The following is a 54883-nucleotide window of genomic DNA, read 5'->3' on the forward strand; positions in this document are numbered from 1 at the left end:
CTTGACTAGAGCTGCGCGCGCCATCTCCACGCTTCCACGGTCGGGACGAAGAGCTGGCCTGCAATCGAACAAAGAGCTGACCATAAACCTTGACACACCAAATCCCCATGTGAGCAATCCAGACTGCCTCCGAGGCAAGATTCTGGATTGCTTCGCTGCGCTCGCAATGACGGGGGAGAGAGCGGAGGCCCCTACTCCAGGCTCTCCACCTGGCGCAGGCTCGGGAACAGCTTCATCCACAGCAAGGCCACCGCCACCGTGCAGACGCCGCCGAGCACGGCCGCGGGCATGGCGCCGAACAGGGCTGCCGTCAGCCCGCTCTCGAACTGGCCGAGCTGGTTCGAGGCGTTGATGAAGAGGAAGTTTACCGCGCCGACGCGGCCGCGCATCTCGTCGGGCGTCGACAACTGCACCAGCGAGAAGCGGATCACGACGCTGATCGTGTCGGCTGCGCCGAGAACGGCGAGCGACAGCACCGACAGCCACATCCAGGACGACAGCGCGAACACGATCGTGGCAATGCCGAACACGATCACCGCCTGGAACATGCGCAAGCCCACATGCCGCGTGATGGCGTGGCGCGCCAGCACCATGGTCATCAGCAGCGCGCCCACCGCAGGCGCCGCGCGCAGCACGCCGAGCCCGACCGGACCGGCCTGGAGAATGTCGCGGGCATAGATCGGCAGCAGCGCGGTGACGCCGCCGAACAGCACGGCAAACAGGTCGAGCGAGATGGTGCCGAGGATCGCCGGATTGCTGCGGATGAAGCGGACGCCGGCAAAGATGTTGTCAGCCTCCGTTCCCTCCTTGAGGGCCGCCTGCGGGCGCGGCTGGATGAAGCCGGTCAGGATCATCCCGAGAATCCAGAACAGCAGCATCACGGCGTAGGCGAGATGCGGCGCGATCGCATAGGCAAAACCGCCGAGCGCCGGACCCGTGATGGTCGCGACCTGCCCCGCCCCGCTCGCCACCGCGGTTGCGCGCTGGAGCGAGCCTTGCGGCGCGATCAGCGGCAGCAGCGCCGCGGTGGTCGGGCTCTCGAAGGCGCCGGCAATGCCGAGCACGAAGGTTGCAACAAAGATCTGCACCTCACTGACCGCGCCGAGATAGGTGATCACGGCAAGATAGAGTGCGGTCGCGGCTTCCACGAGCTGGCAGAGCTGCACCACCCGCTTGCGTTCAAAACGGTCGGCGGCGTGGCCGGCGACGAAGACGAGCAGCGCCGTGGGCACGAATTGCACCAGCCCGACCATGCCGAGGTCGAAGGCCGAGCCGGTCAGGTCGTAGATCTGCCAGCCGATCGCGACCGCTGCGATCTGGCTGGAAAAGCGTGACAGGCTGCGCGAGAGCAGGAAGAACAGGAAGGCGCGGTGGCGGAGGAGCTCACCGGCGGTGACCGGCGGACTGACGGATACTGGCTGCACTGGCATCGCCGCTTCGGTCACGCTCGGATGGTTCGCCCCAAAAATATCGACGCGCCCCGCGTGGCTGACGCGGGCCTGCTTGTCAACAGCGGGCGGCACCTAGGGCCATCCGGCATTGCGTTTGCAACGCACGCGCGGCCATAATCATTGGGGCTTTGGGGACATCATGCTACGGCTGCAATCGACACTCGGCGTTTTCGCATTGCTGCTGATCGCCTTCGCGCTGGCGGAGAATCGCCGCGCGGTCTCCCTGCGCCAGGCGGCGATCGGCCTTGTCGCGACCTTCGCCACCGCGATCCTGCTTTTGAAGGTGCCCGTTGTGGCGCGCGCCTTCGGCGCCATCAACGACGCGGTCGGCGCCATCTCGGCGGCCTCGCGCGCCGGCTCATCCTTCGTGTTCGGCTATGTCGGCGGTGGCACCCTGCCATTCGAGCTCAAGGTGCCGGGCGCCGATTTCATCCTGGCGTTCCAGGCGCTTCCGATCGTGCTTGTCATGAGCGTGCTGACGACGCTGCTGTTCTATTGGCGCGTGCTGCCGCCGATCGTGCGCGGCATGGCCTGGCTGCTGGAGCGGACGCTCGGCGTCGGCGGCGCGGTCGGGCTCTCGACCGCCGCCAATATCTTCCTCGGCATGGTCGAGGCGCCGCTGTTCGTGCGGCCGTATCTGGCGCAGATGACGCGCAGCGAATTGTTTCTGATCATGACCGGCGGCATGGCCGGCATCGCCGGCACGGTGCTGGTGCTCTATGCGACGCTCCTTGCTCCTCTTATTCCTGATGCGGCCGCGCATTTCGTCATCGCCTCGGTGCTGGGCGCACCGGCGGCGATCCTCGTCAGCCTGATCATGGTGCCCGAGACCTCGGACAAGCGCACCGGCGCTACGCTGGAAGATCCGGAGACGGAGGTGTCCAGCACGATGGACGCGATCGTGAAAGGCACGAGTGCGGGGATCGAGCTCTTGATCAACATCGTCGCGATGCTGCTGGTGCTGGTGGCGCTGGTCTATCTCGTCAACGCCGTCCTCGGCCTCCTGCCAAACATCGGCGGCGCCGCGATCTCGCTGCAACGGCTGCTCGGCCTCGTCATGGCGCCGGTGTGCTGGCTGATGGGACTGCCGTGGGATCAGGCGGTGACGGCCGGCAGCCTGATGGGCACGAAGACCGTGCTCAACGAGCTGATCGCCTATGTCGATTTCTCAAAGCTGCCGCCCGATACGCTCGATCCGCGATCGCGCCTGATCATGCTGTACGCGATGTGCGGCTTCGCCAATTTCGCCAGCCTCGGCATCATGATCGGCGGCCTGGGCGTGATGGCCCCGGAGCGGCGCGACGAGATCAACGCGCTGGGGCTGAAGTCGATCGTGTCGGGGACGCTGACGACGTGTTTGATGGGGGCTGTGGTGGGGGTGTTGAGTTAGCGACGCTCCGCTCGTCATTGCGAGCGAAGCGAAGCAATCCAGAAATGCATCCGCGGAAAGATTTCTGGATTGCTTCGTCGCAAGGGCTCCTCGCAATGACGTGCGGAGAGACATGTGCCCAATCCCGCTCAACCGCACAATTTGTTCTTCTGCAAGATGCGCCGCACCTCGGGCATCTTGGCACGGCACGGCTCGGCCGCCATGGCCTTCGCCTCGCTGGTCCGCCCCTGCACCAACAGCAACACCGCCATCAAGCCCTGCGCCCCGGCGCGCACCGGCCCGCCCGCCACATCGGTAGCTGCGAGCGACATGGCGGCTCGCACTTCCGTCTCGGCGGCGCGGAGGTTCTCCTGTTCCAGGAAGTAGATCGCACGGAAATAATGCGCCCTCGGGTCATTCGGGTAGCGCGTGACCAGGTCGAAAGACCGGTCGGCCACCTTGCCACCCTTGTCCGGATACTCCGAGATGCGGACATACTGCTTGGCGTCGGCCATGTAGGACGCATAATGGGCCGCCGCGAAGCCGGCGCAGATCAGGGATCCGACGCAGCCTGCGAGCAGCGTCATGCTCGCGCTCCGCGGCAGGCTGTCATAGGAACGGAAGAGGACCCACGGCATGATGGCGAGCGCGCCGCCGGCCAGCGCGCCACCTGCATGGGCAAAATAGTCGACATTGCCGGAGGCGCCGAAGGCAAGCGGCAGCAGTGCGGGAACACCGAAGAAGAGCGACGTCTTCAGCCTCGATATGGTTTGATCGGCATCCGCTTCGGGATCGAAGCTCGAGACGAACAGCGCGGCGATGAGCCCGGTAATGGCGCCGGACGCACCGACGCCGGGCTGGCCGGGCGCATTGCCCAGCAGCGAGGCGGCCTCGCCGACCAGCGCACTGGCAACGAAGATCAGCGCAAACCAGCCACGGCCGATCAGAGGCTCCAGCCTGACGCCGACGATGAACAGCGCAATGCAGTTGCCGATGAGGTGCCAATCGCTGCCATGCAGAAGCGGCGCGAGACCGATCCGCCACCACTCTCCCCGTCCGGCGACCAGATCGTAGCTGGTCGCGCCATAAGCGATCAGCGAACGGACATCGAGTGAGCCATCCGGCGCAACGTCGATGGCCAGACTGCGTTGCAGAGCGAAGATCAGCAGCAGACCGAAAATCAGGCCGATGGTGAGGAAGGGGATATCGGCCAGAAGTTTGTTGTCGGCAAAGAGCGTCCCCTCATCGGACAACGGACCGCGGTCGCGCATGACCGCCGGCGCGACCGGCGCGGCGGCGGGCTGAAACGATGCGGATTGAAACGATCCCCTCGGGGCTGGCGCCACAACGCCGCGTCGGCCAAAAGTCGCCATGAAAGCATATCCCGCGTTTTCACAGCCTTGAGTTGACGCGAGAGGTATTTTCGACTGGTTAGCGCCCGCGCTTTGGGCGACTAGAACCTTCGGGCTGGTAACGGTCCGGTTTCGCGGATCAGGCGCATTTTAGCGATCGCGCGTAGTGATGCCGTAGCCCGGATGGAGCGCAGCGCAATCCGGGAAAGTGCGCGCCGTCGCAGGCAGCGGCCCCGGATTACGCTTCGCTCCATCCGGGCTACGAAGAAACTCTTTCCCCGTCATTGCGAGCGAAGGGAAGCAATCCAGAAATGTATCCGCGGAGATAGTCTGGATTGCTTCGTCGCCTGCGCAAGATTGCTTCGCAATCTTGTCGCGGGCTCCTCGCAATGACGATACCGCGAGATCTACGCCTTCAACTCCACCGTCTTGAACTCCGCCGGCAAAATCACCTCCAGCAGCTCCACGTCGTCCGAATAATCCAAAATCATGTGCTTGATCTTCGGCGGCTGGGTCCAGGCGCTGCCTTCCTGCATCAAGGTCTCGCCCTGCCCGTCCATGTAAGTCTTCACCCAGCCCTTCAGCACGTAGACCATCTGGAATTCGACGTCGTGGAAGTGGAGTTTTGACACCTCAGCCGGATCGCAAGGGCCTTGCAGACGGATGACGTGAGCTTGCGCGAGGCCGTGGCTGGCGGCGGCGATGCCGAGGTCGCGGTACTTGGCGTAGGCGCGCAGGCCGTCGGCTTTGAAATCTTCTTCGCGGTGATGGCTGATGGCGATGCGCTGCTTCGGGCGCGCGGGTTTCTTGACGGATGATTTTGCTGTCGTCACACGCGCCTTCGCCTTCACGGCCTTGCGTGCGGAGGATCGCGCGGCGGATTTGGCGCCGCTCCGCTTCTTCATCGCGGTCTGGGCTGCGCTGCGCGATTTTGTTGTCTTGCTTGTTTTCTTGCTCGCTTTCTTGGCCATGGGCCGCCTCCCGTTGTTGTTATAGGCGGAGGCTAGCACAGAAACGAGATATCACAGGGTGGGCAAAGCGGAGCGTGCCCACCTTTCGCGCGCGATCATGGAGAGATGGTGGGCACGGCGCTTGCGCGCCTTTGCCCACCCGACGAGAGCGGTGCTCGCTACGAGACCGCTGCTCAGCTCAATGCAGGCGGAACACGCCGTCCACGGAGCGCAGCTCGGCCGGCTTGATCAGCTTGGAATGCGCGACGGTCACCGAGAACAGGGGGCCGTCGAGCTTCTCCTGCCAGAACGCCAGGAAGTCCGAGAGCGCCGGGAATTTCGGGAACATGTCGTAGTTCTGCCAGACATAGGTCTGAAGCAGCGACGGGTGATCCGGCATCCGGTAGAGAATTTGGGCCGTGGTCAGCCCGTAGCCCAGCATCTGTTTCCGGAAGTCCTCGGAAACGCCCCCAACCCGCAATCCCATGCCAACCTCCTTTGCAGGAGCGCATTCAGGGGGCGGCTTGCCGGTACGCTGCTACGAGCCACCCGGAAACGATGCGCTCACATGAGAGAAATGTGACGCAAACTGACAACCCATCTCAAGCCCAAAAGTTTAACAAGCTGTTGAAATTCAACGCGTTAGCAGCAGACCGGCCTCCGTGCTAATACGGACGCCAAGGGGCCCGTCAGCTCGGTTAACGATGGTAAAGGATTCTGGCACCTCGGCCTTCAGAGTGCCGAATTTTCTGCTAGAAGCCCTTGCCCCCGCAAAATTCCTGTCCTATTTCAGCCTCGCCCGTGCTAGCACTCGCGGGCAACGATTGCTAACAACCTCAAAATCCTCAACTCGTGCAAATGTTTAGGAGGACTGCATGAACTTCCGTCCGCTTCACGACCGCGTCGTGGTCAAGCGCATCGACGCAGAAGAGAAGACCGCCGGCGGCATCATCATTCCCGACACTGCCAAGGAAAAGCCCTCCCAGGGTGAAGTCGTCGCCGTTGGCCCGGGTGGCCGCGACGAAGCCGGCAAGCTGATCCCGATCGACCTGAAGGTCGGCGATCGCGTGCTGTTCGGCAAGTGGTCCGGCACCGAGGTCAAGATCGACGGCGTCGATCTCCTGATCATGAAGGAAAGCGACATCATGGGCGTCCTCGACGTCCCCGCTTCCAAGAAGAAGGCGGCCTAAGAGCCCCCTCTCTCCCTCCCGTCAAACATCATCCAAGGAAAATTCCAGATGGCAGCCAAAGAAGTCAAATTCTCGGTTGAAGCGCGCGACAAGATGCTGCGCGGCGTCGACGTTCTCGCCAACGCGGTGAAGGTCACGCTCGGTCCGAAGGGCCGCAACGTCGTGCTCGACAAGTCGTTCGGTGCTCCCCGCATCACCAAGGACGGCGTCACCGTCGCCAAGGAGATCGAGCTCGACGACAAGTTCGAGAACATGGGCGCCCAGATGGTGCGCGAAGTCGCCTCGAAGTCCGCTGACGCGGCCGGCGACGGCACCACCACGGCCACCGTGCTCGCCCAGGCGATCGTGAAGGAAGGCGCCAAGTCGGTTGCCGCCGGCATGAATCCGATGGACCTCAAGCGCGGTATCGACCTCGCGGTCGAAGCCGTCGTTGCGGACCTCCAGAAGAACTCCAAGAAGGTCACCTCGAACGACGAGATCGCCCAGGTCGGCACCATCTCGGCCAACGGCGACCAGGAGATCGGCAAGTTCCTCTCCGACGCCATGAAGAAGGTCGGCAACGAGGGTGTCATCACCGTCGAGGAAGCCAAGTCGCTCGAGACCGAGCTCGACGTCGTCGAGGGCATGCAGTTCGACCGCGGCTACATCTCGCCCTACTTCGTCACCAACGCCGACAAGATGCGCGTTGAGATGGACGACGCCTACATCCTCATCAACGAGAAGAAGCTCTCCTCGCTGAACGAGCTGCTGCCGCTGCTCGAGGCCGTGGTGCAGACCGGCAAGCCGCTGGTCATCGTCGCCGAGGACGTCGAAGGTGAAGCGCTCGCGACCCTGGTCGTGAACCGCCTCCGCGGCGGCCTGAAGGTCGCGGCCGTCAAGGCTCCGGGCTTCGGCGATCGCCGCAAGGCCATGCTGCAGGACATCGCGATCCTGACCGGCGGCCAGGCGATCTCGGAAGATCTCGGCATCAAGCTCGAGAACGTCACGCTCAACATGCTCGGTCGCGCCAAGAAGGTGATGATCGACAAGGAGAACACCACGATCGTCAACGGCGCCGGCAAGAAGGCCGACATCGAGGCGCGCGTGGCCCAGATCAAGGCGCAGATCGAGGAGACCACCTCGGACTACGACCGTGAGAAGCTCCAGGAGCGTCTCGCCAAGCTCGCTGGCGGCGTCGCGGTGATCCGCGTCGGCGGCGCGACCGAGGTCGAGGTGAAGGAGCGCAAGGATCGCGTTGATGACGCGATGCATGCGACCCGCGCGGCTGTCGAGGAAGGCATCGTCCCGGGCGGCGGCGTCGCCCTGCTCCGTGCTTCCGAGCAGCTCAAGGGCCTGCGCACCAAGAACGACGATCAGAAGACCGGCGTCGAGATCGTGCGCAAGGCGCTGTCGGCTCCCGCTCGCCAGATCGCGATCAACGCCGGTGAAGACGGCTCGGTGATCGTCGGCAAGATCCTAGAGAACAAGGCCTACAATTACGGCTTCGACTCCCAGACCGGCGAATATGCCGACCTCGTCAAGAAGGGCATCATCGACCCGACCAAGGTGGTCCGTACCGCGATCCAGAACGCAGCCTCGGTTGCGGCCCTGCTGATCACCACGGAAGCCATGGTCGCCGAGCTGCCCAAGAAGGGCGGCGCAGGTCCCGCGATGCCCCCGGGCGGCGGCATGGGCGGCATGGACTTCTAAGGTCCAAGCATCTCAAGAACTACGAAACCCCGGCAGAGATGCCGGGGTTTTTGTTTGTTCCATCGTCAGGTCGTAGCCCGGATGGAGCCCCGCCGCGGAATGACGGGGGCTACCACACCTTCCCCATCCGCTCGCCGCGCAGGCGGCCGTCGGCGTCGAGGGACCAGAAGATCCGCGTCACCTTGCCGACGAGATTGTCCATCGGGATGAAGCCCATCGCCGACATGAAGCGGCTGTCGGTGGAGTTGTCGCGGTTGTCGCCGAGCACGAAGAAATGGCCCGGCGGCACGGTGTAGACGTTGGTGTTGTCCATGTATCCGTTGTCGACGCAGTCATAGGTCAAATAGCTCGCGCCGTTCGGCAGCGTCTCGCGCCATCGCTTGACCCTGGCTCCGTCATCCACACCGCAGGCTGAGGCCCCGGACGCGCTCGTCAGGGCGACGCGCGTCACGGCGCGGTCGTTGAGGACGAACTGGCCGTTGCGCATCTGGATGCGGTCGCCGGGCAGTCCGACCACCCGCTTCACATAATCGACCCCGGTGTCCTTCGGCGACCGGAACACGACCACGTCGCCGTAGTCGGGCTCCGCGGCGTGGAAGCGGCCGGAGATCCATGACGGCGTGAAGGGAAACGAATAGCGGCCGTAGCCATAGGCGAACTTCGCGGCGAAGACGTAGTCGCCGACGACCAGCGTCGGCATCATCGAGCCGGAGGGAATGCTGAACGGCTGATACAGGAAGATGCGAAACAGGAACGGCGGCGACCACAGCACCGGGACCAGCAGGATCAGGATGACGATCGCCTTCCATTCCCGCGATTGCGCCGAGGGGCGGATGGTCTGTTCGAGCGTGGTCATTCGCTTGCCCCGATCAAGACATTGGTCGTCGCCGTGAGATTACGCAACCTTCGCGCGCGTGCAATACCCACTCACGCTTTTGGTCGCACCGGCGCGTCTACGCGTTCACCCGCAAGCGAAGGTGTGACGCGACGAGCACAATGCGAGACGACGTCAATTGCGCGGCGTGTCCTGAAAACATGCTCTCACCCAGTCGATCGTCACGCGGGTCGCGGGATCGCGCTTGAGGTGGTTCTGCACCAGCAGCCAGACGTCGCGCCGCTTCGGCAGCAGCGTGGCGCGCAAATTGCGGTCGGCGAGCAGATCTCCGCAACTGTGCTCGGGCAGCACGCCGATCGCCTGATGCGACTGGATCATGGTCCTGATGATACGGACGTTGTCGGTGACGCAGCGGACATTCGTCAGCCGCTTCGCGCGCAGGAATTGCTGCTCGGGAATGGCGTCGAGCTCATCGGGATAGAAACAGGCGACGGGCTCGCCACCGCTGCGATCGGCGGGCTCGAAGAAATACAGCCTGACGTCGCCGAGCTTGGAGATGGTGAAGTCGCCCTTCTCCGGCTTGCGCAGGCGAATGGCAAGATCGGCCTGCCAGCGCGAGAACTTGACGTTGCCGCTGGCGGTGAGGAATTGCAGCGTGAGGCCGGGATGATCGCGCAGGAAGGCGCTGGTGTGCGGCGCCAGCAGCTCCTCGGCGACCGCGTTGGTCGAGGCGATGCGGAGGCGGCCGACCGGGCCGGGCTGGCTCTCCTTGATGCGATCGATCGCCGCGACATGTGACACCATCGCGCTGACATGCTCGAGCACCGCCTCGCAATGGCGCGTCGGCCGGCGCAGGCCGTCCACCGCGTCGAACAGCGGCACGCCGAGATCGCGCTGGATGCGCGCGAGGCGGCGCCCCACCGTGGTCTCGTCGATGCGCAGCCGCGCGCTGGCGCCGGCATAGGTGCCCTCGTCCCTCACCGCCGCGATGATGCGCAGATCATCCCAATTCATGGGCGCGAGCCTAGCAGGCCGCGCGGAAGCCTGCAAATTTGCAGCCATATGCTGCAATAGTCCTGCACATTGGCAGGCCGCCGCCGCGCTAAGGTTGCGCCATCCGATCGTCTCAAGAAGGCTCTCATGACCGTTCCAAAGACCCTGCTCGAACTCGCCGGCGCCGATCTCAATCCGCCGAAGCTCAGCCAGTCCTGCCTCGTGCTGATCGACATCCAGAACGAATACCGCTCAGGCCCCCTCGCCCTGCCCGACGCCGAGCCCGCGATCACGGTCGCCGCAAAGCTGCTGGCGCGCGCGCGGCAGTCGGGCGCTGCGATCTTCCACATCGCGCACAAGGGCCGCGCCGGCAGCCTGTTCGACCGCGAGGCCGAGCGCGGCGCGATCGTGTCGAGTCTGGCGCCGCTCGCGAACGAGACCGTGATCGAGAAGGCGCTGCCGAACGCCTTTGCCGGCACCGATCTGCAGGCACGGCTGGCCGCGACCGGCCGCACCAACATCGTGCTGGCGGGCTTCATGACCCACATGTGCGTCTCCTCGACCGCGCGCGCCGCGCTCGATCTCGGACTGCGCACCACCATCGCGGCGGACGCCTGCGCCACCCGCGATCTGCCTGACGGCCGCGGCGGCGCGCTTCCGGCACGGACCATTCACGAGGTCGCGCTGGCCGAGCTGTCGGACCGCTTCGCGATCATCACGCAAGCCGAAGCGCTGACCTGACGGAACGCCAAGCGATGCTGCAACTCTATTTCTTTCCGATGGCCTGCTCGCTCGCCAGCCGCATCGCGCTGATGGAGGCCGGCATCGAGGCGCAATATCACCTCGCCCATATCTGGACCAAGCAGGTCATCAGCGACGGCAGCGATTTCCGCGGCGTCTCGCCGAAGGGCGCGGTGCCGGTCCTGGTGCTGGAGAACGGCGAGCGGCTGACCGAGAGCGCGGCGGTGCTGCAATACATCGCCGACGCCAAGCCGGAGACGGGGCTTGCGCCCCGCTTCGGCGATCCCGATCGCTATCGCCTGCAGGAATGGCTGAGCTTCATCGGCGCCGAGATCCACAAGGCGTTCCTGTTTCCGACCTTCTGGTACAAGGACGACGGCTCACTCGCCAAGCCGCGGGCGCGGATCACGCAGACACTGGCGGTACCTGCTGCACATCTTGCGGACCGCGAGTTCCTCGTCGGCGACGGTTTCACCGTCGCGGATGCGCATCTCACCTGGGCCTTGCTGCTGCTTCGTCCGGCCGGTATCGACATCGCGCAATGGCCGTCCCTGTCGGCCTATCTCGGCCGCATGCAAGCGCGGCCCGCGGTGCGGGAGGCGATTGCGACGGAGATGGCGCTGCGCAAGACCGTAGCGGCCAGCGCCGCGTGACAGGTCACTGGTGGAGGCGATGGCGATTGGGCTAGATCTTGCGACCGACTGATTTCACGAACGGGAACAAGATCATGACATCGCATGACGGAACGAAGATTCTTGCAGGCAAGGTGGCACTGGTGACCGGCGCCGGTCGCGGGCTTGGCCGCGCCTTCGCGGAGAAGCTCGCCGCGCTCGGCGCCAACGTCGCCATCCACGGCATGCGCGAGAACGGGCCGGCGGAATATGGCGAGGGCACCACCCTCACCGCAGTTGCCGCAGAGATCGCCCGGCAGTTCGGCGTCCGCAGCCAGCGCGTGCTCGGCGATCTCACCAAGGGCGAGGACATCGCGCGCGTGATTGCCGAAACGGAAGCCGCGCTCGGCCCGATCGACGTCCTCGTGCACAATGCCGGCGGCGACATCGCGGCCGCCGGCGGCAAGCCCGATCCGAACGATGCGGTGAATATCAAGGAAGCCGACGTGCGCGCGGTGCTGGAGCGCAATCTGCTCTCGACCATCCTGACCTGCCAGGCGGTCGCGAAGGGCATGATGGAGCGGCGATCCGGCCGCATCGTCACGCTCGGCTCGGTCGCCGCCTTCAAGGGGCGCACCCAGGGATCGATCTATGCGGTGTCGAAGGCCGGCGTCACCCATTACACGCGATGCCTCGCCGATCAGCTCCGCCCCTACGACATCGCCGTCAACTGCATCGCGCCCGGCGATACCCGCACCGGCCGCTTTCTCGGCACGCGCGCAGTGGATCCCGGCAGGATGGTCGAGACCGGCACGCTCGACCGCATCGCGACCGTTGACGAGGTCGCGCGCGTGGTCGAGTTCTTCGCGGGACCCATGGGCGCTTTCGTCTCCGGCCAGGTGCTGCGGATCGACGGCGGCGGACAGTGCTGGCCGGGCTGAAGCCGAAAGGAAAAGGGCCGCTGCGAGCGGCCCTTTTGCATCATCTGGAATGCGCCAAGATCACTCGACCCGCGCCAGCACCGCGAGCTTGCGGATGCCCTTGTTGCGATAGGCATCGAGGAACGCGTAGTAATCCTTGAACGACACGCAGCCGTTGGAATCGCCGTTCGGCCCGAGCATGAAGGTGTGGGCGAGCAGACCGTCGCGGCCGTAGATCGCGCTCTCGCCGCCGATCGGGGTCAGGCGCAGCGCCGGCACGCCATGGAACAGCGCCTCGCGCGGCTTCAGCGTGTAGATGTGCGGCGGCGTCACGCCGCGCATGCGGGTGCGCTGCGAGCGCGGATCATCGAGATTGGAGCCGAGACCGGAATGCGCCTCGAGCTTGGTGCCGTCCGGCAGGTAAACCGTCTTGGCCGTGATGTCGTAGACCGCAGTATCGCGCTCATAGGGCGGCGCACCGCCGAACATCGGGTTCTGCTCCTTCGGCGCGATGGCCGAGGTCACGCTGGCATCGGCCGAGGCGTAGGCGAGCAGCCCGCCGGACGGCTCACGCTTGCCCCAGAGCTTTTCGACCATCGACGGACGCGGGCCAGTGATCGACATCACCGCGGCCTTGGCACGGTCTGCAAACGACTTCGGCTTCGCCTCGGGCGCCGGCACGATCTCAGCCGGGTCGGCCGAAGCCAGCTGCATCTGCGCGTCCGGTGCGCGCTTGGCCTTGTCCGCGGACTTATCAGCAATCTTCGCCGGAGCCGCCGGCTTCAGCGCTTCGGCGACCTTCGCGATCACGCCCTGCTTCGGGGCCACGGCAACCTGGGTTGCAGGCGCGGCGCTGGCCGCATTCGACTCGACGCCCTGCGTGGCTGCGGCGGCAAAACGCTCGTTGAACATCTCGCGCGAGATCGGGGCTGCGACCTGCAAGCGGTCGGGCAGCAGCGCAAAAGCTTCCTTGATCGCATCGCCCGCCTCGCGCAGCGCGACCTTGGGCGCGCGCTTGACCACGGGCTCGTCGTAACCGGCACTGCCGACGGTCGGGTAGACGCTGGCGGCGAAGATGTTGGTGTAGACGGTCCAGCCGGCCAGCAGGACGCAGCCGGCAACGGCGGCGCCGAGCACGTTTTGGGTGGTCATTTTCCGGGAAGATTTCCGCGAATTGATCTTAGAACTATTCTTGGACTTCCGTGCCGCGTTACTCTGCGCAGCGATACTCGTACTCATTCGCCTTGCGTCCAGGACGGTGTCACTCAGTCCCCCTTCGAAGTGCCGCTGGTCACGATCCGGGAACAGCATCTCGCAGGAGGTCGGAGCGTCATTAAGGCGACTTTTAGTTAAATGCAGATTAAGTTCGGGCGGATGTAGGGCAACTCGTTAACGCTGTGCCATTTCGAGAAAAAAGTCCGCAGAACTACGGACTTAGGCGACATTGTTAACCATAAATCTTGGCCGGTTCAGCACGCTCGGCGGACCTCTCCGGCCGCCTCTGTAAACGCACCAACCAAGTCCTTTTCGTGGTCTTAAATACCGCTCGATCATAGCCGCGAAGCGTTGTGCGGGGCTGGTGCACCCGGGGCGTTGACGCGCGGCTTGTCAGCAAAATGGCGGGAGCTCGCACGCATCGCCGATCGCGCACGGAGCACTCACGCCGCACTGTGCCCTGACTGAAAGTTGATCGCGCCGGACTGGAAAATGCCGCCGCGAGAAAATAGCTGCCAGAGCGGCACTTCTCAGCAGCCTCTGCGTGTGATACGGTACCGTATCAACATTGCTTTGAACTGTGCCAAGCACGCAAAACGGAGGCTGGCATGAGTCGGTTCGCGCGCGCCGGGTTTTTCGCTCTGGCGTGGTCATTTCTGTTGATCGGGTCTTCAACCGCGCAGCCTGCAGCCAACGCGGGCTGCACGGCATCGCCATCGGCCGCCGGCACGCAAGTCTGGCGCTGCGACAACGGCATCACCATCGTGGCCGAAAATGGCGCCAGATTTGAACTTAAGGACGCCAACCGCGACGGACATATAGACTCCGTGGAGTTGAGCAGCAAAGCGCTGCTGGTCGAGGTGCCCAAGAAGCCCGGCGGCAATCCTTTCAAGGTGCTGACGCCGCAGGCGATCGCCGCAGTGCGCGGCACGAAATGGGCCGTCGATGTCGCCGATGCCAAGACCTCCGTGTTCGTCGCCGACGGCCGTGTCGGCGTAACCCGCAGGACTCGTGGGCGCGGCGTGGTGCTCGGGCCGGGCGAAGGCGTCGACGTCGAGGCGACCGGCCCGCTGACCGTCAAGACATGGGGCCAGCCGCGCGTCGACGCGCTGATGGCGCGCCTGGGACAATAAGATTTCGGACGATAAGCCGGGTCCGTCAGGCCCGGTCAATGAGATTTGGACACTGGAAGATTGCAGAACGAGCGCAAAAACGATCGCATGAGTAGCCGACGCGTTCAGATGATGGTGGCGCTCGTCCTCACCGCGCTGTGGGGCGCGAGCGTCTATGCCGGGCACGCCAACGGACATCTCCGCTTTCTCGATCGGCTCGAGGCGACGCTGACCGATTTGCGGACCCAGGTGCGCGGCGTGCAGACTCCGCCCGATCTCGTCACCATCGTCGCGATCGACGACACCGTCGTCAAACGCGGCGGCAGCTATCCGCTGCCGCGCGCCGATCTCGCCCGTGTCGTCGACACCATCGTGCAGTTCAAGCCGAAGGTGATCGCGATCGACCTGCTGCTGGTGGACCGCAGCGCTGCGATCGGCGATGCGACGCTCGCCAACACGCTCGCCAGCGGTCCCATGGTGCTTGCCGCCGCCGCGATCTTCCCGTCCGCCAGCGAGACGGTGGAGCCGAGCAGCCAGGGCCCCCTCGCCGCCCTGCCGCAGGCCGAGCGCTTCCTGCTGCCGCTGCCGGCCTTCGCCGATCACGCCGAGGTCGGCGTCGTCAACGTCGCCACGGGACAATCAGGCTCGCCGCTCTCGGTGCCGATGCTGTTCCGGACCCGCGACAAGGTCGAGCTGTCGTTTCCCTTACGCGTTGCAACGCGCGCGCTCGACAAGCCGCTGACGATCGCGCCCGATCATCTCATGCTGGGCGATCGCGCGGTGCCGACCGACACCGATTTCACACTGCCGATCACCTATTACGGCCCGCGCCGCACCATCCGCACCGTGAGCGCGCAGAGCATCTTCGACGGCACGCTCAATCGCGCGGCGATCGAGAACCGGATCGTCGTGATCGGCGCCGCAGTCGCAGGCGGCGGCGACTTCTATCCGACGCCGTTCGATTCCCTGATGCCCGGCGTCGAGGTGATCTCCACCGCGATCACACATCTCATCGCCGGCGACGGCATCGTGCGCGACCGCAAGGTTCACATCGCCGACGCGCTCTGCGCGACCCTGCTGCCGATGTTGCTGGTCGGCCTGCTCGCCTGGCGGCGCAGCGCGCTCGGCATCGTCGCGGCCGCCGCGGTGATGGTCGCCTGGGCCGGGCTCAATCTGTTCGCCTTCACGCACGGCGTCTGGCTGAATGCCGCAACCACGCTCGCTGCCGCGGTGCCGCCGGTCGCGGTGTTTGCCGGCGTGCAGCTCTGGGCCGGGGGCCGCCGCACGCAATATCTCGCCGCCAAGAGCAGGACGCTTGCGCAGTTCCAGGCTCCCGCCGTGCAGGAATGGCTGGCGCGCGATCCGAACTTCCTGTCCAAGCCCGTCCGGCAGGACGCCGCCGTCGTCTTCATCGATCTCTCCGGTTTCACGGCGCTCAGCGAGCGGGTCGATCCGGACGAGCTCCAGGACCTGCTGAGGGGCTTTCACGCACTGATCGACAGGGCCTCGGTCGATAGTGGCGGCATGATCACCGGCTTTCTCGGCGACGGCGCCATGATCCTGTTCGGCCTGCCCGGCGCGATGCCCGACGACGCGGCGCGCGCGCTGAAGTTCTCGATTGACCTTTATCGCGGCGTCGATCGCTGGATCGCTTCGCTGCCGCCCGCAATGCGCGGCCAGCTCGGTTTCAAGATCGGCGCACATTTCGGCCCGATCGTCGCCTCCCGCCTCGGCGAAAGCCACCAGCACATCACTGCGACCGGCGACACCGTCAACGTCGCCAGCCGCCTGATGGAGGTTGCCGCCCAGAACTGCGCGCGGCTCGCGATGACCGATACGCTGCTGGACGCCGCCGACTTCCACGGCACGCCCGATGGCATCCTGACAGGCCCCCTGCTCACGCAGGTTCGCGGCCGCTCCGGCGCCGTGACGGTCTGGTTCTGGCGCGACCATGACAGGCCGAGCCAGGACGCCGCCAGAGCCGAGATGATCGACTGAGGGAAGTTAGTGCGCGTCGGACGGATGCGCCTTGCGCCTCGAACTTCGCCGCCAGCTGCGCCAGCTAATTCGGCTCAAGAACCAGCTTCTTGAGATAACCGGCCACGCTTTGCTCGGAAACTGCCTCGAAGCGCATGCCCCTGTCGGCCCAGCTTTTTCCCCACAGATGGACACCCGTGACACGGGGATCGCTCAACAGCTCGAAGCCGGCCCGGCTTTCGGAGGCGAACAGGTCCACTTCATGCCAGTCGATCGCATTGAAGGTTGTCGGCGGCAGGATCGATGACTGGAGTTCCGCGTCATCTGCCACGAGCAGATATTCGCTCAGCAGCAACGGTCCCACCGCGCCGTATTCGACGCGCTTTTCGTTGAGGAGGCGCTGCTGCGACAGGGCATACAGATTGGCCATGTGAGGCGAGCCCTTGGGCGCGCGCATCACATCGCCGGCGCAGGCATGCCCGTTCTCGACTCCCGACCATTGCGTGGAGAACACGTGCTCCCTGCCGAAATCCAGGGGCTTCACGAGGACGACGTCCGTGTCGAGCCACCATCCGCCGGATCGATGAAGAACGGCATAGCGGAAGATATCGCTGAAGTAGCGGATCTCGCTGTTCATGACGGCCTGGTGGTAGATCGAAGCCGGCACGACGTTTCCTGCATCGGCCACGACGACCCCGGGCGGCACAAGCGCCTGCACGGCGGCCACGTTGTCGTATGTATAGAGCTTGACCGGATGACCCTGGCGCACCATCGACTGAAGCGAGAGACGATGCATCTCGCCGAGCATCCCCATCGACCAGAAGCAATGGATGGGATCGCGGGCCTCTCCCGGCGCCGAGCGGCTCTGAAGATGCGCGTTGAACTTCTCTGTCAGGGCGTTCCAGCCGTTACGAGGAACAGAACGGCACTCCGCAAGGAACGGCAATTTCTGATAGGCCCGCGCGATCTGGAAGCAGAGGCTCGCCTGGTTGACATGCCCCGCCCTGTTCAAGGCGTGGCCGTAATTCTCCCAGATCGAGGGATCGACGGGATCGAGCTCCACCGCACGTTGAAACGCCTCGAGCGCCGGCTCCTGGAGTCCCTTGCCTTGCAGCGCCGTCCCGAACGTCGCGAGATAGGTCGCCTTCATGTCGTTGGTGAGAGCACGCCCGGCCCAGTGGATGGCGGCGTCGTAATTCCCGTTGAGGAGCGATACACCGGCCATCAGATGAAGCAAGCCCGCATGGTTTTCGTCTGCAGCCAGCCCTTCGCGGCAACGAGCTACCGCTTGCTCGAGCTCGCCCGATTTCAGATGCCGAAGGCAGATCTGGTAATATTCTTCCCGCGTCAGCGACGACGGCTGCCTCGAGATCTCGTCCGCTCTTGCGAGAGTGCCGTCGTGATAATTCATCGGGGACCTTCCGGATCATGGGAGAGCGGGCGGCAACCCGACTCCCGGGACTACAGGAAGGTTGCCGCATCTCAACTATCCCTCGGAGCTTGCTCGAAGCTGGATACCGCCTTCGCCTCACCCCGCTGGCGCGCGGCGAATCAAGGGGGCCGTTGATATGGCTACAACCAGTGATCGGCGCGCTTTATCCGAACTTTGAATCTGGTCCTTGCATGAAGAACTTTGTCGTCAACCTCAATCGTCAGCCGGAAAAGTACGAAAGCTTCTTGAGACTAAATGCCGGGTCGAAGATCGCCTTCGAACGATTTGAGGCGTCCGATGGTACATCGTTCTCATCGCTGCGCTTGGAATGAATCTGGTTGTGCTCGGCGCACAGTTCACCCCGGGTGCGGTCGGGTGCGCGCCCTCCCATTTCCGAATCTGGCAACAGACAGCTCAATCTGAAATGCCGGCGCTCGTGTTCGAGGACGACGCGATCGTCCGCAATGACATCACCGAGCCCGCGACCGCTTCGTAAATCTGTTCAGAAGTGGCGCGCCTTGGATAAGGTGTGGCGAATTCTGGTTGCCGAGTGGGTCCGGCTCTGAAAAAGTAAAACGCGATGCGAAACGCGTCGCATCAGGGGCGTAGTCATTCTGAAGGCTTCCGTTGTCATGAATCGACGCAGACTATCATCACCAAGTCAATATCAACTTTATCAATTCACAAAATGAGCATCGTCATACTCAACTGGCAAGGTGGAGAGTACGACACCTTTACCTACTTTAATACATGCATGAAGCAGTCGTTCGAGCGGATGGGGCGTCCTACGCAAATCGTCAATCTCGGCAATCAAGTTTTGCAGGAATTGTCCGAACTCCGGGGCATCGATTTTGTCTTTACGTGGCAGGGTTTAGGTTCGCAGCTGGGTGCCACGGAGACAAATCCCGTCACAGTCTGGGACCATCTGAAAGTCCCATTGCTCTGCTATCATGGCGACCACCCCTGCCAGATGATTTTGAACCACATGGCAGCGTCTCGGTGGACGAGGCATATCTACGCCACGCCATCGTTCGCCATGTTTGCGAATACATACATTCCGCGTACGAGCGTTGCTACATTTCTCCCGACACCTAATTGGTTCCCCGACGGGGTCAAGAGCCGATTCGAAGGTAATTTTTTTGTCTTTCCAAAGAATATAAATGATCTCGACGTGACGTTGGATGGGTGGCGCAAAGCACCGCAGCGTCGGATGGCCGGCTTCCTGCTCGCCGCCGCCGACGCTATCATCAGCGAATTCAGGAACGGCAATCGAACGAATCACCACGACATCATCGATGCCATGCTAAATGCTGAGGTGATGGCAGCGCTCCGCGGGGAGTTGGACAATGCGCCGGAGCTGTCAGTGCGGTTTCACGTCCACATGATGCTCGACAAGGTTCACCGCAACACGATTGCCGAGCATGTCATCAACGAGCTTGAAGACGTGCCGCTCAAGATATACGGATGGGGGTGGGAGCGTTTTCGGCTCAGGAACAATCCTCATCATGAGTTCCTCCCATTTGACACCATGTCGGACAACGCATTCCAGTACGCATCGCAATACGGAATCCTCGACGTGGCGCCGATTCACGATGCGTTGCACGACCGCACTCTGCGCGCGATGGGCAACCGGGCAGCTTTTTTGATCGGGTCAGATTGGCCATACGAGACGTTCCTCGGCGGCGATTACGGTGACTTGTTCTTCGACGGCGCGGATGGCGCGCTACGTGCTAAGGCGGAACGGGTGATGCAGTCGCCCGAAGCGCACCGCATGCGGTGCCGTGATTTCGCGCAGCACTATCAGCAGCATTTTGCGCTTTTCAATTTCCTCAAATATCTGGAAGGTGTGAGCGCAACAATCAGGGCTTGTGCTGCGATTGCGTGATTTGCTCGACGGGATGCCTGCAGCAGGCCGTTCGGTAGGCCAGCCTTGTGGATAAGCGTTGCGAGTTTGCCCCCACTGTTACCGACAGTTGTGCCGGTGCAGCCTGACGGGCTTTGGGGCAAATCGCCAAATTGAGCCAGAGTCGGGACATCAATTTGCCGCCCACCGTCGCTTGCGGCGGAGTATATTTCTTTCATATGTTTTGTCGCAAATGCCGACGTTGCGGCACGAAAAGCGTGGTGACAATCTCGGATTGGATCAGGGTGGGACATGGCTGTTTCTTTCGATGATATTGGCTATGAGGACTTTCGCCGGATGGCATCCGATGAAAGCCTGAGTCCACACGAGAAAATCGGCTTTCCAGACGAATACCGGGACACCCATGAAACAGCGATCTTCGCTGAGATCGCATCGAAATTAACCAACCTTTCGCGTCCCTCCCAGACAGTGCTTGATATCGGCCCTGGGTGCGCGGGCCTGCCACGCCTAATGATCGATCTGTGCCAGGAGCGAGAGCATGAACTCGTATTGGTCGATTCATCTGAAATGCTGTCGCATCTGCCTGATGTCTCCGGAGTGATCAAGCTGCAGGGTTTCTACCCGGAATGCGGCGATAGATTGCAACCATGGCTTGGCCGTTTCGATGCCATTCTTTGCTACAGCGTCTTCCACTACATATTCGTGGAGGCCAATTTCTGGAAATTCCTGGATCTGTCTATCCAGTTGCTTGCACCAGGCGGCCAGATGTTGATTGGGGACATCCCCAATGTGTCAAAGCGCAAGCGATTTTTCGCAAGCGAAGCGGGCGTGGGGTTCCACCAGAATTTCATGCAAACGACCGAAGTGCCGCACGTTGATTTCCGCGCGGTGGAAACCAACAAGGTCGACGACGCCGTCATCTTGGGGGTCATTATGCGCGCTCGTGCAGAAGGGTGCGATGCCTACTGGCTGCCTCAGGGTTCTGCGCTTCCGATGGCAAATCGCCGTGAAGATATCCTCATCATCAAGCCGTAGTGATGGAAAGGCGCAGTGGCATGACCTGCTGGAGGCGTCTGAGCGATTGGCCGGCGGCTTGTAGGAGCGGCTGCACCTAGCGCTTCTGAGCCGTCTGCGTGAGCACGACCAGATTGATTTGACTCGGGCGAGTATTGATGGTGCGACAAGGCCCAGCCCACGGGGGCCAGTGCACGGGCTCCAACCCGGACAGAGGTAAACTTGGCAGCAAACGGCATCTCTTCGTAGACCGAAGAGGCCTTCCCTTGGTAGTTGCCGTCACCGGTGCAAACCGGCACGATTGTTTTCGAGGATACGATCGACGCGATACGACGCCGGCATGTCGACCGCGAACCCGTCTCGACAAACTCCATGTCGACAAGGGTTACGACTTTGCGCGCTGTTGTCACCATCTGCGCAAGCGAGGCATCAGCCCACGCATTGCGCGCCGTAGCATCGAGAAGAATGATCGACTGAGCAACCTGGGTTGTGGAACGCGGCTTGCGGCATCCGGAAAGCTTCCCATCCGTATCGAACGTCGTCTTGATATTCATCTCGCTTTGCTCACACTCGCATGAGCACACGATTCGTTGTTGGCGACTCTAAGCGACTCAAGAGGGTAACGGCAGATTGCGCCGACGGATGTAACAGTGATGGCGGAACGGATATGAGACTGCGGTACGGTTCTCTGGCGCCGGAGCCCAAACATCGCTTGTAAATCGGGAGGCATGCATGTCAGCAAGTATGAAGAAGAAAAAGCTCATCATTGTCGGTGATTCGGCGTTTGCCGAAATCGCACGCGAATATTTCGATGTCGATACGGACTATCAGGTGGTAGCATTTGCGGTGGAAGAGGCATACTTGAAGCAAAACGAATTGCACGGGTTGCCGGTCGTGGCGTTCGAGCGGCTTCCTGCGCTCTATGCCCCGCAGGAGCATGACGTTTTTGCCGCTGTCACCTACACCGGTCTGAACCGCTTGCGGGAGCGTTTCGTCCGCGAAGCGAAAACGAAGGGGTACCGGCTGGCCTCCTACGTCAGCCCCCGTGCGTTTGTGTGGCGCAATGTACGTATTGGCGAGCATGTGTTCATCTTCGAAGACAACACGGTTCAGCCATTTGTCGAACTCGGCAACAATGTTGTGTTGTGGAGCGGGAATCATGTAGGACATCATAGTAAGCTGAGAGATAACATCTTTGTTTCGTCCCAAGTTGTCATCTCGGGTTATTGCGACATCGGGGAAAATTCTTTCCTAGGCGTCAATGCGTCCATTGCGAACAATGTGACGGTTGCCAGGGACAACTGGGTCGGCCCCGGTGTAACCTTGATGAGGGATACCGAACCCGGAAACCTGTTCAAGGCTGAGCAGTTCGAACCCGCCAAAGTGTCAGCGACACGCTTTTTTAAAGTGCAATGAAGTGGTTGAAACATGGCGTGGTGTGGAAGCCGTCGGGCATCCAATGGTGGGCGCGCAGTCACGCTACATGCCCAACACCTATCTGGCTCGACAATGAAACGCTGCGGGTTTACGTGCAATGTCGCGACGAGAAAAACGTCGGGCGCATCGGTTTCGTCGATCTCGATCCAGTCGACCCGCGCAAGGTGATTCGAGAAAGCCAGGCGCCCGTGTTCGACATCGGCCTGCCCGGCGCGTTCGATGACAACGGTGTGTTTCCAACTTCCGTGGTTCGCGTCGCCGACGGTAGCCTCTACATGTACTATGTCGGCTTTGAGCTTTGCCATCGAATCCGCTATCGTCTTCTGACGGGGCTGGCCATCAGCACAGACAACGGCAACACGTTTCGGCGCGCTCAGGCCACGCCTGTGCTGGAACGCAGTTCGGATGAGCAATTCTTTCGCTGTGGTCCCTGGGTCGAACAGGACGGTCAACGCTTTCGCATGTGGTACATCGCGGGAAATGAATGGGAGACAATCGACGGCAAACCGATGCCCATTTATGACATTCGCTACGCAGAATCCGACGACGGGGTGCATTGGCCGGCTAAGGGGCATATCGTGATGCCGCTGGAATCGGAGAACGAGCATGGCTTCGGACGACCGGTTGTCAGAAGGCGCCGCGACGAATATCGGATGTTTTACTCCATACGCAGGCGCAATCCTGCGCGCTATCGGCTCGGATACGCAAAATCTCGCGACGGCCAGACTTGGCAGCGGCTTGACGGCGAAATGGGGCTGGACGTCACCGCCGGCTCATGGGACGGAGAAGCCATTTCGTATGGCGTTGACGTCGACGCCGGCGGTCGGACGTGGCTGCTATACAACGGCGATGATTTCGGCGTTACGGGTTTTGGCATCGCGGAGCTTCTCCAGGCATGATGCGGGCGCGCTTTTTTGACGCCGGGGATGCAATTCGCTGGGACAGTTTCTGTCACGGCGCACATGGCGCCACGTTTCTGCATTCGCGCGCTTTCCTGTCATATCACGGCAATCGCTTCGTTGACCGATCTGTCGTGGTCGAGCGGCACGACGAATGGCTGGGCGTCATTCCTGCCGCCGAGCATCCTGGCGATCCATCCACCGTCGTCTCCCACCCCGGTGCAACCTATGGCGGCATGGTGCATCATGGGCGATTGCGGGGAGGTCGAATGCTGCAGGCATTGAATTCGGCATTGGCACTATGGGCGTCCGCTGGCTATGAACGCCTGCAGTACAAAGCTGTTCCGTACATCTATCAGATATCCCCCGCCCAAGAGGATCTTTACGCGCTCTTTCGTGCGGGAGCTGCCCGTTATCGTTCAGACCTTTCCAGTTGCATTGACCTGCAGTATCGCCTGCCAGTCAGCGAACGCCGAAAACGCGGAAGAAAGAAAGCGTTGCGAGCATGCGTGCAACTCACGCAAGGAACAGACCACCTTGCGGCGTTATGGCCGGTGCTTGCCGATAACCTCGAGCGGAATCATGATGCGGCTCCGGTTCACACGCTGGGCGAAATGTCGTTACTCGCAGCTCGCTTTCCCGAGCACATCGAGGTAATGACTGCGCAGGTGGACGGTAGCGTTGAAGCTGGCATCGTGCTTTTCCTTGGCCAGACAGTCGCGCACGCGCAGTACATTGCATCGAGCGAAGCCGGTTATGCGGTAAATGCGCTCGACCTCTTGTTCGACGGAGCCATCGAGCACAGCGTACGCTCAGGCAAGCGCTACTTCGATTTTGGCATCAGCACGGAAGAGCATGGGCGGATCCTGAATGAAGGCCTTGCGCAGTTCAAAAACGAGTTTGGCGCTGGCGGGATAGTATATGAACACTACGAGATGAATCTAAAAGAGGGTGGAAATGCCGCTTAATGATTGCCGCATGTTCGAATTGCCGAAGATCGCCGATCCCCGTGGCAATTTGACATTTGTCGAAGCGGGGAATCATGTCCCATTCGACATCAAACGCGTCTACTATCTGTATGACGTTCCAGGCGGCTCGGACCGAGGCTCGCACGCGCACAAGAATCTTCATCAGTTCGTGGTGGCGATGTCTGGTAGTTTCGATATCGTCCTTAACGACGGCGACCGGCAGCGGCGATTCCATCTGAACCGGTCGTACTTTGGGCTGTATATCTGCCCCATGACATGGCGCGCGCTCGACAACTTCTCATCGGGCAGCGTCTGCATGGTGCTGGCCTCAGCGCACTATGACGTCAACGACTACATTCGCGACTACGACGAATTTATCGCGCTCGCCCGTCGCAATTCGTCTGTGGTTGCCTAAAATTTGTGAGTCAGAACTGACCGGGAAAAATGCTGATAGAGTTTCTCAACCTTGGCCGGGTAAACGCTCGATATGAGCCGGCAATTCGCGACGCAATCGACCGTGTGCTGGGTTCGGGATATTATCTGCTGGGCGAGGAAGCCGCTGCGTTTGAACGGGAGTTCGCGTCCTACTGCGGGGTCAAGCATTGTATCGGCGTGGCCAACGGTCTGGATGCGCTGCACCTGATCTTGCGCGGCTATGACATCGGCGAGGGCCATGAAGTAATTGTGCCGGCCAATACTTTCATCGCTACGTGGCTCGCGGTAAGTCTCGTCGGTGCCCGGATTGTACCGATCGAACCTGATGGCTCTACCTGGAACATCGACCCGAAGCGGATCGAGGAAGTCATCACGCCGCGAACGCGCGCTATTATGCCCGTTCACCTCTATGGCTGTCCGGCAGATATGGATGCGGTCCGAGAAATCGCGCGGCGGCATCATCTTCGCGTAGTCGAGGACGCTGCACAGGCACATGGCGCCCGTTATCGGGGACGCAGGGCAGGAGGCCTCGGCGACGCAGCAGGCTTCAGCTTCTATCCAGGCAAGAACCTCGGGGCGCTGGGAGACGGCGGCGCGATCACGACGAGCGACGATGAACTGGCCGACAGGCTACGCAAGCTGCGCAACTATGGATCATCAATCAAATACCAGCACGATATCTTGGGCGTAAACTCGCGGTTAGATGAGATACAGTCGGCTGTCCTGCGCGTGAAGTTGGCGCATCTCGATGCGGAAAATGCGCGGCGAGCCGCCCTCGCGAATATCTATCGGGAAGCGCTTGCCGCTACCCCGGTCGAACTGATTCGGTTGTCTGACGAGATGGAATCCGTGTGGCATCTTTTTGTTGTGCGGACTCCCGAGCGCGACGCGCTGCGCGACTTCCTGACGTCGCGAGGGGTCGGTACACAGATTCACTATCCTGTACCTTGCCACCGCCAGGGCGCGTATGCTCATCAGGCTTGGCCTGATCTTCCCACAACAGATCGACTGCAGTCGCAGATTCTGAGCTTGCCGATGTCGCCATATCTGAGCGCGGATGATGCGGCGCATGTGGCAAGGCTTGTGGCGGAGTTTTTTAACCATCGATAAACGCGCTATGGTTCCAGCCGGAAGGTGAATCAGTCCGGGACTTTTTGAGGATTTCCTGCGCTGCGTCGCGCCGCTGCAACTGACGCCTGCGCAAGAGGCGGCTCAACTCTTGCCAATTTATAACGATATGACCGATGAAGAGTGCGATCTCATCGTCGCTGCCATACAGCACGTGCACCAATCAGCGCCTAGCCGCAACGCGAGCAGGTCTTAGGCACCAAAAAATATCGCATCAGAGAAATTTTCCTAGCGCTCGCCCGACACACCAATGGTCGTTGTAAATCTTGCCGGGCTCGGCCTGATGATAACTGGGTCGACAACGTTTCGTCGTGCAATGGCTCGCCGCCGCAAACGGCGGCAGGCTTCGGCCAAGCGAACCGTGTTGCGGTCGCTCATTCTTAGCTGGAGAGACTGCGACCCGGGCAAACTGCTTCAATGGCTCGATGCTCACAGCTACCAGGTCCTCGACGCCGGGATCAACCTCCTTGCCATCCATAAGGGGGACAAGGCACTCGCTGAACTCGCGCCGGCAAGCCAGTCGGCGGTGCAGCCCGTACCGTAAGCCCCGCCGCTCAAGGCAGGAGTTCGGGCGGCGCCGAGCGGTCCAGCACGTCGCCCTTCGCGCCCTCAAGCAGATCGATCCCGTAGGTTTCGACTACGAGCGGCCCGCGCTTGCGCTGCAGCTCGGCGACGCGGCTCACCTGCGCGAAGAGGTCGTTGAGAGCGGGATGACCGTCACCACGCAGCTCATCGACATAGATCAGCTTCCCCGCGAGTAGCTTCGGATCGGGCTCGGGCATGTTGACCCAGCGGATGCGCTGGTTCTGCTGCACCACGCAGGTGCCGCGCGGCAGGTAGAAAGCGAGCCAGCCCGTGGTGCCGTAATCCGGCGCAAGCACGCAAGTCGCGCCATTGCGCACGCGCACGGCTTCGATTCCCGCGGCAAGCTCGCGCCAGCCGACGCCGACGCTGCGCACCGTGGCATCGCGGCGATAGCCGGACAACAGGCCCGTGTTGGCCTGCAGGATCAGGGCGGCGAACATCACGACGCCGGTGGGCGCGGCCCAGCGCAGGCAAAACTCCACCAGCAGTTGCGCACGCGGCTTCCACTGCACGAGGTTGGCGGCGGCGGCTGCGGCGACGACGAAGGGCGGATAGACCGGCGCGAACCAGTTCGCCTCGACGCGGGCGTGCAGCGAATGCCAGACGAAATACGCAACGATGGTCCAGAACAGCGTCTCGATCAGCAGGCGCGAGGCCAGCGCGCCCGCGCGGCGCCAGGTCAGCGCGTGCAGGCCCATGGCGCCGAGGATAAACACCAGCGGGGTCGCGAACGCGATCTGGGTCGGGACCAACTCGGCGATGAAGACGGGCCGGAAATCCTCGATTTTTGCGCGGCCGAGCTGCTTGGCGAACGAGACCCATTGATGATCCGCATTCCACAGGATCACCGGCGAGAACAATGCCAAGGCAACAAGCCCGCCGAGATAGGGCCAAGGCGACAGAAACCAGCGCCGCAGCTTCGGCACGGACGCAAGCCAGACCAGGATCGCTGCACCGAAGAACATCGCGGTGTATTTTGACAGCAGCGCCGCACCGACGGCCGCGCCGACCGCCAGCCACCAGACGCCGCGGCCGGTCTCCAGCACCTTGGCGAGGAAGAACATGACGAAGCTGGAGGCCACCAGCAACGGCGCATCCGGCGTCACGATCAGCGTGCCGACCGAGGCCATCATGGTGACGTTGAGCAGGATGGCGCTGGTGGCGGCGAGGCGCGCGCCGCCGAACAGGATCGCGGCGGAGCGATAGATCGCATAGCTCATCGGCAGCGCGAGCAGGATCGAGACGAGGCGGACACCGAGCTCGGTGTCGCCGGCGATCATGGTGCCGGCGCGGATGACGTAGGCGACCATCGGCGGGTGGTCGTAATAGCCACCCGCGAGGTTCTTCGACCACATCCAGTAATAGGCTTCGTCGAAGGTGATCGGCGTGAACGCGGCCGCGACCAGCCGCAACACGACCAGCGCAACGATCACCAGCGCGGTGTTGCGGACGATCCGCGCGTCAGCCCCGCCCATATTGCGCTATTTCTTGCGCCAGACGAACAGTCCGGACATCGCATAGTTCCACACCACGCCCATGAGCGCACCGGCCATGCCGGCCAGCCACCAGATCGGCTCCTGGTCGTAGACCGAGAAGGCGACGCCGACATTGGCGAGCAGACCGACGCTGCAGACGATGTAGAACGCGATCAAGCCGCGCAGCAGCGCAAAACCCTTCAGCCGCTGGTCGCGGTAGGTGAGGAAGTTGTTGAGGATGAAGTTGCTGGTCATGGCGACGATGGCGCCAGCGGCCTGCGCTTCCGCGAACGGCGCCTTGAACAGCTGCAGCGCGATGAACAGCGTGGTGAGGTGCACCACGAGGCCGATACCGCCGACCATCGCGAACAGGATGAAGCGCAGCGAGACGATGTCGTTGCTGAGCTTGGCCAGGACCAGGCCGAGGAAATCAAGTGCGACCATGGAATCGAGCTTGCTTTCGCCGTGTTGGCGGGCACCGAACGTGTAGGGAATCTCGACCGCCCGCAACGAGCCATGCGCGGTCGCAACGAGATCGAGCAGGATCTTGAAGCCGTGCACCGACAATTTTGGGGCAAGCTGCTCGAAATGGTCGCGGCGCACCATGAAGAAGCCGCTCATGGGATCGGCGATCTCGACCCGCAGCATCTTCTTGGCAACCTCGGTCGCCAGCGCACTGGCGCCGGCCCGCTGCTTGTTGAAGCCCTCGCTCTTGTAGCCCTCGATGTAGCGGCTGCCGACCACCAGATCGGCCTGGTCGCTGGCGAGCAGCAACAGCATCTTCGGCAGCTGCGTCTCGTCGTGCTGGAGATCGGCATCGATCACGGCCACAAAGGGCGCGCTCGAGGCCAGGATGCCTTCGATACAGGCGCCCGACAGGCCACGGCGGCCGATGCGACGGACACAGCGCACGCGGCTGTCCTGCTGCGCCAGCGCGCGCACGACGTCCCAGGTCCCGTCGGGCGAATTGTCGTCGACGAACACGACCTCCCAAGCGACGTTGGCGAGGGTCGCCTGCAGCCGCCGGTACAGCACCGTGACGTTGTCGCGCTCATTGAAGGTCGGGACGATGACCGACAGTTCCGGTCCCTCTTGGGTCTGGCTGTCGGCGCCCGGTCGGATCGCTTCATTCATGACGGCAGCGTATATCCGCCGCATCCTGCGCTGCCAAGTTCTTGAGCTACGAAGCCGGGGTTTCTGTGGGGAACGGCCCAAAAGGGGTCCCAAAATGCCAACGACCCCGGAACGGCGGACCGCGCGTACATCCGGCGCAGGCCAAGCTATTCCAAGGTCGTCCCAGCGCCGGAGTTTTCGCTCAACGTCGCCGTTGCAAGCTAGATGGGGATGGCAAAACCGCTTTGCAAGGGGCCCCAACGGCCTTTTTGGCCCCCAGTTGCTAGTTCGGGACTTCCTTGATGACCGGGCCGCGCGGCACGGGCGCTGCGGGGGCCACGGGTGCAGCGGCCGGGGGCTCGACCTTGACCGGCTTGGGCGGCTTGCCATACTGGCCGATCGGCCCGAGGACGACGGCAGCCGCCAGCACGACCGCCGCGACGATCGCGCCCAGAATGCCACCTACCGACTCAGACGACATGAAAGCCCATCCCTGTTCCCGACGGCCAGTGATACCACGGATGAACACGGGGCCGGAAGGGCTCCCGGAGGGCATGGGCGAATGCGCTACTTCTGCGGCGGCCGGTGCTTGACGAAGGCCGTCACGATGTCCTTCTGCGCCGACTCGACCGCCCTGTTCGCGGTCGCGAGATGGGCGCCTGCATCGATGTTGGGATATTGCATGGTGAGATAGTCCAGCAGGGCCACCCGGTAATATTGCCGCTCCGATGGACAGGCGCCGGCGACCGAACGGCCGAAATCCTGTTCCGTCATGCCCTGATTGCTGTCGCGCGAATATTCCCGCGCCAGGCAATGCCAGTAATCGTCGCGGCCCTGCTGGGCGAGCTTCTGCGCCCCCTTCGCATCGTCGTCATCCGCCATCGCAGCATGTGTCATGGCAGCAGATGTCATCATGACGAGCGCGGCCCCCACCATCAGCATCCGCATCTTGTTCTCCTTCTTTGCGGCTCCCGTCGCAAAGCTTAGACGGGACCGGCCAACTGGCCAATCACATCTGATTTGATTAGGATGAGGTCCCTCCCCCGTCGATGCGAGATCCTCCCGTGGCCAAAGCAAAAACCGCGTCCAAAAAAACCGGCAACATCTTCATCGGCATCGGCGGCTGGACCTTCGAGCCCTGGCGCGGCGTGTTCTATCCCGAGAAGCTGACGCAGGCGAAGGAGCTGTCCTATGCCGCCTCGAAGCTGACCTCGATCGAGATCAACGGCACCTATTACGGCTCGCAGAAGCCGGAGAGTTTTCGCAAATGGGCCAGCGAAGTGCCCGACGGTTTCGTGTTCTCGGTCAAGGGACCGCGCTTCGCCACCAACCGCCGCGTGCTCGGCGAGGCCGGCGATTCCATCAAGCGGTTCTACGATTCCGGCGTGCTGGAGCTCGGCGACCGCCTCGGGCCGGTGCTGTGGCAGTTCGCGCCGACCAAAAAATTCGACGGCGCCGATTTCGGAGCCTTTCTCGAGCTGCTGCCGCGCAAGCTCGACGGACGCGCGCTGCGTCACGTCGTCGAGGTCCGCCACGACAGCTTTTGCACGCCCGATTTCGTCGCGCTGATCCGCGAGTTCGAGACGCCGGTCGTGTTCGCCGAGCACGGCAAATATCCGGCGATCGCCGATGTCGCGAGCGACTTCGTCTATGCCCGGCTGCAGAAGGGCAATGACGAGATCAAGACCTGCTATCCGCCCAAGCAGTTGGATGCCTGGGCCGGGCGTTTGCAGGCCTGGGCCGAGGGCAGCGAGCCCGACGATTTGCCGAAGGTCGACAAGGCCAAGCCGAAGAAGGAGCCGCGTGACGTGTTTGCCTACGTCATCCACGAGGGCAAGGTGCGTGCACCGCACGGCGCCATGGAACTGATCGCGCGGGTGAGCTGAGGATGGCGCATGGCCAAGGCGAAAAAGCTCTTCACCATCGGTTATGAGCAGACGCCGCCCAAGGCGGTGCTGGACGAGCTGGAGCAGGCCGGCGTCAAGCTCGTGGTCGACGTGCGCGCGGTAACGTCATCGCGGCGGCCGGGCTTTTCCAAGAAGCAGCTCGCCGCCGGGCTCGATGAGCGCGGCATCGCCTATGTCCATCTCGCCGCGCTCGGCACGCCGAAGGAGGGCCGCCTCGCGGCACGCAGCGGCCAGTATGATGTGCTGGAGAAGATCTTCTCGAAGCACCTCAAGACGCCGGAGGCGAGAGAACAGATGGACGAGCTTTCGGCACTGGTGACGAAGGCGGGCCCGGTCTGCCTGCTCTGCTACGAGCGCGACCACACCCATTGCCACCGCCAGATGATCGCGGAGATCATCGAGGAGCGCGATGGTGTGGCGGTGAAGAATCTTGCGGGGCGGCAGGTGTAGCTGCCGCCGCTCTGGGCGCCCGTCAGGTAAGACGAGGGTCTAACCGTAGTCGTCACCCTGAGGTGCCGTAGCGAAGCGAAGGCCTCGAAGGGCGACGGCGTGGCACTGACGTCGCAACACCTCGGCCGTGCATCCTTCGAGGCTCGCTTCGCGAGCACCTCAGGATGACGGATCTACGTGAGGTGTCTGTAGCCCGGATGGAGTAAAGCGCAATCCGGGACCTTCGTCCCTCGTAGGCAGCGCCCGGATTACGCTTCGCTTCATCCGGGCTACGAATATCTCCTACCCCTCCCCTGCCAACTTGAACGTCCCCTCCATCATCTGCACGCAAGCCCCGCCGACATGGGCGGAGACGACCTTGCCGTCCTGCTTGCGCACGCGGGTCGAGAGGATGCTCGGCCGGCCCATGTCATAGCCCTGGCCGACCGCGAGCTTCAACTCGCCGTCGCGCATGGGATCGAGATCGGCGAACAGTGCGGCGGCGGCGACGGTGGCGCTGCCGGTGGCGGGATCCTCGGTGAGGCCGCTGGCGCCACGCATGAACATGCGCGCCTGCCGCTCGCAGGGCGCCTCCGACGCAGGCACGTCGCGCGTATAGAACCACACCGAGCGGGCGCCGTCGCGCGGCAAGACCTTGCCGTAGGCCGCAGCATCTGGCCGTGCCCGCTTCAGCGCCTCACGCGAATGCAGCTCCATCACGAGAAATGCATTTCCGACGGTGACGACATGCGGTGCGTGGTTGTCGGTCTTGACGTCATCTGCGCTGAGCGAGATGCAGCTTGCGGCTTCAGCCGCCGACAGCGGCGCATGCCGCGCCAGCGGCTGCGGCGCGGTGAGCTCGGTTCTGATCACCCGGCCCTGCTCGCGCACGATCTCGACCGGGACGAGCCCGGCCTTCTCCTCGAACAGCAGGCGCGACTTCGGCTCCTTCGCCATCGAGGCCAGCACGAAGGCGGTGCCGACATTGGGATGGCCGGCAAAGGCGATCTCCAGCACCGGCGTGAAGATGCGCACCTCCGCGTCATTGGCCTGGTCGCGCGGCGGCAGCACGAAGGTCGTCTCGGAATAGTTGAACTCGGTGGCGATCGCCTGCATCTGCGCCGTCGACAGACCGCCAGCATCGAGCACTACGGCGAGCTGGTTGCCGCCGAACGGGCGGTCGGTGAACACGTCGACGGTGATGTAGCGGCGCCGCATCGCTCATTTCCTCTTCACGCACATCGCAGCCGCGATCGGCCGCGTCGCCGGCACTCTACAAGCCGGCGACATCGTCCGTCATGCCCCAAAATTCGGAGCAATCGGAGCAATCGCGGAAGACGATTCAGAAGCGGAAGAGTGGCCGCGGCGATGCCAGCACCTGCGCACGCTCGCGCGCGTTGGCGATCAGCGTGTCGAGAAATTGCCGGTTCTTGTCGTAGCCCTGCGACGCCTCGAACTGCGTGTGCGGCCAGTCGCTGCCCCACAACAGGCGATCCGGACCGTAAGCGTTGCGCAACAGTGGATAGGCCGCCTTCGCAAACTCTTCGCCGGCCGGACCGTTGCGGTATGGCGCCGAGATCTTGACCCAGACGTTTTTCGTTGCGCCGAGCTTCAGCACCGACTGGAAACCGGGATCGGCGACGCCGAGCCTTGGATCGGGCAGCGCATAGTGATCGAGCACGACCGTGACGCCGTGATCGAGCAGTTGCGGCGTGAGCACGGCGAGGTCGGCGGCATTGCGCTGGATTTCGACCTGCCAGCCCATGGCCTTCACGTTTCCGAGCAGCGCCTTCCATTCGGCGGCAGCAAGATCGGGCAAGGGCTGGCCGACGAGATTGAGGCGAACGCCGACCACGCCGGCATGGTCGAGCGCGCGCAGCTCGTCCGCGGAGACAGCGGGATCGACCACGGCAATGCCGCGCAGGCGCCCACTCGCCTGCTTCAGGCATTCGATCAGGTAGGAATTGTCGGTGCCGAGAAAGCTCGGCTGCACCAGCACGCCGTTGGTCATGCCGGTGCGGTCGAGCTGCTCCAGGTAGAGCGCCAGCGGCGCGTCGTAGTCAGGCGCATAGCGCCGGCCCGGCGCGAGCTTTAACCCGCGGTGGAAGACATGGGCGTGGGTGTCGATAACAGGCAAGGCCGGCTCACTCCTGACTGTGGTTGCGGCCAGTGTGGCGAACGACGCGAGGCCCGCGCTGAACCGGCGGCGCGTGAGGCTGCGCTGGGCGAATGTCATGGCGCTTGCTCCCCATCCCGCGTCAGGCGCGCGTCGCGGCGGTCTGTTCAAAGACCTTGCCGCGGGTTTCGGGCAGCATCAGCACCGCGATCAGCACCAGCGAATAGGCAAAGGCGGCATCGATTCCGATCGCCGGCCCAAGCCCGATATGGTCGCTGAGATAGCCGACCAGGAAGGGAAACGCGGCGGAGACGATGCGGCCGAAATTGTAGCAGAAGCCGACACCGGTGCCGCGCACGCCGGCCGGATAAAGCTCGCTGAACAGCGCCGCCATGCTGGCGGGAATGCCGGCCGAGAAGAAGCCGAGCGGAAAGCCGAGCACCAGCATCTCGCCATTGGTCAGCGGCGCGAAGATGTAGATCAGCACGGTGATGATGCAGGCGCTGGCGAAGAAGGCGACGTTGGCACGGCGACCGATGCGGTCGCTGATGATGCCGCTCGCGACGCAGCCGCAGAAGAACGCCACGATGATCACGGCGAGATAGCCGCTCGAGCCCAGCACCGAGAGGTGCCGCACCTCGCGCAAATATGTCGGCAGGAAGGTGGTGAGCGCGGCATAGCCGCCATGGGCGCCGATGCCGAACAGGCCGCCGATCAGCGTGGAGCGCAGCACGTCGCGGTGGAAAATGCCGGAGAGCGTGGCGAGGAACGGCGTCTTCTCGGCGGCCACGGCCCGCGGCGGCTCCTTCAGGCCGCGGCGGATGAAGATGATGAGCAGCGCAGGCAATAGCCCGAGCGCGAACAGCAGCCGCCAGGCGATGTCGGCCGGCGCATACGTGAACACCAGCGCCGAGAGCAGCACGGCGGCGCCCCACCCGACCGCCCAGGCGCTCTGCACCGAGCCGAGCGCCTTGCCGCGATGCTCGGGGCGGATGATCTCGGCCATCAGCACGGCGCCGCAGGCCCATTCGGCCCCGAAGCCGAGGCCCTGGATTGCCTTGAGGATCAGGAGCTGGGTGTAGGTCATCGCGAAGGCGCAGGCGAAGGTCGCGAGCGCAAAGGTGGCCACCGTGATCTGCAGCGCCTTGACGCGGCCAAAGCGATCGCCGAGCGCGCCGCCGAGCCAGCCGCCGAACGCGCCGAAGAACAGCGTGATCGAGCCGAGCAGGCCGGCATCGGCCTTGCTGATGCCGAACGCCGCGATCAGCGCGGGAATGGCGAGGCCGAACATCTGCACATCGAGCGCATCCAGCGCCCAGCCGCCAAAGCTTGCCCAGAACGTGCGCCGCTCCAGCGGCGAGCTTTCGCTGTACCAGTTCGACATGTTTCCTACCCCTGTATTCGTTGTTGCTTGATGTCGTTGAAGTCCGCGCTCACCTGATCTCGGCGTGATAGCGGAAGCGGTCGGCCGGCCCGCGCGAGCGGCGCCATTCGATCGGCCGCCGCTCGAGGTCGAGCGCGAGACGCTCGATCACGATCAGCGGCGCGTGGGCCTCGAGCCTGAGCAGGCGCGCCTGCATCTCATTGGCCGTCTCGACCGTCAGGATTTCCTCGGCGGAGACCACGACCTCGCCGCAGCGCTCCTCGTAGAGCGGATACAGCAGGTCGCCGAACTCGGCGGTGTCGATCTCGAGGATCTTCGCGAAGCGCGATTGTTGCAGCCAGATCTCTTCGGCGAGTAGCGGAACGTCGTCGATCAGGCGCAGGCGCGACAGGCTGATCACGGGTTCGCCGACGGGGATCCGCAGTGCGGAGGCGACGGCTGATGTCGCCGGCACGCTTCTGCGGCGGATGATGCGGCTCTTTGGCACCCGTCGCTCGCCGCTCTCGGACTGGAAACGGAAGAAGCGGAACAGCGAGGAGTTGAAGCGCGCGCGGCGCACGAAGGTGCCGCGGCCCTGCTGGCGTTCCAGCACATTGTCGCTGACGAGCTGGTCAATTGCCTTGCGCACGGTGCCGATGGCGACGCCGTAGTGCGCACTGAGCTCGGCCTCCGACGGGATCGGCTCGCCCGGCCGCCACTCATTGCGGTTGATCCGCGCGGCGAGGTCGTCGCGCAGGCGCTGGTAGCGAGGTAGACGGTCGTCGAGCGGTGCTGCATTCATATAGTCATATAGATGACTAGATGAGAGGCGAGTCAAGCACTATCCAGATACCGCAACCAAGTCCGAGGCCTGCCGTCAGGCGCGTGGCCGGACTGGCGCAGCTTCGCCAGTCCGGCTCCGCGACGTCGGCGTCAGTTGGTCGTGGACTTGGGCAGGCAAGGCGGCTCCTTGTAGGGCGCCGACGCGTACGCGCCCTCCGCAGGAGCCCTGACGCAATCTGCGGTCGCGTGGGTCGCGGTGCGCCGCGGGGCGACGTCGCGCGCGGCTGCGGCCTGGGTTTGATAGAGGGCGGCGGCAATCAGGGCGGCCGAGACAAGGCTCAATCGGGTCATTGGTTTTCTCCGCATGACAAACGGAAGACCGATGTTTCGGCTTCCAGAGTGCAGGAGCGGAGAGCACGGCGCGATATTTCATCACGCGCCTTCAACGAAACGCGAGCTTCGGCGGAAAGCCCCCTACCCGAGTTGAAACACCGGCACCTTCTGATCGTAGCCGCGCACCTCGACCTCGCCGAGCGCGACGGCATCGCGGCCGTCGTCGCCCAGCGCCTCGCGCACCGAGGCGGAGATCAGGAGCTGCGAGCCGAACTCCTTGTTCAGCGCCTCCAGGCGCGAGGCGAAGTTCACGGTGTCGCCGATGACAGTGTATTCCTTGCGCCGGGGCGAACCGATATTGCCGGCGACGACCTCGCCGAAATGGATGCCGATGCCGATCCTGAGCGGCCAGCTCGTCTGCGCGTTGATGCGGTCCATCGCGGTCAGCATCTCGCGGCCCGCGGCGACCGCGCGATGCGCGGCGTCGGAGGCCTCCAGCGGCGCGCCGAACAGCGCGAGAAAGCCGTCGCCCAGAAACTTGTTCACGATGCCGCCCTGGCGATCGAGGATGTCGACCAGCACGGCAAAGGCGCCGTCGAGCCGGTCCACGACCTCTTGCGGCGTGCGCGTCTGAGCGCCCGCGGTAAAGCCGCGGAAATCGACGAACATCACGGCGACGCGGCGGACATCGCCGCCCACGCTGGTGCCCGCCGCCATCAGCTGCTCCACCACCTGCGGCGAGACGTGCTGGCCGAACAAATTGGTCACCCGGTCGCGCGCGGTGGCGGCCGCGATGCTCGCGGCAAATTGGCGGCGGAGCTGCGCGCCGACGGAGCCGGCGAGCACGCCGCAGACCAGGATGATGACGCTGCGCACCGCGTGGAAATAGGTCTGCGGCTCGCCGATGCCGCTGGAGGGATCGTAAATCAGCGCGACCACAAAGAGCTGCGTGGCGGCGACCAGACCTGTGAAGGTCGACAGCCAGAAATCGAGCCGCAGGGTCGAGAGGATGACGAAGATGAAATAGATCAGCGGCACCGCGAAGCCGAGCGCCGCGCTGGCGCCCATGGTGCGGATCTGCAGGATGAGCATCACGGTAGGCAGCGAAGTCTCGATCAGCGCGCCGATATAGCGACGGACCACCGGCACATCGCGGCCCAGCCGGAGGTTTTTCCGGATCTGGGTGTGGATCCAGACCTCGAGCAGGATGAAGCCGACCAGAAGGCCATAGACCTCGACGAGCCCTTGCGTCCCACGCCAGACCCGGTTCACGACGGTGGGGTCGATCAGGTGGATCGCAGTCAGGAACAGCGTCATGACGCAGCCGGTCATGATCAGCGCGCGCACCCGCAGCAACTCGCTACGCAGCACTTCTCGCGTCAGCTCGCGTTCGAAATCTTCCGAGAGCACGGCATGCTGCCGCGTCTTCCTGCTCGCAAACCTGGCCATTCGCCCCTCGATTCCGGGGCATTGTGCCTCAATCCAGCGTGCGGCGGAAGCGCGTCACGGCGATGGTCATGGCGACCAGCATCAGGATCGCCAGCGCCAGCGCATCGAAGCGCAGATTCTGCATGGTCGCGCCCTTCAGCATGATGGCGCGGACGATCCGCAGATAATGCGTCAGCGGCAGGGCCTCGCCGACATATTGCGCCCAGGCCGGCATGCCTGCGAACGGGAACATGAAGCCGGACAGCAGGATGCTCGGCAGGAAGAACATCATCGACATCTGCATGGCCTGGAGCTGGTTCTGCACCAATGTCGAGATGGTGTAGCCGATCGACAGATTGGTGGTGATGAACAGTGTCGAGAGCAGCGCCAGCAGGAACAGGTTTCCGAGCACGGGCACGCCAAACAAGAATACGCCGATGCCGATGATCAGGAAGGCCTGGACGAAGCCGACCAGCACGTAAGGGATGATCTTGCCGAACATCACCTCGACCGGCTTGATCGGCATCGACAGCAGGGCCTCCATGGTGCCGCGCTCGACCTCGCGCGTGACCGAGAGAGCGGTGAAGATCAGCATGGTCATGGTGAGGATGGTGCCGACCAGGCCCGGCACGATGTTGAGGCTGGAGTTCGCGGCCGGATTGTAGCGGGCATGCGCGCGTATCTCGAACGGCATCTCCGGGGGATCGCCGATGTAGAGATCGTGCGCGAGCGCGGTCTGCACGACCATGCCGAGCGAGCCGAGTGCGGCGCTTGCCGCGACGGGATCGGTGGCATCGGCCGCGACCAGCAGCGCCGGCCTGTCGCCGCGCCGCACCGCCCGCTCGAAGCCGCGCGGGATCTCGACGCCGAACAGCACCCTGCCGGATTTCAGCAAATTGTCGAAATCGTCGACGTCGTGCACCTCGTAGAGGAAGCGGAAATATTTGGTGTTCTCCAGCGCCTTCAGCACCGAACGGGCGAGATCGGAGTCTTCCTGGAGCAGCACCGCGCTCGGCAGGTTGTGCGGTGTGGTGTTGATGGCATAGCCGAACAGCAAGAGCTGCATCACCGGCAGCATCACGATCATCGCGAACGAGACGCGGTCGCGCTTGAGCTGGATGAACTCCTTGATCAGCATAGCATAGGAGCGCTTCAAGAAGCCGAAGCGTTCGCGGATCTCGTGCACAGGCGCGGCGGGACGATCGACGGCGCTCATTGGAAATTATCCTTGGAACGGCTCATCAGCTCGATGAACACGTCTTCCAGCGACGGCGAGGATTTATGCCAGTGCAGGTCGCTCTTGTCGCGCCAGGGTGCAATGCTGGCTTCGAGCGCGGAAACGTCGCGCCCGGACACGTGCAAGGAGGTGCCGAACGGCGCCACCATGTCCACGCCGGGCTTGCCGGTGAGCGCCGCCGTGAGCTCGTTCAAGTCATCGCCTGTTACCGTGTAGGTCGACAGCGCGGAACCCGCGATCACCTCCTCTACCGTGCCGTGCGTCAGCAGATGGCCGTAGGCGATGTAAGCAATCTCGTGGCAGCGCTCGGCCTCATCCATGTAATGGGTCGAGACCAGCACGGTGAGGCCCTCGGCGGCGAGTGCGTGGATCTCGTTCCAGAAATCGCGCCGTGCCTTGGGATCGACGCCGGCGGTCGGCTCGTCGAGCAAAAGCAGTTTGGGGCTGGGCAACGTGCAGGCACCCAGCGCCAGCCGCTGCTTCCATCCGCCGGAGAGCTCGCCCGCAAGCTGCTCCTCGCGGCCCGAGAGCCCGAGGCGCTTGATCATGTCATGCGCGGCCCCGCGCGCATCGGTGAGGCCATAGAGCCGCGCCACGAATTCCAGGTTCTCGCGAACCGAGAGATCCTGATAGAGGCTGAAGCGCTGGGTCATGTAGCCGACCTGACGCTTGATCTTGTCGGCATCGCGCCGGATGTCGTAACCGAGGCAGGTGCCCTCGCCGCTGTCGGGCGTCAGCAGGCCGCAGAGAATGCGGATGGTGGTGGTCTTGCCCGAACCGTTCGGCCCGAGGAAGCCGTAGATCGAGCCGCGCTTCACCTGCATCGACAGATCGTGCACGACCTCGCGGCCGCCGAACGACTTCGTCAGGCCCTTGACGTCGATCGCAATGCCGTTGGCGCCGTTCATCGCTTGTCCGCCACCGGCGTTTTGGGATTGAGATAGATGTCGATCGGCTGTCCGACGCGTAGCGCGTCGGGGCGCGAGGGCCGCGCCTGGATGAGATAGACCAGCTTGTTGCGCTCTTCGAGGCTGTAGATCACGGGCGGGGTGTATTCAGCCGAGGTCGCGATGAAGTAGATCTTCGCGGTAAGATCGGCGGCGCAATTGTCGCAGGCGACGCGCACCGTGTCGCCGATCGCAAGCTTCGGCAGCTCGCTCTCCGGCACGAAGAAGCGCAGCTTCATATTGCCGGGTGGCATGATCGACAGCACCGGCCGCTGCGCGGCCACCATCTCGCCCTCGCGGAAATAGATCTGCTGGATGGTGCCTGCGACGGGCGCAAAGCCCTTGCGCCGCGCCATCCGCGTCTCCGATGTCGCCACCCGCGCTTCGGCGACGCGCAACGCCGACACGGCGGAGTCGAGATTGGCCTGCGTGCCCGAGCCGGTCTTGCTCAGCGAAGATGCGCGGTCATAGGTCTGCTGCGCATTCGCCAGCGTCGCCTTGTTCTGGTTGAGATCGGCGAGCTGGAGATCGTCGTCGACGTAATAGAGCAGATCGCCGACCTTGACCTCGTCGCCCTCGCGCACGTTGAGCTTCGTCACGCGCCCCGCTTCGTCTGGGCTGACATAGATCATGTCGGCCTCGACCCAACCCTGGAAACCAGGCTCACGCTTCTCCTTGCAGCCGGCAAGGCCGGTTGCGAGCGCGACGGCCAATGCCAATGCGAAAATTGTTCGCGACGACCTCATGTCGTCCTCCGTTCGCCAAAAATCAAATCGAGATGAACGCGCAGCATATCGTGCGCATCGAGCGGCGCGTGCCGCGCAAACAGGCTTTGCCAGATCACCGCGATCATCGCGGGCGCGACCAGGATCTGCGGATAGCGCGCAAGATCCTTCTCGCGGATCTCGCCGCGGGCGATGCCGAGCTCGATCAGCGCACGCATTCCGGCGATGCCGCGCGAGACGACCTCGCGGTAATAGAAATCGGCGACGGAGGGAAAGCGCGGCCCCTCCGCCACGATCAGGCGGACGAGATCGCCGCGCCTGGTGCCGATGACCTCTTTCAGGAAGTTGCCGGCGAAGGCCTCGATGAGGTCGCGCACCGATCCGGTCGGCGGCGGCAGCGCATTCAGCTTCGCCACCACAGGCACGATCACCGTGCGCACCAACTCCTCGAACATCGATTCCTTGTCCTTGAAGTGCAGGTAGATCGTGCCCTTCGCGACACCGGCACGCTTGGCAATGTCGTCGAGCCGCGTCGCGGCGAAGCCGCGCGCGATGAACTCTTCCATCGCGGCGTCCACGATTGCCGCACGCCGCTCCGCCGTGCGCGCGGCGCGGTTCGACGTCGGCGCCTCATCACTGCTCGCCGGCCCCGTCGCATTGGCGCGGGCTGCGGACGGCGAGGCAGCTTTGGTCGGCTTCTTTGTCATGCTCAATTTATGACTGACTGGTCAGTCATAGTCAAGACAGCAGTACAGACCGAATCCGCGGTTTAATTAGTATTGACTAATGAATTAGCGCAGGCTAATTGAATTTCCATGATCGAAGCCGCCCCCAATCCCGTCACCACCGTGATGCGCGCCCTCGCCGATCCGACCCGCCGCGCCGTGTTCGAGCGCGTGTTCGAAAGCAAGGAGATCAGCGTCGCCGAGCTGACCCGCGGCAGCGGCGTCACCCAGGGCGCGATCTCGCAGCACCTGAAATCCCTCAAGCAGGCCGGCCTCGTCGCCGAGCGCGCCGAGGGCCGCAACGTCTACTACCGCGCCGCGCCGCAAGGTCTCGAACCGCTGGTCACCTGGATGGACCATTACGGCGTGTTCTGGCGCGAGCGCTTCCAGAACCTGCGTGACCTCTTGAAGGAGATCGACCCGTGAGTGCAGCCGCGTTGAAAGCCGAGACAAAGGACATCGTCATCGATGAGATCTTCCCTCACACGCCAGAGGCGATCTGGAAGACGCTGACCAGCGCGCAGCTGATTGCACGCTGGCTGATGCAGCCGACCGGTTTTGAAGCCGTCGAAGGCACGGCCTTCACATTCCAGACCACGCCGGGCGGCAATTGGGACGGCGTCATCCATTGCCGGGTTCTCGAGGTCGTGCCGAACCGGCGCCTCGTCTACGCCTGGAAGGGCGGCGACGAGCGCAACACAGGCTACGGCGCGCCGCTCGACACCGTCGTGACATGGTCCCTCACCCCGGTCGAGGCCGGTACGCGGCTTCGCCTCGAACATGCGGGCTTCGTCATGCCGCGGAACGAGTCCGCCTACACGGTCATGAGTGGCGGCTGGAAGAAGGTCGTGAAGCAGCTCGACGAGATCAGCGGCGAGACGTGAGGAGATAGCGCGATGACAAAGCCCTTTACCGGCGGCTGCGCCTGCGGCGCAATCCGCTATTCGATCGCCAGTGAGCCGCTGTTCAGCAATCACTGCCAGTGCCGGGACTGCCAGCGCGAAAGCGGCAGCGGCCACGGCTCCTACATGACCTTCGCGCGCGACGGTGTCACCGTGACGGGCGAAGCCAGGCACTGGGACATGGTCGGCGACAGCGGCAACGTGAAGACCCGCGGTTTCTGCCCACAGTGCGGGCTGCCTGTTTACCTGACCTTCGCCGCCATGCCCGACATCTTCACCATCCGCGCCGCCAGCCTCGATGAGCCCGCCCGCTACAAGCCGCAAGTGGTGACCTACGCCGCGCGCGGGCATGACTGGGACCGCCTCGACCCTGATCTGCCGAAATTCGCAGGCATGCCGCCGGCGTAAGGCACTAGCCAAAGTCCAGCACCATGCGGCCGTCGATCTTGCCGGCCTTCATGCGGTCGAAGACGTCGTTGATCTCTGCGAGCGGGACCTTGGCGACTTCGGCCTTCACCTTGCCATCCGTGGCGAAGGCAATGGCCTCGTCGAGATCGCGCCGCGTGCCGACGATGGAGCCGCGCACGGTGATGCGCTTGAGCACGACATCGAAGATCGGCGTCGGGAATTCGCCCGGCGGCAGGCCGACGAGGCTGACGGTGCCTTTCCGGCGCACCATCTTCAGCGCTTGCGCGAACGCCGCGGTCGACACCGCCGTCACCAGCACGCCATGGGCCCCGCCCCCGGTCGCCGCGATAACCTTGTCGGCGGCGTCGGCTTCCAGCGCGTTGACCGCGATATCGGCGCCGGTCTCGCGTGCGAGCGCGAGCTTGTCCTCGGCGATATCGACGGCCGCGACCTTGAACCCCATCGCCTTGGCGTACTGAACCGCGACATGGCCAAGCCCACCGACACCTGAGATCGCCACCCACTCGCCGGGCCGCGCGTCGGTCTCTTTCAGTCCCTTGTAGGTGGTGACGCCGGCGCACAAGATTGGCGCGATGGCGGCGAAATCGACCGTCGCCGGCAGTTTTGCCGCGAAGGCAGCCGAGGCGATGACATACTCGGCAAAGCCGCCGTTCACGCTGTAGCCGGTGTTGTGCTGGTGCTCGCACAGCGTCTCCCAGCCGGTCTCGCAATATTCGCATGCCATGCAGGCATCGTGCAGCCAGGCGACGCCAACGGCATCGCCGACCTTCAGGTTCTTCACGCCGGACCCGAGCGCGGCGACGATGCCCGCAGCCTCGTGGCCGGGGATGAAGGGCGGAACCGGTTTCACCGGCCAGTCGCCGGAGGCTGCGTGCAGGTCGGTGTGGCAGACACCGCACGCCTTCACCTTGACCAGAACCTCGCCGGGACCGGGCTGCGGCACCGGCACGTCCTCGATCACCAGCGGCTTGCCGAATTGTCTGACGACTGCGGCTTTCATGGTCGGCATCTGTCTGCTCCATTGCAATACGGAGGGCAGACTAGCGATGCCGGACAGTGCGCCCTTGATTGGTGTCAAACGACACAAATTTATGTGCCGCCGAAACCAAGATGACGATGCCGTGACGGCAGTGGATAGCTGGACGCCGCGTCAGCTATGGAACTTCAGGCCATCGACGATCTTGTCGATCACCTTGCGCTCGGCGCGCATCGCAATGCCGACGAGGTTGAGATCGGCGCGCGCAACCGCCCTCACCGCCTCCCGATTGGCGGCGTCATGCGTGGTCGTGAACATGTCCTCGGTATAGACCGCCGGCTTCACGTTGCGCGTCAGCGCACGATCGAGCGCACGCGACAGCGCGGGACCGTCGGCGCCGTAGATCAGGATCGGCTGACCGATCAGCGAAAGATATTTTGTGCTTGAAGCGTCCTCATAGGGCTCTCCGATGCATTCGGGAAACGCCGCGGCGACGCCGCTGGTGAGAAAGGACGCGACGTTGAGCTTCTGCCAGGCCTGAAGATCGTTGCGGATCACGACGGCGATCTTGGTATCGAACTGCATGCGGTTCCTCAGATGTCATTCCTGCGCGATGCTATGCATCGCCCGGGAATGACAGCAAGAGGAATCAGCCTTTCGCGTCGCAGGCCCAGGCGCGGATCACGCATTCCTTGCCGCCGTATTTGTAGCATTCGCGCGTGGCGGCGTTGAGCGAGGCCGAGATCTTCGGCTTGACGGCATAGCCATAGGCGCCGCAAGGGTTGGACAGATCGATCGACATCGCCGCGCAGGCGTGCTTCATCGTCACGGTCGTGCAGTCGCCCTTGCACTGCTTCTGGGCCGCGGCCCTTGCCTCGTGCTCGGCGCCATAATCAAAGGCCTGGCCATAGGCCCCGCACTTGCCGACCGCAAAGGCGCCGGCGGCGTGAGCTTCTGTAATATAGCGGGCGCCGGCGACACAGACCGACAGCGCAAAGAAAAACATCGCGCAACGGCGCGCGACGACGTTCGAAGCCATGGAAAAACCCCTCCCCCCAAGGCAGGTGAGCCGACTGTAAGCCGCGGTCGTTTCCACTTGGTGAACGAGGAGTTGAAATCGGATGATTGGGAGGTGCCGTAGGGTGGATTAGCCCGCGGCTGCGCGAAGCGCAGTCCGCTGGCGTAATCCACCGCTTCTCCCGCGGCGATGAAAGTGGTGGGTTACGCCCTGCGGCACCGGATTGCGCGGACGGACGTCTTCAACCCTCTGGCTTGCCCTCGCCCGGCCAAGTAGGCTTGCCGCTGCAGCCCGGGGTGAGAAGCTCGATCGCCATGAAGTGTCCGTCACTCGTCGTTCTCGCCGTCCTCTCGGCGACATCCGTATGCGCCGCCGAGCAACAGAGCGGCCTGTTTCGCGACGCCTATACCTGTCCGGATCGAGGACGGTCCTCCATCTGCGTCTACGGGACCATTCCGAAGGGACAGCAGGTGACAGTGATTGCCAAGGGCTGGAAGAGCGCGGCCCAGGTCAAGGAACGGTTCTCGAACAAGAACGAGGAATTCCGCAACGGCGTTGATACCAGCACACGGCTCCAGGTCGCAACCCAGCCGCCGAAGGACGCCTCCATCATCGCCGTCCTGGCTCCGGCAAACGCCGTCAACGAGATCAAGCCCGAGGACGTACAGGATCGGCAGATCGTCGACAGAATTGGTGCTCACATCAAGCGAGCAAAAGAGCTCAACCTCGAGCCCGACATTCGCCTGCTGCAGACGCGCCTGCTCAGGCTGTCTCCGACAATTCTTCTCTCCGAGACATTTGTCAGCCCTCCCGGCGACGTGGCTGAACTGCAGAAGCAACTGCCGACCGGATGCGAGGCTTGCGAGAACGTGCCGCTGATGGTCGGAAGCGGTCTATATGACCTCTTCAAATCGGTCCGCTCATCGAAAAATGACGGCGTGGAGCATACCTGCGGCGGCATCAAGCTGGCTTTCGCGCTGTCCGACCGAACCTATGCCCTCAGCCACGCCTTCACCTGCGAGAGCGACGCGATGATGGCGACGCTGGTCCACGATCTCTCGGGACCGGAGCCAAAGCTGGTGCTCAGGATGATTGGCGGGCTTTAAAGCATGATCCGGAAAAGTGCGCAGCGGTTTTTCGAAAAGATCATGCTCAAACAACAACCTAAAGCGCGATGACGATTCATCCTCATCTTATCGCGCTTTAGGGGCTTCGTAGGGTGGATTGGCGAAGCGTAATCCACCGCCTTCTCTTGCAGCCAGCATGGTGGATTACGCCTTCGGCTAATCCACCCTACGGCACCTTCATCCGCGTCTAGCCGCTTCCAAGGCCTGCGGCGTGTCGATGTCGAGGAAGGCGCTCTCGCCGTCCACGGGCACTTCGGCGACCGCTTCCGTGTGCTTGGCAATCAGATGGCGCGCACCGACGTCGCCATCGAGGGTCATCAATTCCTTGAAGAAGCGGCGCGACCACAGCACGGGGTTGCCGCGGCGGCCTTCGCTGACGGGCACGACGATGAGATTGCCACGGTCCGGTGCAAAGCCGTCGATGAGGCGGTCGATCAGGCTGGCGTCGATCAGCGGCATGTCGCCCAGACAAACCACGGCGCCGTCGCATGTGTCGGGCACGGCCGCAATGCCGGCCTTGACCGAGCTTGCGATGCCGCCGGCGAAATCCGGATTCTTGACGAAGCGCACCTTCAGGCCTTCCAGCGCCTGCTCGACCAGCTCGGTCTGATGGCCGGTGACGACGATCACCTCGGATGCCTTGGACGCCAGCGCCTGCTCGGTCGCGATCCGCACCAGCTTCTTGCCGTCGAGCTCGGCGAGCAGCTTGTTGGAGCCGCCCATGCGGGTCGAGCGGCCCGCCGCGAGCACGATCGCGGCGACCTGGCTGTTGCCTTCGGTCTCGGGCTTTGCGCGCGGCTGCGGCCGCGTCACGATCTCCATCAGCAGGCCGCCGACGCCCATGCCCATCAGCTCGGAGCGCGTCACCTTGATGCCGGCGAGCAGCCGCATCAGCACCCAGTCGAATCCGTTCTCGACCGGCGAGCGGGCGCAGCCGGGCGCGCCCAGCACCGGAACGCCGCCGGCCCGCGCGATCAGCAGCAAATTGCCGGGATCGACCGGCATGCCGAAATGCTCGATCTCGCCGCCGATGCCGGTGACCGCCGCCGGGATCACGTCGCGGCGGTCGGCAATCGCGGACGCCCCGAACACGATGACGAGCTCGGCGCCGAGGCCGAGCAATTCCTTGATCGCGGCTGACAGCGCGCGTTCGTCGTGCTGCACACGCCGCTCGGCGATGATGCTGGCGCCGGCCGGCGCAAGCCGCTCCGCAGTGACACGCAGGGTCTTGTCGACGACCTTCGAAGACAGCCCCGGCAGCAGCGTCGAGACCACGCCGACGCGCTTGATGACGTAGGGCGCCACCTTCAGCACGTCCTTGCCGGCGGCCTTCACCGCGGCATCGCGCAGATCTCCCTCGACGCCGAACGGGATGATCTTGACGGTGCCGACCATCTCGCCCTCGACCACCGGCTTGTAGGCGGTGAGTGTCGCAAACGTGATGGCCTCGTCGATGTTGTTGATGCGGTCGACCGCGGCGCGGTCGATCACCAGCACGCCCGGGTTTGCTGCGAACAGATTGGCGCGGCCGGTGAAGGCGCGCTCGACATGAATGCCCTCGCCGCCGACGGCGAGCGCAATGCTGGCGGCCGCGACGTCCTCGGAGACGTCGCCCGCCTCCATCCGTACCACCACGACGTCCTTGATGCCGGCGCGCGTCAGCGCCTCGACCTGGGCAGGACCAATGGTCGTGCCCTTCTTCAGCACCAGCGGTCCCTGGCGGAGGGTGTGGACGGTCACCCCGCCGATCGCATCCTTGGGGCTCGCCGGACCGAACTTCATGCCGCTTCTTCTTTTTCTTTTGGTGGCAGGCGGAGCACCGCCGTGATCTCGGCCATGATCGACACCGCGATCTCGGACGGCGAGACCGCGCCGATCGCAAGGCCGATCGGCGCGTGGATGCGCGCGATGTCGCTGTCTCTGGCGCCCTGTGCCCGCAGCCGGTCGCCGCGCTTGGCATGCGTCTTCCGCGAGCCGAGCGCGCCGATATAGAAGCAGCCACGCTCGAAGGCGTGCAGCAGCGCGGGATCATCGATCTTGGGATCGTGCGTTACCGCGACGAAGGCCGTGTAGGCATCGACATTGAGCGGCGGCAGCGCGGTGTCGGGCCATTCGGCGACCAGCGGAATATCGGGGAAGCGCTCGGGGCTCGCAAAGGCCGTGCGGGGATCGACGACGGTGACGTCATAGCCCAGCGAGCGCGCCAGCGGCGCCAGCGCCTGGCTGATATGGACCGCGCCGATGATGACGAGCTTTGCGGTCGGCGCGTAGACGTTGAGGAACAGCTTCTTGCCGCCGGCCTCGACATGGGCGCTCTTGCCCATGCGAAGCTGCTTGTCCAACTCGTCCCGCAGCGGGTCCTTGGCGAAATCAGCCGCCTTTACCAGCCGCTGCTCGCCGGTCTCGGTGTCGGTCACCAGAATGGCCGGCCGGCGCGCGGCGCGCTCGGCATTGAGTTCGTGCAGGATTGCGAGCTTCACGGCTAGCCGACCTTCTCGACGAAGACGCGGATGGTGCCGCCGCAGGACAGCCCGACATTCCAGGCGGTCTCGTCGGCGACGCCGAACTCCAGCATCCTGGGCTTGCCGCTCTCGATCACGTCCATGGCCTCGGTGACCACCGCGCCCTCGACGCAGCCGCCGGAGACCGAGCCCAGGAACGTGCCCTCGTCATTGATGACGAGGCTCGAGCCTGCCGGGCGCGGGGCCGAGCCCCAGGTCTCGACAACCGTGGCCAGCGCGACGCCACGGCCGGCCTTCCGCCAGTCCTCCGCCGCCTTCAGAATATCCTCGTCGCGATCGAGCATGGTGGGCCTCTCAGGCTGCGGAGCGGATCAGGCTGCGGTGATGCGGCGGCAGCGGCCGGGAGAGCGTAGTGATCAGCTCCTGGATCGAACTCAAATTATGCACGGGGCGGAATTCGTCAACGTGGGGAAGCATCATTTTGATGCCCTGGGCCTTGGCCTCGAAGCCGCTGAACCGCAGCAGCGGGTTGAGCCAGATCAGCCGGCGGCAGGACCGGTGCAGCCGGTCCATCTCGAAGGCCAGCTTGGAATCGGCCTCCCGCTCCAGCCCGTCGGAAATCAGCAGTACGATGGCGCCCTGGCTCAGCACCCGCCGCGCCCACAATTTGTTGAAGTTGTGCAGCGAGGCCGAAATCCTGGTGCCGCCGGCCCAATCCTCGACCGAAGCCGAGCAGCTCGCCAGCGCCTCGTCCGGATCGCGCTGGCGCAGCGCCCTCGTGACGTTGGTGAGACGGGTGCCGAACAGGAACACCGAGACGCGCTTGCGGGCGTCGGTGATGGCGTGGAGGAAATGCAGGAACAGGCGGGTGTACTCGCTCATCGAGCCCGAAATATCGAGCAGCGCCACGATCGGCGCGGGTTTCTCGATCCGGCCGAGGCGATGGATGTCGATGATGTCGCCGCCGGTGCGCAGCGACGCACGCAGCGTCCGGCGCAGGTCGAGGCGCAGCCCATGCGGATCGGGGCGATGCCGGCGCGTCAGCAGTTCGGCCTGCGGCAGGTGCATCCGATCGATCGCGCGCAGCGCCTCGGCGATCTCCGCCGCGCTCATCTGCGCGAAGTCTTTCTTCTGCAGGATCTCCTTGTCGGAGACCGACAGGCGCAGATCCTGCTCCTGGTGCTGCGGCGTCTCGGTCATGCGCGGCTGCGACATCGCCTCCTGCACGCGGCGGGCGCCGGCCTGCGGCTTCTTCTTGGCCTGCTCCGGCAGCGGCACCGAATCCAGCATGTGCTTCCATTCTTCCGAGGCGCGGAAGAACAGGTTGAAGGCCTGCTTGAAGATCAGCGCATGCTCGTGCCGCTTGACGAAGATCGCCTCCAGCGTGGTGAAGACGTCGGCGCGGTTGCCGATGTCGATCACCTGCAGCGCGCTCATGGCATCGATCACCGCGCCCGGCCCGACCGGCATGCCCGCAGAGCGCAGTGCACGGGCGAAGCCGACGATGTTGTCGGCGAACTGCTCGGTTTGCTCGGGGGCAAGATGGTTGATGGCCATGGTTGTTCCCATCTTCCCGTCATTCCGGGGCGCCGCGCGAGCGGCGAGCCCGGAATCCATAACCACGATCGGGAGTATGGATTCCGGGCTCGCGCTACGCGCGCCCCGGAATGACGAGTTAGTTATGACGCACGCGCGTCAATTCTCGCTCGTCGCTTCCTTCAGCACCTTTTGCAGGGTGTCGCCCTGCATGCGGGTGATGTCGTCCTGGTACTTGAGCAGCGCGCCCAGCGTGTCGCCGACCACTTGCGGGGTCAGCGAGCGGGCATCGAGCTCCGACAGCGCGGTGGCCCAGTCGATGGTCTCGGCAACGCCAGGCGATTTGTAGAAGTCCTGGTTGCGCAGCGCCTGCACGAAGCGCACGACCTGCTGCGACAGCTTTGCGGAGATGCCAGGCACGCGCGTCTTGACGATCGCGAGCTCGCGCTCGGCCGCGGGGTAATCGACCCAGTGATAGAGACAGCGCCGCTTCAGCGCGTCATGGATCTCGCGGGTGCGGTTGGAGGTGATGATCACGATCGGCGGGCTCGGCGCCTTCACGGTGCCGAACTCCGGGATCGTCACCTGGAAGTCGCTGAGGATTTCGAGCAGATATGCCTCGAACGCCTCGTCGGCACGGTCGAGCTCGTCGATCAAGAGCACCGGCGGTCCCGCAACGTCAGGCTCCAGCGCCTGCAGCAGCGGCCGCTTGATCATGTAGCGATCGGCGAAGATGTCGCTGGAGAGCTGATCGCGGTCGGTGTCGCCGGCGGCTTCCGCCATCCGGATCGCGATCATCTGCGCGGCGCTGTTCCACTCATAGACGGCGGAGGAAACGTCGAGGCCCTCATAGCACTGCAGGCGGATCAGCTTCCGCCCCAGCGCCGCCGACAGCACTTTTGCGATCTCGGTCTTGCCGACGCCGGCCTCGCCTTCGAGAAACAGCGGCCGGCCCATGCGCAGCGACAGATACGTCACCGTCGCCAGCGACCGCTCGGCCAGATAGCCGCGCGAGGTCAAAAGTTCGAGCATCGCATCGACCGATGCCGGCATGGCACCGGAAGAAGAGGTCGCTGAAGTCATGAAGGAGCCAGTCTCGCTACGCCCTCACCGGGACAAGTTTGGCCGAGGCGTGAGGTTCACTCACCCCTTGGCGTTGGCGGCATCGAGGGCGCGCCGGGTCAGCACGCCGATGAGGTGCGCGCGGTATTCGGCGCTGCCGTGGATGTCGCTGTTGAGCCCTTCCGCCGGCACCTCGATGCCGTCCAGAGCCTTCGAGGCGAAGCGCTTCTTCAACGCCTCCTCGAACGCCTCGACGCGGAACACGCCTTCCGAGCCGGCACCGGTGACGGCAACACGCACGTCCGACGGACGCCGCGCCACGAACACGCCGACCAGCGCATAGCGCGAGGCCTGGTTGCGGAACTTGATGTAGGCCGCCTTCTTCGGCAGCGGGAACATCACCTTGGTGATGATCTCGTCGGCTTCCAGCGCGGTCGTGAACAGGCCCTGGAAATATTCCTCGGCCTTGAGGCGGCGCTTGTTGGTGACGATGGTCGCGCCCAGCGCCAGCACGGCAGCCGGATAGTCCGCGGTCGGATCGTTGTTGGCGAGCGAGCCGCCGATCGTGCCCTTGTGGCGCACGGCGGGATCGCCGATGCCGCCGGCGAGGCTGGCGAGCGCCGGGATCGCCTCACCGACGACGGCGGAGGTCGCGACCTCGGCGTGCTTGGCGGTAGCGCCGATCACCAGCGAGCGGCCCTTCATCTCGATCGTATTGAGCCCCTCGATATGGGAGAGGTCGACCAGATGCGGAGGGCTGGCGAGGCGCTGCTTCATCACGGGAATCAGCGTGTGGCCGCCGGCGATGACCTTGGCGTCTTCGTTCTTCACCAGGAGGTTGGCGGCCTGCCGCACGGTCCCGGGGCGATGATATTTGAATTCGTACATCTGAATGTCCTGATCGCGGGATGCGGGCGGTCTTTAGGCGAGATCGGATTTCGCCATCGCCTTGGCGCCGGCGGAGATCGAGGCGACGATGTTCTGGTAGCCGGTGCACCGGCAGAGATTGCCTTCCAGCTCCTCGCGGATGGTGTGGTCGTCGAGCTCGTGGCCCTTGCGATGGACGATGTCGATCGCGGTCATGATCATGCCGGGCGTGCAGAAGCCGCACTGCAGGCCGTGATGCTCGCGGAAGGCCTCCTGCATCGGATGCAGCGGCGCGCCGTCGGCGGCCAGCCCCTCGATCGTCTTGATCTCATGGCCATCGGCCATCACGGCAAGCGTGGTGCAGGACTTCACGGCCTTGCCGTCGAGATGCACGACGCAGGCGCCGCACTGCGAGGTGTCGCAGCCGACATGGGTGCCGGTCAGGCGCAGATTCTCGCGCAGGAACTGCACCAGGAGGGTGCGGGGGTCGACATTGGCCGTAACAGGATTGCCGTTCACGATGAGGGAGATTTTTGCCATAAGCACTCTCTATCAGCGCCCCGACGGGTCCCGTCGAAGCGGTTCTTATAATTATTCCAACCCATCATATGGGCCATTGTCCCCTGGGGCAACATCGCCCGGGGCGCAACCGGCCATGCCGAAAGGCGATAGGACTCAGCCCTGTACCGCCTTGGCGAAGTTCGCGAAAAACTCGTCGGCCAGCTTCTTGGCGGCACCGTTGATCAGGCGCTGTCCGAGCTGCGCCAACTTGCCGCCGATCTGCGCCTCGACGTCGTAGGAGAGCAGCGTGCCGCCGTCCTTCTCCGCGAGATTGACCACCGCGCCGCCCTTGGCGAATCCGGCGACCCCGCCCTCGCCTTCGCCGGAGATCTTGTAGCCGTTCGGCGGGTCGAGATCGCTCAAGGTGACCTTGCCCTTGAAGCGCGCCGACACCGGGCCGACCTTCATTTTTGCGGTCGCGCGGAAGCCGCCGTCCTCGGTCTTCTCCAGCTCCTCGCAGCCGGGGATGCAGGCCTTCAGCACCGCGGGATCGTTGAGCTTCTCCCACACGGCCTCGCGCGGCGCCGCAAGCTGGACTTCGCCATTCATTGTCATGGCCATGGGGGCATCTCCCGGATCGCATCAGAATAATATTGCTCAAGTAACGCACAGAGGCCGCAAAGGAAAGGGTGGCCCACGGTCACGTGCAATGCATATTCGCAACTGCAAAAAGCTTGCGCTGGCGGTTTGGGATTGGCAGAGCCGGGGCATGGTGATTAGGTCGCGCGCAACATGAGCACAGCCCTCTCCCCCCTGCTCGCGCCGATGCTGTCGAGCGCAGCCATGCGCGCCGTCTGCGACGACCGGTCGACACTCCAGAACATGCTCGATTTCGAGGCAGCCCTGGCGCGGGCCGAAGCCGCGACCGGCGTGATTCCGGAGGCCGCGGTGGGCCCGATCGAAGCCGCCTGCAAGGCCGATTCCTTTGACGTGGGCGCGCTGGCCGAAGCCGCAACGCGATCCGGCAATCTCGCCATTCCCCTGGTCAAGGTGCTGACCGCAGAGGTCGCGAAGGCCGACGCGGAAGCCGCGCGCTATGTGCATTGGGGCGCGACCAGCCAGGACGTCATCGACACCGCGACCATGCTGACGCTCCGCGCTGCAATCGATGCGATGGACGCCGACCTCAGCCGCGCCATCAAGGGTTTTGCCACGCTGGCGCGCAAGCACCGCGGCACCGCCATGGTCGCGCGGACCTGGCTCCAGCATGCGCTGCCGATGCCGTTCGGGCTGAAGGCCGCCGAATACGCTTCGAGCCTCGCCCGCGCCCGCTGCCGCCTGCGGCGGCTCGCCCGTGAAGGCCTCGCGCTGCAATTCGGCGGCGCGGCCGGCACGCTCGCCGCGCTCGGCGACAAGGGGCTCGCGGTTGCCGAGAAGCTGGCGCAGGAGCTGAATCTGCCGCTGCCGGAGGCGCCCTGGCACACCCATCGCGACCGCATAGCGGAGGCCGCTTCAAGCTTCGCGATCCTCGCGGGAAGCTGCGGCAAGATCGCCCGCGACGTCTCGCTGCTGATGCAGACCGATGTCGGCGAGGCGTTCGAGCCGGCCGGCGAAGGCCGCGGCGGCTCCTCGACCATGCCACACAAGCGCAACCCAGTTGCGGCCGCGAGCGCGCTTGGCTGCGCGACCATGGCGCCGCAGCTCGCCGCGACGATCTTTGCAGCCCAGGTGCAGGACCACGAGCGCAGCGCCGGGCCCTGGCATGCGGAATGGCCAACGCTGCCGCAATTGATGCTGGTCACCTCGGGCGCCCTCGCCGCCATCGTCGACATCGCCGAAGGGCTCGAGGTCGATGCCGCGCGCATGCGCAGCAACCTCGATGCGACGCATGGACTGATCATGGCGGAAGCGGTCACCTTTGCGCTCGCCGACAAGATCGGCAAGAGCGATGCGCATCATCTGATCGAAGCCGCAAGCAAGCGCGCGGTTGCCGAGAAGAAGCATCTGCGCGAAATTCTCGCCGCCGATTCGCAGGTCACTGCACATTTGACGCCCGAGAAGATAGCGGCACTATTTGAGCCGATGGCCTATCAAGGGGCGTCGCAAGCCCTGATTGACCGGCTGCTCGACAGCCTCGACCGAGACTAATTATTTGAGCAAGATCTTGTCGGAAAACCGCTGCACACTTTTCCGGATCATGCTCCAAAACGGAGACGCTGCATGCCCATGATCGATGCCGACGGTTGCCTGATCAACGTCTCCGTCGAGGGCCGCGACGGCGGGCCGACCCTGATGCTCTCCAATTCGCTCGGTTGCACGCTGCAGATGTGGGAGCCGCAGATGAAGGCGCTGACGCAGGTGTTCCGCGTCATCCGCTACGACCGCCGCGGCCACGGCAAGTCGAACGTGCCCCTCGCCCCCTATACGATGGAGCGCTTCGGCCGCGACGTGCTGGCGATCCTCGACGATCTCAACATCGAGAAGGTGCATTGGTGCGGCCTGTCGATGGGCGGCATGGTCGGGCAATGGCTGGGCGCCAATGCGCCGGAGCGCTTCGGCAAGCTCATCCTCGCCAACACCTCCTGCTACTATGCCGAGCCGACCAAATGGCTGGAACGCATCGACGCCGTGAAGAAAGGCGGCCTCGCGGCGGTCGCCGATGCCGTGGTGGCGGGCTGGCTGACCCAGGATTTCCGCGAGCGCGAGCCTGACATCACCGCGAAGATGAAATCGATGCTGCTCGCCACGCCCGTCGAAGGCTATCTCGCCTGCTGCGAAGCGCTGTCGACGCTCGACCAGCGCGCGCTGCTACCAAAGATCAAGAGCCCAACGCTGGTGATCGCCGGCCGCCACGACATGGCAACGCCGATCTCCGCGGGTGAGCTGATCCGCTCCAACATTCCCGGCGCCAGCATGACCATCATCGACGCCGCCCATATTTCAAATGTCGAGCAGCCGCACGCGTTCACCGACGCGGTGGTGGGCTTCTTGACGCAGCGCTGACCGCACAACGCCGTCATTGCGAGCGCAGCGAAGCAATCCAGAAATCCCTCCGCAGAGAGATTCTGGATTGCTTCGTCGCTACGCTCCTCGCAATGACGGAGAGGAGGAGACACCATGGACGATCAGAAGCGCCGCGATGCCGGCATGAATGTGCGCCGCAAGGTGCTGGGCAATGCCTGGGTCGACAAGTCGATCGCAAACCGCAATGCGTTCAACACCGACTTCCAGGACATGATCACGCGCTATGCCTGG

At 63.8% G+C, this 54883-nt stretch carries 60 protein-coding genes (1 of these 60 cut by a window edge); 27 read left to right on the forward strand and 33 right to left on the reverse strand.

What is annotated here, in order from left to right; translation table 11 throughout:
• Window positions 1-191 precede the first annotated feature (191 nt).
• The gene (locus tag RAD16_RS30295; RefSeq protein ID WP_458161661.1) at window positions 192-1430 is read right to left on the reverse strand and encodes an MFS transporter; all 1239 of its coding nucleotides are present in this window, start codon (window positions 1428-1430) and stop codon (window positions 192-194) included.
• Between the two features lie 160 nt (window positions 1431-1590).
• Between RAD16_RS30295 and RAD16_RS30300 the strand changes: the two genes are divergently transcribed.
• Window positions 1591-2841 (forward strand): NupC/NupG family nucleoside CNT transporter, encoded by a 1251-nt coding sequence (locus RAD16_RS30300; RefSeq protein ID WP_458161493.1) that lies wholly within the window; start codon window positions 1591-1593, stop codon window positions 2839-2841.
• A gap of 128 nt (window positions 2842-2969) precedes the next feature.
• Here RAD16_RS30300 and RAD16_RS30305 read toward each other — a convergent pair whose 3' ends face one another.
• From RAD16_RS30305 to RAD16_RS30315, 3 genes are all read right to left on the reverse strand, one after another.
• A complete protein-coding gene (locus RAD16_RS30305) occupies window positions 2970-4193 on the reverse strand; it encodes a rhomboid family intramembrane serine protease (RefSeq protein ID WP_458161494.1) in 1224 nt (407 codons plus the stop codon).
• A 386-nt stretch (window positions 4194-4579) separates the two neighbouring features.
• Window positions 4580-5143: a cupin domain-containing protein gene (locus RAD16_RS30310; protein WP_458161495.1), complete on the reverse strand. Its 564-nt coding sequence runs from the start codon at window positions 5141-5143 to the stop codon at window positions 4580-4582.
• Between the two features lie 178 nt (window positions 5144-5321).
• A complete protein-coding gene (locus RAD16_RS30315; protein WP_326904714.1) occupies window positions 5322-5609 on the reverse strand; it encodes an usg protein in 288 nt (95 codons plus the stop codon).
• Between the two features lie 388 nt (window positions 5610-5997).
• Here RAD16_RS30315 and RAD16_RS30320 point away from each other — a divergent pair, with 388 nt between their 5' ends.
• Complete coding sequence (locus tag RAD16_RS30320) at window positions 5998-6312, forward strand: co-chaperone GroES (protein WP_220014387.1); 315 nt, start codon at window positions 5998-6000, stop codon at window positions 6310-6312.
• Between the two features lie 48 nt (window positions 6313-6360).
• A complete protein-coding gene (gene groL, locus RAD16_RS30325; protein WP_060736470.1) occupies window positions 6361-8001 on the forward strand; it encodes a chaperonin GroEL in 1641 nt (546 codons plus the stop codon).
• 109 nt (window positions 8002-8110) lie between these two features.
• On the opposite strand, the gene lepB is transcribed toward groL, so the two are convergent.
• Window positions 8111-8857 carry a signal peptidase I gene (gene lepB, locus RAD16_RS30330; protein WP_458161496.1) on the reverse strand — a complete coding sequence of 249 codons (747 nt, stop codon included), beginning with the start codon at window positions 8855-8857 and terminating at the stop codon, window positions 8111-8113.
• 153 nt (window positions 8858-9010) lie between these two features.
• Window positions 9011-9850, reverse strand: a complete 840-nt coding sequence (locus RAD16_RS30335; protein ID WP_458161497.1) for a LysR family transcriptional regulator — start codon at window positions 9848-9850, stop codon at window positions 9011-9013.
• Window positions 9851-9976: 126 nt separating this feature from the next.
• Here RAD16_RS30335 and RAD16_RS30340 point away from each other — a divergent pair, with 126 nt between their 5' ends.
• From RAD16_RS30340 to RAD16_RS30350, 3 genes are all read left to right on the forward strand, one after another.
• Window positions 9977-10570 (forward strand): cysteine hydrolase family protein, encoded by a 594-nt coding sequence (locus RAD16_RS30340; protein WP_458161498.1) that lies wholly within the window; start codon window positions 9977-9979, stop codon window positions 10568-10570.
• Between the two features lie 14 nt (window positions 10571-10584).
• Window positions 10585-11223 (forward strand): glutathione binding-like protein, encoded by a 639-nt coding sequence (locus tag RAD16_RS30345; protein WP_458161499.1) that lies wholly within the window; start codon window positions 10585-10587, stop codon window positions 11221-11223.
• A gap of 74 nt (window positions 11224-11297) precedes the next feature.
• On the forward strand, window positions 11298-12122 hold the full coding sequence (locus RAD16_RS30350; protein WP_458161500.1) for an SDR family NAD(P)-dependent oxidoreductase: 825 nt from the start codon (window positions 11298-11300) through the stop codon (window positions 12120-12122).
• Window positions 12123-12182: 60 nt separating this feature from the next.
• On the opposite strand, the gene RAD16_RS30355 is transcribed toward RAD16_RS30350, so the two are convergent.
• The gene (locus RAD16_RS30355) at window positions 12183-13253 is read right to left on the reverse strand and encodes a tlde1 domain-containing protein (RefSeq protein ID WP_458161501.1); all 1071 of its coding nucleotides are present in this window, start codon (window positions 13251-13253) and stop codon (window positions 12183-12185) included.
• 671 nt (window positions 13254-13924) lie between these two features.
• Here RAD16_RS30355 and RAD16_RS30360 point away from each other — a divergent pair.
• Window positions 13925-14449, forward strand: a complete 525-nt coding sequence (locus tag RAD16_RS30360) for a FecR domain-containing protein (RefSeq protein WP_458161502.1) — start codon at window positions 13925-13927, stop codon at window positions 14447-14449.
• Window positions 14450-14536: 87 nt separating this feature from the next.
• Entirely contained in the window at window positions 14537-16426 is a 1890-nt protein-coding gene (locus tag RAD16_RS30365) for a CHASE2 domain-containing protein (RefSeq protein WP_458161503.1), read from the forward strand.
• Between the two features lie 64 nt (window positions 16427-16490).
• Here RAD16_RS30365 and RAD16_RS30370 read toward each other — a convergent pair whose 3' ends face one another.
• Entirely contained in the window at window positions 16491-17816 is a 1326-nt protein-coding gene (locus RAD16_RS30370; RefSeq protein WP_458161504.1) for a glycosyltransferase, read from the reverse strand.
• 89 nt (window positions 17817-17905) lie between these two features.
• On the opposite strand from RAD16_RS30370, the gene RAD16_RS30375 reads away from it, so the two are divergent.
• The 10 genes from RAD16_RS30375 to RAD16_RS30420 all read left to right on the forward strand — a co-directional run bounded on the left by RAD16_RS30375 (window position 17906) and on the right by RAD16_RS30420 (window position 25564).
• Window positions 17906-18169, forward strand: coding sequence for a hypothetical protein (locus RAD16_RS30375; protein ID WP_458161505.1), 264 nt, complete (start codon window positions 17906-17908; stop codon window positions 18167-18169).
• Entirely contained in the window at window positions 18166-18333 is a 168-nt protein-coding gene (locus RAD16_RS30380) for a glycosyltransferase family 25 protein (RefSeq protein WP_458161506.1), read from the forward strand. The genes RAD16_RS30375 and RAD16_RS30380 overlap by 4 nt, the downstream gene beginning before the upstream one ends.
• Window positions 18334-18525: 192 nt before the next feature.
• Window positions 18526-19722, forward strand: a complete 1197-nt coding sequence (locus RAD16_RS30385) for a hypothetical protein (protein ID WP_458161507.1) — start codon at window positions 18526-18528, stop codon at window positions 19720-19722.
• 270 nt (window positions 19723-19992) lie between these two features.
• Complete coding sequence (locus RAD16_RS30390; RefSeq protein ID WP_458161508.1) at window positions 19993-20736, forward strand: SAM-dependent methyltransferase; 744 nt, start codon at window positions 19993-19995, stop codon at window positions 20734-20736.
• A 137-nt stretch (window positions 20737-20873) separates the two neighbouring features.
• On the forward strand, window positions 20874-21293 hold the full coding sequence (locus RAD16_RS30395; protein ID WP_458161509.1) for a transposase: 420 nt from the start codon (window positions 20874-20876) through the stop codon (window positions 21291-21293).
• A 154-nt stretch (window positions 21294-21447) separates the two neighbouring features.
• Window positions 21448-22131 (forward strand): acetyltransferase, encoded by a 684-nt coding sequence (locus RAD16_RS30400; protein ID WP_326904701.1) that lies wholly within the window; start codon window positions 21448-21450, stop codon window positions 22129-22131.
• A complete protein-coding gene (locus RAD16_RS30405; protein ID WP_458161510.1) occupies window positions 22128-23051 on the forward strand; it encodes a glucosyl hydrolase in 924 nt (307 codons plus the stop codon). Before RAD16_RS30400 ends, RAD16_RS30405 begins: the two co-directional genes overlap by 4 nt.
• The gene (locus tag RAD16_RS30410) at window positions 23048-24019 is read left to right on the forward strand and encodes a GNAT family N-acetyltransferase (RefSeq protein ID WP_458161511.1); all 972 of its coding nucleotides are present in this window, start codon (window positions 23048-23050) and stop codon (window positions 24017-24019) included. Before RAD16_RS30405 ends, RAD16_RS30410 begins: the two co-directional genes overlap by 4 nt.
• 10 nt (window positions 24020-24029) lie before the next feature.
• Window positions 24030-24434 (forward strand): sugar 3,4-ketoisomerase, encoded by a 405-nt coding sequence (locus RAD16_RS30415; protein WP_458161512.1) that lies wholly within the window; start codon window positions 24030-24032, stop codon window positions 24432-24434.
• A 29-nt stretch (window positions 24435-24463) separates the two neighbouring features.
• Window positions 24464-25564: a DegT/DnrJ/EryC1/StrS family aminotransferase gene (locus RAD16_RS30420; RefSeq protein WP_458161513.1), complete on the forward strand. Its 1101-nt coding sequence runs from the start codon at window positions 24464-24466 to the stop codon at window positions 25562-25564.
• Window positions 25565-26136: 572 nt separating this feature from the next.
• On the opposite strand, the gene RAD16_RS30425 is transcribed toward RAD16_RS30420, so the two are convergent.
• From RAD16_RS30425 to RAD16_RS30440, 4 genes are all read right to left on the reverse strand, one after another.
• The gene (locus RAD16_RS30425) at window positions 26137-27642 is read right to left on the reverse strand and encodes a glycosyltransferase family 39 protein (RefSeq protein ID WP_458161514.1); all 1506 of its coding nucleotides are present in this window, start codon (window positions 27640-27642) and stop codon (window positions 26137-26139) included.
• Window positions 27643-27648: 6 nt separating this feature from the next.
• Entirely contained in the window at window positions 27649-28776 is a 1128-nt protein-coding gene (locus RAD16_RS30430) for a glycosyltransferase family 2 protein (RefSeq protein ID WP_458161515.1), read from the reverse strand.
• 262 nt (window positions 28777-29038) lie between these two features.
• Complete coding sequence (locus RAD16_RS30435; RefSeq protein WP_458161516.1) at window positions 29039-29236, reverse strand: hypothetical protein; 198 nt, start codon at window positions 29234-29236, stop codon at window positions 29039-29041.
• 86 nt (window positions 29237-29322) lie between these two features.
• Entirely contained in the window at window positions 29323-29703 is a 381-nt protein-coding gene (locus RAD16_RS30440; RefSeq protein WP_458161517.1) for a hypothetical protein, read from the reverse strand.
• 101 nt (window positions 29704-29804) lie between these two features.
• Between RAD16_RS30440 and RAD16_RS30445 the strand changes: the two genes are divergently transcribed.
• Both RAD16_RS30445 and RAD16_RS30450 read left to right on the forward strand, forming a co-directional pair.
• Complete coding sequence (locus RAD16_RS30445) at window positions 29805-30641, forward strand: DUF72 domain-containing protein (protein ID WP_458161518.1); 837 nt, start codon at window positions 29805-29807, stop codon at window positions 30639-30641.
• Window positions 30642-30650: 9 nt separating this feature from the next.
• Complete coding sequence (locus RAD16_RS30450) at window positions 30651-31112, forward strand: DUF488 domain-containing protein (RefSeq protein ID WP_458161519.1); 462 nt, start codon at window positions 30651-30653, stop codon at window positions 31110-31112.
• A 282-nt stretch (window positions 31113-31394) separates the two neighbouring features.
• On the opposite strand, the gene RAD16_RS30455 is transcribed toward RAD16_RS30450, so the two are convergent.
• From RAD16_RS30455 to RAD16_RS30500, 10 genes are all read right to left on the reverse strand, one after another.
• On the reverse strand, window positions 31395-32309 hold the full coding sequence (locus RAD16_RS30455; protein WP_458161520.1) for a PhzF family phenazine biosynthesis protein: 915 nt from the start codon (window positions 32307-32309) through the stop codon (window positions 31395-31397).
• Between the two features lie 124 nt (window positions 32310-32433).
• Entirely contained in the window at window positions 32434-33327 is an 894-nt protein-coding gene (locus RAD16_RS30460) for an amidohydrolase family protein (RefSeq protein ID WP_458161521.1), read from the reverse strand.
• Window positions 33328-33349: 22 nt separating this feature from the next.
• Complete coding sequence (locus RAD16_RS30465) at window positions 33350-34591, reverse strand: MFS transporter (protein ID WP_326904686.1); 1242 nt, start codon at window positions 34589-34591, stop codon at window positions 33350-33352.
• 49 nt (window positions 34592-34640) lie between these two features.
• Window positions 34641-35372 (reverse strand): GntR family transcriptional regulator, encoded by a 732-nt coding sequence (locus tag RAD16_RS30470; protein WP_458161522.1) that lies wholly within the window; start codon window positions 35370-35372, stop codon window positions 34641-34643.
• A 131-nt stretch (window positions 35373-35503) separates the two neighbouring features.
• Complete coding sequence (locus tag RAD16_RS30475) at window positions 35504-35704, reverse strand: hypothetical protein (RefSeq protein WP_458161523.1); 201 nt, start codon at window positions 35702-35704, stop codon at window positions 35504-35506.
• A 123-nt stretch (window positions 35705-35827) separates the two neighbouring features.
• Window positions 35828-37135 (reverse strand): adenylate/guanylate cyclase domain-containing protein, encoded by a 1308-nt coding sequence (locus tag RAD16_RS30480; RefSeq protein ID WP_458161524.1) that lies wholly within the window; start codon window positions 37133-37135, stop codon window positions 35828-35830.
• A 28-nt stretch (window positions 37136-37163) separates the two neighbouring features.
• Window positions 37164-38330 (reverse strand): ABC transporter permease, encoded by a 1167-nt coding sequence (locus tag RAD16_RS30485; protein WP_458161525.1) that lies wholly within the window; start codon window positions 38328-38330, stop codon window positions 37164-37166.
• The gene (locus RAD16_RS30490) at window positions 38327-39259 is read right to left on the reverse strand and encodes an ABC transporter ATP-binding protein (RefSeq protein ID WP_458161526.1); all 933 of its coding nucleotides are present in this window, start codon (window positions 39257-39259) and stop codon (window positions 38327-38329) included. The genes RAD16_RS30485 and RAD16_RS30490 overlap by 4 nt, the downstream gene beginning before the upstream one ends.
• A complete protein-coding gene (locus RAD16_RS30495) occupies window positions 39256-40044 on the reverse strand; it encodes an HlyD family secretion protein (protein WP_458161527.1) in 789 nt (262 codons plus the stop codon). The genes RAD16_RS30490 and RAD16_RS30495 overlap by 4 nt, the downstream gene beginning before the upstream one ends.
• Window positions 40041-40730: a TetR/AcrR family transcriptional regulator gene (locus RAD16_RS30500; protein WP_458161528.1), complete on the reverse strand. Its 690-nt coding sequence runs from the start codon at window positions 40728-40730 to the stop codon at window positions 40041-40043. The genes RAD16_RS30495 and RAD16_RS30500 overlap by 4 nt, the downstream gene beginning before the upstream one ends.
• Window positions 40731-40838: 108 nt before the next feature.
• Between RAD16_RS30500 and RAD16_RS30505 the strand changes: the two genes are divergently transcribed.
• From RAD16_RS30505 to RAD16_RS30515, 3 genes are read left to right on the forward strand one after another with little or no spacing between them, the layout of a single operon-like run.
• Window positions 40839-41174 carry an ArsR/SmtB family transcription factor gene (locus RAD16_RS30505; RefSeq protein ID WP_011088398.1) on the forward strand — a complete coding sequence of 112 codons (336 nt, stop codon included), beginning with the start codon at window positions 40839-40841 and terminating at the stop codon, window positions 41172-41174.
• Window positions 41171-41632, forward strand: a complete 462-nt coding sequence (locus RAD16_RS30510; RefSeq protein WP_458161529.1) for an SRPBCC family protein — start codon at window positions 41171-41173, stop codon at window positions 41630-41632. The genes RAD16_RS30505 and RAD16_RS30510 overlap by 4 nt, the downstream gene beginning before the upstream one ends.
• A 12-nt stretch (window positions 41633-41644) precedes the next feature.
• Window positions 41645-42058, forward strand: coding sequence for a GFA family protein (locus RAD16_RS30515; RefSeq protein WP_458161530.1), 414 nt, complete (start codon window positions 41645-41647; stop codon window positions 42056-42058).
• Window positions 42059-42062: 4 nt separating this feature from the next.
• Here RAD16_RS30515 and adhP read toward each other — a convergent pair whose 3' ends face one another.
• The 3 genes from adhP to RAD16_RS30530 all read right to left on the reverse strand — a co-directional run bounded on the left by adhP (window position 42063) and on the right by RAD16_RS30530 (window position 44094).
• Window positions 42063-43088 carry an alcohol dehydrogenase AdhP gene (gene adhP / locus RAD16_RS30520; RefSeq protein WP_458161531.1) on the reverse strand — a complete coding sequence of 342 codons (1026 nt, stop codon included), beginning with the start codon at window positions 43086-43088 and terminating at the stop codon, window positions 42063-42065.
• 141 nt (window positions 43089-43229) lie between these two features.
• Window positions 43230-43640, reverse strand: a complete 411-nt coding sequence (locus RAD16_RS30525; protein WP_458161532.1) for a DUF2000 family protein — start codon at window positions 43638-43640, stop codon at window positions 43230-43232.
• 64 nt (window positions 43641-43704) lie between these two features.
• Window positions 43705-44094: a DUF4189 domain-containing protein gene (locus RAD16_RS30530; RefSeq protein ID WP_458161533.1), complete on the reverse strand. Its 390-nt coding sequence runs from the start codon at window positions 44092-44094 to the stop codon at window positions 43705-43707.
• Between the two features lie 86 nt (window positions 44095-44180).
• On the opposite strand from RAD16_RS30530, the gene RAD16_RS30535 reads away from it, so the two are divergent.
• A complete protein-coding gene (locus RAD16_RS30535; protein ID WP_458161534.1) occupies window positions 44181-45179 on the forward strand; it encodes a hypothetical protein in 999 nt (332 codons plus the stop codon).
• Window positions 45180-45377: 198 nt separating this feature from the next.
• Here RAD16_RS30535 and RAD16_RS30540 read toward each other — a convergent pair whose 3' ends face one another.
• The 8 genes from RAD16_RS30540 to RAD16_RS30575 form a co-directional block, all read right to left on the reverse strand.
• Entirely contained in the window at window positions 45378-46982 is a 1605-nt protein-coding gene (locus RAD16_RS30540) for an NTP transferase domain-containing protein (protein ID WP_458161535.1), read from the reverse strand.
• Entirely contained in the window at window positions 46979-47680 is a 702-nt protein-coding gene (locus tag RAD16_RS30545) for an XdhC family protein (RefSeq protein ID WP_458161536.1), read from the reverse strand. The genes RAD16_RS30540 and RAD16_RS30545 overlap by 4 nt, the downstream gene beginning before the upstream one ends.
• Window positions 47681-47682: 2 nt before the next feature.
• Window positions 47683-48006 carry an XdhC family protein gene (locus RAD16_RS30550; protein ID WP_458161537.1) on the reverse strand — a complete coding sequence of 108 codons (324 nt, stop codon included), beginning with the start codon at window positions 48004-48006 and terminating at the stop codon, window positions 47683-47685.
• 10 nt (window positions 48007-48016) lie between these two features.
• Window positions 48017-49219 carry a vWA domain-containing protein gene (locus RAD16_RS30555; RefSeq protein WP_458161538.1) on the reverse strand — a complete coding sequence of 401 codons (1203 nt, stop codon included), beginning with the start codon at window positions 49217-49219 and terminating at the stop codon, window positions 48017-48019.
• 138 nt (window positions 49220-49357) lie between these two features.
• Window positions 49358-50281, reverse strand: a complete 924-nt coding sequence (locus RAD16_RS30560; RefSeq protein ID WP_458161539.1) for an AAA family ATPase — start codon at window positions 50279-50281, stop codon at window positions 49358-49360.
• Between the two features lie 60 nt (window positions 50282-50341).
• Complete coding sequence (locus RAD16_RS30565) at window positions 50342-51148, reverse strand: FAD binding domain-containing protein (RefSeq protein ID WP_458161540.1); 807 nt, start codon at window positions 51146-51148, stop codon at window positions 50342-50344.
• Between the two features lie 33 nt (window positions 51149-51181).
• Window positions 51182-51667 carry a (2Fe-2S)-binding protein gene (locus RAD16_RS30570; RefSeq protein ID WP_458161541.1) on the reverse strand — a complete coding sequence of 162 codons (486 nt, stop codon included), beginning with the start codon at window positions 51665-51667 and terminating at the stop codon, window positions 51182-51184.
• 135 nt (window positions 51668-51802) lie between these two features.
• On the reverse strand, window positions 51803-52249 hold the full coding sequence (locus RAD16_RS30575) for an SRPBCC family protein (RefSeq protein WP_458161542.1): 447 nt from the start codon (window positions 52247-52249) through the stop codon (window positions 51803-51805).
• 171 nt (window positions 52250-52420) lie between these two features.
• On the opposite strand from RAD16_RS30575, the gene RAD16_RS30580 reads away from it, so the two are divergent.
• The 3 genes from RAD16_RS30580 to RAD16_RS30590 all read left to right on the forward strand — a co-directional run.
• A complete protein-coding gene (locus RAD16_RS30580; RefSeq protein WP_458161543.1) occupies window positions 52421-53776 on the forward strand; it encodes a 3-carboxy-cis,cis-muconate cycloisomerase in 1356 nt (451 codons plus the stop codon).
• Between the two features lie 72 nt (window positions 53777-53848).
• Window positions 53849-54631 carry a 3-oxoadipate enol-lactonase gene (gene pcaD, locus RAD16_RS30585; RefSeq protein WP_458161544.1) on the forward strand — a complete coding sequence of 261 codons (783 nt, stop codon included), beginning with the start codon at window positions 53849-53851 and terminating at the stop codon, window positions 54629-54631.
• 114 nt (window positions 54632-54745) lie between these two features.
• A protein-coding gene (locus RAD16_RS30590) for a carboxymuconolactone decarboxylase family protein (protein ID WP_458161545.1) crosses the window boundary here: on the forward strand, window positions 54746-54883 show its beginning. Its footprint extends 255 nt past the window's final position; only the first 138 of its 393 coding nucleotides appear in the window; it begins with the start codon at window positions 54746-54748; the stop codon falls past the right edge of the window.

Source organism: Bradyrhizobium sp. 18BD, assembly GCF_054185225.1.

Bases quoted from the DNA above. Each gene is read 5' to 3' on its own strand.
- RAD16_RS30295 (WP_458161661.1), bottom strand. From the start codon at position 1,430: ATGCCAGTGCAGCCAGTATCCGTCAGTCCGCCGGTCACCGCCGGTGAG.
- RAD16_RS30300 (WP_458161493.1), top strand. From the start codon at position 1,591: ATGCTACGGCTGCAATCGACACTCGGCGTTTTCGCATTGCTGCTGATC.
- RAD16_RS30305 (WP_458161494.1), bottom strand. From the start codon at position 4,193: ATGGCGACTTTTGGCCGACGCGGCGTTGTGGCGCCAGCCCCGAGGGGA.
- RAD16_RS30310 (WP_458161495.1), bottom strand. From the start codon at position 5,143: ATGGCCAAGAAAGCGAGCAAGAAAACAAGCAAGACAACAAAATCGCGC.
- RAD16_RS30315 (WP_326904714.1), bottom strand. From the start codon at position 5,609: ATGGGATTGCGGGTTGGGGGCGTTTCCGAGGACTTCCGGAAACAGATG.
- RAD16_RS30320 (WP_220014387.1), top strand. From the start codon at position 5,998: ATGAACTTCCGTCCGCTTCACGACCGCGTCGTGGTCAAGCGCATCGAC.
- groL (WP_060736470.1), top strand. From the start codon at position 6,361: ATGGCAGCCAAAGAAGTCAAATTCTCGGTTGAAGCGCGCGACAAGATG.
- lepB (WP_458161496.1), bottom strand. From the start codon at position 8,857: ATGACCACGCTCGAACAGACCATCCGCCCCTCGGCGCAATCGCGGGAA.
- RAD16_RS30335 (WP_458161497.1), bottom strand. From the start codon at position 9,850: ATGAATTGGGATGATCTGCGCATCATCGCGGCGGTGAGGGACGAGGGC.
- RAD16_RS30340 (WP_458161498.1), top strand. From the start codon at position 9,977: ATGACCGTTCCAAAGACCCTGCTCGAACTCGCCGGCGCCGATCTCAAT.
- RAD16_RS30345 (WP_458161499.1), top strand. From the start codon at position 10,585: ATGCTGCAACTCTATTTCTTTCCGATGGCCTGCTCGCTCGCCAGCCGC.
- RAD16_RS30350 (WP_458161500.1), top strand. From the start codon at position 11,298: ATGACATCGCATGACGGAACGAAGATTCTTGCAGGCAAGGTGGCACTG.
- RAD16_RS30355 (WP_458161501.1), bottom strand. From the start codon at position 13,253: ATGACCACCCAAAACGTGCTCGGCGCCGCCGTTGCCGGCTGCGTCCTG.
- RAD16_RS30360 (WP_458161502.1), top strand. From the start codon at position 13,925: ATGAGTCGGTTCGCGCGCGCCGGGTTTTTCGCTCTGGCGTGGTCATTT.
- RAD16_RS30365 (WP_458161503.1), top strand. From the start codon at position 14,537: ATGAGTAGCCGACGCGTTCAGATGATGGTGGCGCTCGTCCTCACCGCG.
- RAD16_RS30370 (WP_458161504.1), bottom strand. From the start codon at position 17,816: ATGAATTATCACGACGGCACTCTCGCAAGAGCGGACGAGATCTCGAGG.
- RAD16_RS30380 (WP_458161506.1), top strand. From the start codon at position 18,166: ATGAATCTGGTTGTGCTCGGCGCACAGTTCACCCCGGGTGCGGTCGGG.
- RAD16_RS30385 (WP_458161507.1), top strand. From the start codon at position 18,526: ATGAGCATCGTCATACTCAACTGGCAAGGTGGAGAGTACGACACCTTT.
- RAD16_RS30390 (WP_458161508.1), top strand. From the start codon at position 19,993: ATGGCTGTTTCTTTCGATGATATTGGCTATGAGGACTTTCGCCGGATG.
- RAD16_RS30395 (WP_458161509.1), top strand. From the start codon at position 20,874: ATGGTGCGACAAGGCCCAGCCCACGGGGGCCAGTGCACGGGCTCCAAC.
- RAD16_RS30400 (WP_326904701.1), top strand. From the start codon at position 21,448: ATGTCAGCAAGTATGAAGAAGAAAAAGCTCATCATTGTCGGTGATTCG.
- RAD16_RS30405 (WP_458161510.1), top strand. From the start codon at position 22,128: ATGAAGTGGTTGAAACATGGCGTGGTGTGGAAGCCGTCGGGCATCCAA.
- RAD16_RS30410 (WP_458161511.1), top strand. From the start codon at position 23,048: ATGATGCGGGCGCGCTTTTTTGACGCCGGGGATGCAATTCGCTGGGAC.
- RAD16_RS30415 (WP_458161512.1), top strand. From the start codon at position 24,030: ATGTTCGAATTGCCGAAGATCGCCGATCCCCGTGGCAATTTGACATTT.
- RAD16_RS30420 (WP_458161513.1), top strand. From the start codon at position 24,464: ATGCTGATAGAGTTTCTCAACCTTGGCCGGGTAAACGCTCGATATGAG.
- RAD16_RS30425 (WP_458161514.1), bottom strand. From the start codon at position 27,642: ATGGGCGGGGCTGACGCGCGGATCGTCCGCAACACCGCGCTGGTGATC.
- RAD16_RS30430 (WP_458161515.1), bottom strand. From the start codon at position 28,776: ATGAATGAAGCGATCCGACCGGGCGCCGACAGCCAGACCCAAGAGGGA.
- RAD16_RS30435 (WP_458161516.1), bottom strand. From the start codon at position 29,236: ATGTCGTCTGAGTCGGTAGGTGGCATTCTGGGCGCGATCGTCGCGGCG.
- RAD16_RS30440 (WP_458161517.1), bottom strand. From the start codon at position 29,703: ATGCGGATGCTGATGGTGGGGGCCGCGCTCGTCATGATGACATCTGCT.
- RAD16_RS30445 (WP_458161518.1), top strand. From the start codon at position 29,805: ATGCGAGATCCTCCCGTGGCCAAAGCAAAAACCGCGTCCAAAAAAACC.
- RAD16_RS30450 (WP_458161519.1), top strand. From the start codon at position 30,651: ATGGCCAAGGCGAAAAAGCTCTTCACCATCGGTTATGAGCAGACGCCG.
- RAD16_RS30455 (WP_458161520.1), bottom strand. From the start codon at position 32,309: ATGCGGCGCCGCTACATCACCGTCGACGTGTTCACCGACCGCCCGTTC.
- RAD16_RS30460 (WP_458161521.1), bottom strand. From the start codon at position 33,327: ATGACATTCGCCCAGCGCAGCCTCACGCGCCGCCGGTTCAGCGCGGGC.
- RAD16_RS30465 (WP_326904686.1), bottom strand. From the start codon at position 34,591: ATGTCGAACTGGTACAGCGAAAGCTCGCCGCTGGAGCGGCGCACGTTC.
- RAD16_RS30470 (WP_458161522.1), bottom strand. From the start codon at position 35,372: ATGAATGCAGCACCGCTCGACGACCGTCTACCTCGCTACCAGCGCCTG.
- RAD16_RS30475 (WP_458161523.1), bottom strand. From the start codon at position 35,704: ATGACCCGATTGAGCCTTGTCTCGGCCGCCCTGATTGCCGCCGCCCTC.
- RAD16_RS30480 (WP_458161524.1), bottom strand. From the start codon at position 37,135: ATGGCCAGGTTTGCGAGCAGGAAGACGCGGCAGCATGCCGTGCTCTCG.
- RAD16_RS30485 (WP_458161525.1), bottom strand. From the start codon at position 38,330: ATGAGCGCCGTCGATCGTCCCGCCGCGCCTGTGCACGAGATCCGCGAA.
- RAD16_RS30490 (WP_458161526.1), bottom strand. From the start codon at position 39,259: ATGAACGGCGCCAACGGCATTGCGATCGACGTCAAGGGCCTGACGAAG.
- RAD16_RS30495 (WP_458161527.1), bottom strand. From the start codon at position 40,044: ATGAGGTCGTCGCGAACAATTTTCGCATTGGCATTGGCCGTCGCGCTC.
- RAD16_RS30500 (WP_458161528.1), bottom strand. From the start codon at position 40,730: ATGACAAAGAAGCCGACCAAAGCTGCCTCGCCGTCCGCAGCCCGCGCC.
- RAD16_RS30505 (WP_011088398.1), top strand. From the start codon at position 40,839: ATGATCGAAGCCGCCCCCAATCCCGTCACCACCGTGATGCGCGCCCTC.
- RAD16_RS30515 (WP_458161530.1), top strand. From the start codon at position 41,645: ATGACAAAGCCCTTTACCGGCGGCTGCGCCTGCGGCGCAATCCGCTAT.
- adhP (WP_458161531.1), bottom strand. From the start codon at position 43,088: ATGCCGACCATGAAAGCCGCAGTCGTCAGACAATTCGGCAAGCCGCTG.
- RAD16_RS30525 (WP_458161532.1), bottom strand. From the start codon at position 43,640: ATGCAGTTCGATACCAAGATCGCCGTCGTGATCCGCAACGATCTTCAG.
- RAD16_RS30530 (WP_458161533.1), bottom strand. From the start codon at position 44,094: ATGGCTTCGAACGTCGTCGCGCGCCGTTGCGCGATGTTTTTCTTTGCG.
- RAD16_RS30540 (WP_458161535.1), bottom strand. From the start codon at position 46,982: ATGAAGTTCGGTCCGGCGAGCCCCAAGGATGCGATCGGCGGGGTGACC.
- RAD16_RS30550 (WP_458161537.1), bottom strand. From the start codon at position 48,006: ATGCTCGATCGCGACGAGGATATTCTGAAGGCGGCGGAGGACTGGCGG.
- RAD16_RS30555 (WP_458161538.1), bottom strand. From the start codon at position 49,219: ATGGCCATCAACCATCTTGCCCCCGAGCAAACCGAGCAGTTCGCCGAC.
- RAD16_RS30560 (WP_458161539.1), bottom strand. From the start codon at position 50,281: ATGACTTCAGCGACCTCTTCTTCCGGTGCCATGCCGGCATCGGTCGAT.
- RAD16_RS30565 (WP_458161540.1), bottom strand. From the start codon at position 51,148: ATGTACGAATTCAAATATCATCGCCCCGGGACCGTGCGGCAGGCCGCC.
- RAD16_RS30570 (WP_458161541.1), bottom strand. From the start codon at position 51,667: ATGGCAAAAATCTCCCTCATCGTGAACGGCAATCCTGTTACGGCCAAT.
- RAD16_RS30575 (WP_458161542.1), bottom strand. From the start codon at position 52,249: ATGGCCATGACAATGAATGGCGAAGTCCAGCTTGCGGCGCCGCGCGAG.
- RAD16_RS30580 (WP_458161543.1), top strand. From the start codon at position 52,421: ATGAGCACAGCCCTCTCCCCCCTGCTCGCGCCGATGCTGTCGAGCGCA.
- pcaD (WP_458161544.1), top strand. From the start codon at position 53,849: ATGCCCATGATCGATGCCGACGGTTGCCTGATCAACGTCTCCGTCGAG.